This is a genomic window from Micromonospora sp. AMSO31t (assembly GCF_008868175.1).
Lineage (GTDB): Bacteria > Actinomycetota > Actinomycetes > Mycobacteriales > Micromonosporaceae > Micromonospora.
The window spans coordinates 1-42046 of record NZ_WBKT01000042.1 but is presented as its reverse complement, the minus strand read 5'-3'; the positions used below and the strand labels follow the sequence as shown (position 1 = coordinate 42046).

The 42046-nt window shown below is 73.6% G+C and carries 39 protein-coding genes and 2 pseudogenes; 22 read left to right on the top strand and 19 right to left on the bottom strand.

The annotated features are described in order from the left end of the window. Positions 1-289, bottom strand: a pseudogene (locus F8274_RS12540) (hypothetical protein); the annotation flags it as partial. Between the two features lie 390 nt (positions 290-679). On the opposite strand from F8274_RS12540, the gene F8274_RS12535 reads away from it, so the two are divergent. The 3 genes from F8274_RS12535 to F8274_RS12525 are packed head-to-tail and all read left to right on the top strand — an operon-like array spanning position 680 to position 2813. Next, positions 680-1600, top strand: coding sequence for a proteasome assembly chaperone family protein (locus tag F8274_RS12535; RefSeq protein WP_151462473.1), 921 nt, complete (start codon positions 680-682; stop codon positions 1598-1600). Between the two features lie 57 nt (positions 1601-1657). Then, a complete protein-coding gene (locus F8274_RS12530; protein WP_151462472.1) occupies positions 1658-2455 on the top strand; it encodes an exodeoxyribonuclease III in 798 nt (265 codons plus the stop codon). Positions 2456-2492: 37 nt separating this feature from the next. Beyond that, the gene (locus F8274_RS12525) at positions 2493-2813 is read left to right on the top strand and encodes an antibiotic biosynthesis monooxygenase (protein WP_151462471.1); all 321 of its coding nucleotides are present in this window, start codon (positions 2493-2495) and stop codon (positions 2811-2813) included. Between the two features lie 6 nt (positions 2814-2819). Here F8274_RS12525 and F8274_RS12520 read toward each other — a convergent pair whose 3' ends face one another. After that, the gene (locus F8274_RS12520; protein ID WP_151462470.1) at positions 2820-3023 is read right to left on the bottom strand and encodes a hypothetical protein; all 204 of its coding nucleotides are present in this window, start codon (positions 3021-3023) and stop codon (positions 2820-2822) included. Positions 3024-3260: 237 nt separating this feature from the next. On the opposite strand from F8274_RS12520, the gene F8274_RS12515 reads away from it, so the two are divergent. After that, positions 3261-3485 (top strand): GntR family transcriptional regulator, encoded by a 225-nt coding sequence (locus F8274_RS12515; RefSeq protein ID WP_151462469.1) that lies wholly within the window; start codon positions 3261-3263, stop codon positions 3483-3485. A 139-nt stretch (positions 3486-3624) separates the two neighbouring features. Here F8274_RS12515 and F8274_RS12510 read toward each other — a convergent pair whose 3' ends face one another. Together F8274_RS12510 and F8274_RS31955 are read right to left on the bottom strand one after the other, a co-directional pair. Then, positions 3625-4179, bottom strand: coding sequence for a class F sortase (locus F8274_RS12510; protein WP_370518226.1), 555 nt, complete (start codon positions 4177-4179; stop codon positions 3625-3627). Beyond that, a pseudogene (locus F8274_RS31955) lies at positions 4160-4723 on the bottom strand (hypothetical protein); the annotation flags it as partial. The gene F8274_RS12510 and the pseudogene F8274_RS31955, both read right to left, overlap by 20 nt. Positions 4724-4846: 123 nt before the next feature. On the opposite strand from F8274_RS31955, the gene trmB reads away from it, so the two are divergent. The 3 genes from trmB (at position 4847) to F8274_RS12495 (ending at position 8995) form a co-directional block, all read left to right on the top strand. Beyond that, a complete protein-coding gene (trmB, locus tag F8274_RS12505) occupies positions 4847-5551 on the top strand; it encodes a tRNA (guanosine(46)-N7)-methyltransferase TrmB (RefSeq protein ID WP_151462468.1) in 705 nt (234 codons plus the stop codon). Positions 5552-5598: 47 nt separating this feature from the next. Further along, on the top strand, positions 5599-8103 hold the full coding sequence (locus F8274_RS12500) for an RNA helicase (RefSeq protein WP_151462467.1): 2505 nt from the start codon (positions 5599-5601) through the stop codon (positions 8101-8103). A gap of 244 nt (positions 8104-8347) precedes the next feature. Continuing rightward, a complete protein-coding gene (locus F8274_RS12495) occupies positions 8348-8995 on the top strand; it encodes a hypothetical protein (protein ID WP_151462466.1) in 648 nt (215 codons plus the stop codon). Between the two features lie 63 nt (positions 8996-9058). Here the strand turns inward: F8274_RS12495 and F8274_RS12490 are convergent, their stop codons facing one another. Beyond that, entirely contained in the window at positions 9059-9718 is a 660-nt protein-coding gene (locus tag F8274_RS12490; protein WP_151462465.1) for a response regulator transcription factor, read from the bottom strand. A 64-nt stretch (positions 9719-9782) separates the two neighbouring features. On the opposite strand from F8274_RS12490, the gene F8274_RS12485 reads away from it, so the two are divergent. From F8274_RS12485 to F8274_RS12470, 4 genes are read left to right on the top strand one after another with little or no spacing between them, the layout of a single operon-like run. Beyond that, positions 9783-10568, top strand: a complete 786-nt coding sequence (locus F8274_RS12485; protein ID WP_151462464.1) for a sensor histidine kinase KdpD — start codon at positions 9783-9785, stop codon at positions 10566-10568. Then, a complete protein-coding gene (locus tag F8274_RS12480; protein ID WP_151462463.1) occupies positions 10568-11416 on the top strand; it encodes a manganese catalase family protein in 849 nt (282 codons plus the stop codon). The genes F8274_RS12485 and F8274_RS12480 overlap by 1 nt, the downstream gene beginning before the upstream one ends. 1 nt (position 11417) lies before the next feature. Beyond that, positions 11418-11612, top strand: coding sequence for a hypothetical protein (locus F8274_RS12475; RefSeq protein WP_151462462.1), 195 nt, complete (start codon positions 11418-11420; stop codon positions 11610-11612). A gap of 27 nt (positions 11613-11639) precedes the next feature. Then, positions 11640-12899, top strand: a complete 1260-nt coding sequence (locus F8274_RS12470) for an Nramp family divalent metal transporter (protein ID WP_151462461.1) — start codon at positions 11640-11642, stop codon at positions 12897-12899. Between the two features lie 24 nt (positions 12900-12923). Here the strand turns inward: F8274_RS12470 and F8274_RS12465 are convergent, their stop codons facing one another. From F8274_RS12465 to F8274_RS12435, 7 genes are all read right to left on the bottom strand, one after another. Further along, positions 12924-14414 carry an MFS transporter gene (locus F8274_RS12465; protein WP_151462460.1) on the bottom strand — a complete coding sequence of 497 codons (1491 nt, stop codon included), beginning with the start codon at positions 14412-14414 and terminating at the stop codon, positions 12924-12926. Further along, the gene (locus tag F8274_RS12460) at positions 14411-16189 is read right to left on the bottom strand and encodes an IucA/IucC family siderophore biosynthesis protein (protein ID WP_151462459.1); all 1779 of its coding nucleotides are present in this window, start codon (positions 16187-16189) and stop codon (positions 14411-14413) included. The genes F8274_RS12465 and F8274_RS12460 overlap by 4 nt, the downstream gene beginning before the upstream one ends. Next, on the bottom strand, positions 16186-16761 hold the full coding sequence (locus tag F8274_RS12455) for a GNAT family N-acetyltransferase (RefSeq protein ID WP_151462458.1): 576 nt from the start codon (positions 16759-16761) through the stop codon (positions 16186-16188). Before F8274_RS12455 ends, F8274_RS12460 begins: the two co-directional genes overlap by 4 nt. Next, positions 16758-18050: a lysine N(6)-hydroxylase/L-ornithine N(5)-oxygenase family protein gene (locus F8274_RS12450; protein ID WP_151462457.1), complete on the bottom strand. Its 1293-nt coding sequence runs from the start codon at positions 18048-18050 to the stop codon at positions 16758-16760. The genes F8274_RS12455 and F8274_RS12450 overlap by 4 nt, the downstream gene beginning before the upstream one ends. A 23-nt stretch (positions 18051-18073) precedes the next feature. Further along, positions 18074-19609 carry an aspartate aminotransferase family protein gene (locus tag F8274_RS12445; RefSeq protein ID WP_151462456.1) on the bottom strand — a complete coding sequence of 512 codons (1536 nt, stop codon included), beginning with the start codon at positions 19607-19609 and terminating at the stop codon, positions 18074-18076. Positions 19610-19699: 90 nt separating this feature from the next. Continuing rightward, on the bottom strand, positions 19700-20953 hold the full coding sequence (locus F8274_RS12440; RefSeq protein ID WP_151462455.1) for an MFS transporter: 1254 nt from the start codon (positions 20951-20953) through the stop codon (positions 19700-19702). Beyond that, a complete protein-coding gene (locus F8274_RS12435) occupies positions 20950-21660 on the bottom strand; it encodes a siderophore-interacting protein (protein WP_151462454.1) in 711 nt (236 codons plus the stop codon). Before F8274_RS12435 ends, F8274_RS12440 begins: the two co-directional genes overlap by 4 nt. A gap of 98 nt (positions 21661-21758) precedes the next feature. Between F8274_RS12435 and F8274_RS12430 the strand changes: the two genes are divergently transcribed. Next, positions 21759-23813 carry a penicillin acylase family protein gene (locus F8274_RS12430; RefSeq protein WP_151462453.1) on the top strand — a complete coding sequence of 685 codons (2055 nt, stop codon included), beginning with the start codon at positions 21759-21761 and terminating at the stop codon, positions 23811-23813. Next, a complete protein-coding gene (locus tag F8274_RS12425) occupies positions 23810-24367 on the top strand; it encodes a GNAT family N-acetyltransferase (protein ID WP_151462452.1) in 558 nt (185 codons plus the stop codon). Before F8274_RS12430 ends, F8274_RS12425 begins: the two co-directional genes overlap by 4 nt. Before the next feature lie 53 nt (positions 24368-24420). Here the strand turns inward: F8274_RS12425 and F8274_RS12420 are convergent, their stop codons facing one another. From F8274_RS12420 to F8274_RS12405, 4 genes are read right to left on the bottom strand one after another with little or no spacing between them, the layout of a single operon-like run. Then, entirely contained in the window at positions 24421-25365 is a 945-nt protein-coding gene (locus tag F8274_RS12420; RefSeq protein ID WP_151462451.1) for an ABC transporter substrate-binding protein, read from the bottom strand. 38 nt (positions 25366-25403) lie between these two features. Next, positions 25404-26246: an ABC transporter ATP-binding protein gene (locus F8274_RS12415; protein ID WP_370518225.1), complete on the bottom strand. Its 843-nt coding sequence runs from the start codon at positions 26244-26246 to the stop codon at positions 25404-25406. Continuing rightward, positions 26243-27289 (bottom strand): iron chelate uptake ABC transporter family permease subunit, encoded by a 1047-nt coding sequence (locus F8274_RS12410; protein WP_225853755.1) that lies wholly within the window; start codon positions 27287-27289, stop codon positions 26243-26245. The genes F8274_RS12415 and F8274_RS12410 overlap by 4 nt, the downstream gene beginning before the upstream one ends. Then, positions 27286-28332, bottom strand: coding sequence for an iron ABC transporter permease (locus F8274_RS12405; protein ID WP_151462450.1), 1047 nt, complete (start codon positions 28330-28332; stop codon positions 27286-27288). The genes F8274_RS12410 and F8274_RS12405 overlap by 4 nt, the downstream gene beginning before the upstream one ends. Positions 28333-28455: 123 nt before the next feature. Here F8274_RS12405 and F8274_RS12400 point away from each other — a divergent pair, with 123 nt between their 5' ends. Both F8274_RS12400 and F8274_RS12395 read left to right on the top strand, forming a co-directional pair. Further along, the gene (locus tag F8274_RS12400) at positions 28456-29382 is read left to right on the top strand and encodes a MerR family transcriptional regulator (protein ID WP_151462449.1); all 927 of its coding nucleotides are present in this window, start codon (positions 28456-28458) and stop codon (positions 29380-29382) included. A gap of 4 nt (positions 29383-29386) precedes the next feature. After that, positions 29387-29746 carry a YciI family protein gene (locus F8274_RS12395; protein WP_151462448.1) on the top strand — a complete coding sequence of 120 codons (360 nt, stop codon included), beginning with the start codon at positions 29387-29389 and terminating at the stop codon, positions 29744-29746. A 9-nt stretch (positions 29747-29755) separates the two neighbouring features. Here the strand turns inward: F8274_RS12395 and F8274_RS12390 are convergent, their stop codons facing one another. Continuing rightward, entirely contained in the window at positions 29756-30586 is an 831-nt protein-coding gene (locus tag F8274_RS12390) for a phytanoyl-CoA dioxygenase family protein (RefSeq protein ID WP_151462447.1), read from the bottom strand. A gap of 89 nt (positions 30587-30675) precedes the next feature. Continuing rightward, positions 30676-31146, bottom strand: coding sequence for a cytidine deaminase (locus F8274_RS12385; protein ID WP_225853754.1), 471 nt, complete (start codon positions 31144-31146; stop codon positions 30676-30678). A 145-nt stretch (positions 31147-31291) separates the two neighbouring features. Between F8274_RS12385 and hrpA the strand changes: the two genes are divergently transcribed. Continuing rightward, complete coding sequence (gene hrpA / locus F8274_RS12380; RefSeq protein ID WP_151462445.1) at positions 31292-35287, top strand: ATP-dependent RNA helicase HrpA; 3996 nt, start codon at positions 31292-31294, stop codon at positions 35285-35287. On the opposite strand, the gene F8274_RS12375 is transcribed toward hrpA, so the two are convergent. Continuing rightward, complete coding sequence (locus F8274_RS12375; protein WP_192579809.1) at positions 35284-36219, bottom strand: LysR family transcriptional regulator; 936 nt, start codon at positions 36217-36219, stop codon at positions 35284-35286. The two genes, hrpA and F8274_RS12375, sit on opposite strands and share 4 nt — an antisense overlap. A gap of 29 nt (positions 36220-36248) precedes the next feature. Here F8274_RS12375 and F8274_RS12370 point away from each other — a divergent pair, with 29 nt between their 5' ends. The 6 genes from F8274_RS12370 (at position 36249) to F8274_RS31945 (ending at position 41956) form a co-directional block, all read left to right on the top strand. Continuing rightward, positions 36249-36980, top strand: a complete 732-nt coding sequence (locus F8274_RS12370; protein WP_192579808.1) for a succinate dehydrogenase cytochrome b subunit — start codon at positions 36249-36251, stop codon at positions 36978-36980. A 1-nt stretch (position 36981) separates the two neighbouring features. Beyond that, entirely contained in the window at positions 36982-38916 is a 1935-nt protein-coding gene (locus tag F8274_RS12365) for a fumarate reductase/succinate dehydrogenase flavoprotein subunit (RefSeq protein WP_151462443.1), read from the top strand. After that, positions 38913-39674, top strand: coding sequence for a succinate dehydrogenase/fumarate reductase iron-sulfur subunit (locus F8274_RS12360; protein ID WP_151462442.1), 762 nt, complete (start codon positions 38913-38915; stop codon positions 39672-39674). The genes F8274_RS12365 and F8274_RS12360 overlap by 4 nt, the downstream gene beginning before the upstream one ends. Before the next feature lie 156 nt (positions 39675-39830). Then, complete coding sequence (locus tag F8274_RS12355; protein WP_151462441.1) at positions 39831-41015, top strand: zinc-dependent alcohol dehydrogenase; 1185 nt, start codon at positions 39831-39833, stop codon at positions 41013-41015. Continuing rightward, positions 41012-41581, top strand: a complete 570-nt coding sequence (locus F8274_RS31950) for an SDR family oxidoreductase (RefSeq protein ID WP_225853753.1) — start codon at positions 41012-41014, stop codon at positions 41579-41581. Before F8274_RS12355 ends, F8274_RS31950 begins: the two co-directional genes overlap by 4 nt. 66 nt (positions 41582-41647) lie before the next feature. Beyond that, on the top strand, positions 41648-41956 hold the full coding sequence (locus F8274_RS31945) for a hypothetical protein (protein WP_225853752.1): 309 nt from the start codon (positions 41648-41650) through the stop codon (positions 41954-41956). Positions 41957-42046 lie beyond the last annotated feature (90 nt).

Here is a 42046-nt window from a genome sequence, read left to right as displayed (position 1 = left end):
CGGCCGAGGCGGCCGGGTTCGGGGGGTCGCCGGCCGGGCGGGCGCCGATCTGGGTGAAGCCGCCGACCAGCCCGAGGCAGCAGACCGCGCCGGTGGCCATGGCCATCTTCGACCGGCCCGGCCGGGCGGCGAGGGGGTTCACGAGGGCGTTGAAGCGGGTACGCAGGAAACCGCGGGAAGTGGATGCCTCCGCGCAAGCGGTCAACTGATCGGTCGAGGGGGTATCGTCCGAACGGTCAACCGAGCCGTCGAGGCCGTACTGGTCGTCGAGGGAGCCGTCGTCACGCATTCGACGAGGCTAGACAGGGCAAACCGGGATCACCCAGGCTCGTCGGGTGGTCCTCGCCACAGTCTGCGCCCTCGGAACCGGACAGCCGTCGCCGGCCCGGGTCGGCCGGTGACGGACCTCGCGACCCGGGAAAACCTCCGGTGTGGCGCGCGTCGCACCGCGCCGGGCAGGAACTTCGCAGCCTCCCCGGGGCCGCCCACTGATCGACTAACTCGTCCTTTCGGCTGACCCGCACCCGGACCGGGAGGAGGAGCCAATACCGTGCCGTCGCCGAATTGTGATCATCAGTCGGCCCGTAACGGAATGGACCACGACGGCCGGTACGTTGGCCGAACGGGGTGCCGTGTGCGCGCGGCCACCCCGGACGCGTCGACAGGAAGGTCCGAACCGGTGCTCGACCCACACGAGCTCTACGAACTCAGCGACGATCTGCCCGATCTCGGCCAACCGGTGCTGATCCAGGCCCTCACCGGCTTCGTCGACGCCGGCAGCGCCACCCGCCTCGCCCGGGAGCAGCTGCTCACCTCCCTGGAGGCGCGGCCCATCGCCCGCTTCGACGTCGACCAGCTCTTCGACTACCGCTCCCGCCGGCCGGTGATGACCTTCGTCGAGGACCACTGGGCCGACTACGACGCCCCGGCGCTGGAGCTGCACCTCCTGCGCGACGACGACGAGACCCCGTTCCTGCTGCTCACCGGCCCCGAGCCGGACGTGCAGTGGGAACGTTTCGTGGCCGCGGTCGCCGCGCTCAGCGCGCGGCTCGAGGTCCGGCTCACCGTCGGGCTCAACTCGATCCCGATGGCCGTCCCGCACACCCGACCCACCGGCGTCACGGCGCACGCCACCCGGCGCGACCTGATCTCCGGCTACGAGCCCTGGCTCCAGAAGGTCCAGGTGCCCGCCGGCGTGGGCCACCTGCTCGAATACCGCCTCGGAAAGCGCGGTCGCGACGCCCTCGGCTTCGCCGCGCACGTGCCGCACTACGTCGCGCAGACCGAGTACCCGGCCGCCGCCGAGGCGCTGCTCGCCGCGGTGTCCCGCAGCACCGGGCTGCTGCTGCCTCGCGACGGCCTGCGCGCCGCCGCCGAGGTGGTGCGCGTGGAGATCGACCGCCAGGTCGCCCAGACCGAGGAGGCGGCCACCCTGGTCCAGGCCCTGGAGGAGCAGTACGACGCGTTCGCGCGGGGCCGCGGCGAGAAGAACCTGCTCGCCCCGGAGACCGGCCCGCTGCCCACCGCCGACGAGCTCGGCGCCGAGCTGGAACGCTTCCTCGCCGAGCAGACCCGACCCGGGGACACGCCGGAACGCTGACGCGACACCCCGTGGGCTGACCCGGCGGGGTGGCGGCCGATGCGGCAGGCTGGAGGCATGCGCCTGGCGACCTGGAACGTCAACTCGGTGAAGGCCCGCCTCCCCCGGCTGCTCGACTGGCTGGCCACCACGAAGCCCGACGTCGTCTGCCTGCAGGAGACCAAGTGCCCCGACGGGGCCTTCCCGGTCGCCGAGGTGGGCGAGCTGGGCTACGAGGCGGCCAGCCACAGCGACGGCCGGTGGAACGGGGTGGCCCTCCTGTCCCGCGTGGGCCTGGCCGACGTGGCGGTCGGCTTCCCCGGCGAACCGGGCTTCCCCCTGCCCGAGGCCCGGGCCATCTCGGCCACCTGCGGCGGCCTGCGCGTCTGGTCGGTGTACGTGCCGAACGGCCGCTCCCCCGACGACCCGCACTACGCGTACAAGCTGGCCTGGTTCGCGGCGCTGCGGGACGCCCTGGAGCCGGAGGTGACCGGCGGGCTGCCGGTCGCGGTCTGCGGGGACTTCAACGTCGCCCCGACCGACGCCGACGTGTGGGACCCGAAGCTCTTCGTCACCTCCACCCACGTGACCCCCGCCGAGCGGGCCGCCCTGGCCGCGCTGCGCGACCTCGGCCTCAGCGACGTGGTGCCGACGCCCATGAAGGGGCCGCACCCCTACACCTACTGGGACTACCGGGCCGGCATGTTCCACCAGAACAAGGGCATGCGGATCGACCTGGTCTACGCCACCGCGCCGTTCGCCCGCGCGGTCACCTCCGCGTACGTGGACCGGGAGGCCCGCAAGGGCAAGGGCCCCTCCGACCACGCCCCGATCGTCGTCGACGCCGACCTGGTGCCGGCCGTCGAGACGTTCTGACCCGGCTCGTTCCGGCCCCGCTCGTTAGGGTGGAGCCATGGCAGTCGTGAAGATCAACGCGATCGACGTCCCGGCGGGCGCCGGCGAGGAGTTGGAGAAGCGGTTCGCAGCCCGGGCCGGCGCGGTGGAGAACTCCCCCGGCTTCCTCGGTTTCGAGCTGCTCCGCCCGGTCGGCGGGGAGACGCGCTACTTCGTCTACACCCGCTGGGAGACCGAGGAGGCCTACCAGGCGTGGGCGCAAGGGCCGTCCCGGGCCGCGCACGCCGGCGGCGGGGGCGGGGAGCCGCGCAAGCCGGTCTCCACCGGGGCCACCCTGCTGGAGTTCGAGGTCGTGCAGCACGTCCCCGGCAAGGGCTGACCCCTCCTACTTCTGGAACATGGTGGACGCGACGTCGGCCATGAGCTTGAGGGCCCAGTCGAGCTGCGGACAGGTGTCCCGGTCCCGGCACTCCAGGCAGCCGCCGGCCCGCCAGGGCTGGTCGAGCGCCCGGGTCCAGTGCGTGTCGATGATCCGCATCATCGCGAACAGCTCGTCGGCGGGCGTGATGTCGCCGTCGTCCATTGGCATGGCCCACGCCTTCCGCGAGTGAGCGATGGGCCGCCCCGGGTGCGGAGTCCGTGCCCGGGGCGGGTGACCGGAAACCCCGGATTGCTGAAGTCCAGGAGCTCCGACCCACTGTCTCACTGTATTCACTGTCTCACTGTAGTTAAGTTCTCACTGTCTCCACTTTGCCGCGTTGTCGCCTTGTCCTGGTCAGGTGCGGGCTGGAAACATGATCTCCGCTGAAGTCCAGGAGAGCCGATCATGCCGACCAGGCCACCGCACTACCGACGTGTCGCCGACGACATCGAGGCCAAGATCCGCGCCGGCGAATACGCGCCCGGGCGACAACTGCCGTCCGTGTCGGAGATCGGCGAGACCTACAACGTCGCCAGGTCGACGGCCTACCGCGCCGTGAAGGAACTGCACGCGCGCAACCTCATCTACGGGCAGCAGGGCCAGGGCGTCTTCGTCGCAGAAGCCGAATAGCAGTCCTTCTGAGTCGTTGCCGACGTCAGCTCGAAAGGCGCGCGCTGCCACAAGCCCCGGTCCGCCGCCTCCTGCTCAGGCCCTACGAACTTGAAGTCGCACGGGACTCATCGCCAGGCGCCGCGGGCGCCAGGCGGCGTCAGGGGTTGCGGGTGTCGAGGAGCGAGGCGAAGGCGATGACGTTGTCCTGGTAGCCGGTGTGGCCGCCCACCCACTCGCCGCCGCAGGTGATCAGCCGCAGCTCGGCGGGACCGGACTCGCCGTACACCCGGTCGGCGGGCAGGTTGGCCTTGTCGAAGTACTCGACCGTGTCGACCTTGAAGGTGACCACGCTGCGGTCCTCCCGGGTCACCTCGATCCGGTCCCCCGGCTTCAGCTCGTGCAGCCGGTAGAAGACCGCCGGCCCGCTCTTGGTGTCCACGTGCCCGACGATGATCGCCCGGCCCGGATCGCCGGGCACCGCCCCGCGGTTGTACCAGCCGGTCTGGTGGTGCTCGGTCAGCGGCGGCACGGCGATGGAGCCGTCCCGGGCCTGGCCGACCGGGGTGACCGGGGCGGTGATCTTGATGGCCGGCACGGCGAGGCGGACCGGAAGGCTGGCCGGCTCCCGCGCCCGGGTCGGCTCGGTGGTGCGCCCGCTCGACCCGGTCGCCGCGTCGGCCCAGTCGAACGGGCCGGCGGGACGCGACCACACCGACCACCGCGCCGGCCACGGTCAGCGCCAGCCCGACCGGCACCAGCAGCCCGCCGACGCCGCTGCCGGCCGTGCCGCCGAAGCCGGTCGCCGGGCCGCGGCTGGGCTGCACCCGCTTGACCACCTGGAGCATGGTGGACGCGGTCTGCCCGCCGGGACACTCCAGCTTGACCCGGTAGTTGCCGGGGCGGGTGCGTTCCCGGACCATCGGCGAGGCGGTGAGCAGGCCGCGCTGCGGCTGCACCTGGATCCGGCCGAACGCGTCGGACACCACGGTGGCCGGCACCGAGTTGTCCCGGCAGCTCGCCCGGATGCCGACCAGGAAGCCGGCCTCCACGGTGCTCGGGGTGACCTCCACGAAGATGAGGTCGGCGGGCGGCTGTGTCCCGGGTTGGCCCGGCACGGGCTCGGCGGCGGGCACCAGCGCGGCGGAGAACGCCGGTCGGGCGGGCGGGCCGGCCTGGGCGGGAAGCGCGCCGACCAGCGGGGCGGTGCACGCGGCGGCCGCGACCAGCAGCGCCGCACGTCCCGTGACTGACACCATGCCCCCTCCCGGCGTCGGGGTCGGGCGGCGGGCCACCCGTCCTGCCGTACGGGATGAATCCTCTCACCCCGGACCGCCCATCACATCCGATCCGCGGCGGCGGTCGCGTACGCTCGGGTCGCTGTGACCTCCACCGACTTCAGCGCCGCGCCGCCGGCCCACGCCGCCCGTATCCGCACCTTCCACCCGCGTCGCGGACGGATGAGCGACCGGCAGCGCGAGGCGCTGGCCCGGCTCTGGCCCGCGTACGGCCTGGAGATCGACGACCTGGACGGGCCGTGCGATCCGACGGCGCTGTTCGGACGGCGGGCGCCGCTGGTGCTGGAGATCGGTTCCGGCATGGGCGACGCCACCGCGGCGATGGCGGCCGCCGACCCGGACCGACACTATCTGGCGGTTGAGGTACACACGCCCGGAATCGCCAACCTGCTGGACCTGGTCGACCGGCACGGCCTGGGCAACGTGCGGGTGGCCAGGGGCGACGCGCTGGACCTGGTGCGGGCCATGCCGGCGGGCTGCCTGGACTCGGTGCACGTCTTCTTCCCCGACCCGTGGCCGAAGGCCCGCCACCACAAGCGGCGGATCATCCAGCCGGCGCACGTGGCGCTGCTGCGCTCCCGGCTGGTCCCCGGCGGGACGCTGCACTGCGCGACCGACTGGGCCGAGTACGCCGAGTCGATGCGGGAGACGCTGACCGCCGACCCCGAACTGGTCGACGTGCACGGCGGCTGGGCGCCCCGCCCGGCCCACCGGCCGGTGACCAAGTTCGAGCGCCGGGCGCTGACCGCCGGGCGGGAGATCTTCGACCTGGTCCACCGGCGGCGCTGAACCCGGTTGGCGCGGCGGGCCATGATCCAGGCACCATGGGAGCCGCCATGACTCTCACCGCCGCGCTGCCGAAGAGCGCCGACCCCGACACCCTCTACGACGCGTTCGCCGGCTGGGCGTCCGAGCGCGGTCTCGACCTCTACCCCCACCAGGAGGAGGCGGTCATCGAGATCGTCTCCGGCGCGAACGTGATCATGAATACGCCGACCGGCTCGGGCAAGAGCCTGGTGGCGGTCGCCGCGCACTTCGCGGCGCTGGCCGACGACCGGACCACGTTCTACACGGCGCCGATCAAGGCGCTGGTCTCGGAGAAGTTCTTCGCCCTCTGCGAGGTCTTCGGCGCGGAGAACGTCGGCATGCTCACCGGCGACGCCAGCGTCAACGCCGACGCCCCGATCATCTGCTGCACCGCGGAGATCCTGGCCAACCTGGCGCTGCGCGAGGGCGCCCGGGCCGACGTCGGCCAGGTGATCATGGACGAGTTCCACTTCTACGCCGAGCCGGACCGGGGCTGGGCCTGGCAGGTGCCGATCATCGAGCTGCCGCAGGCCCAGTTCGTCCTCATGTCCGCGACGCTCGGCGACACCACCCGCTTCGTCGACGACCTGACCCGGCGCACCGGGCGGCCGACCGCCGTCGTCCGCTCGGCCGAGCGGCCGGTCCCGCTCCTCTTCTCGTACGCGATGACGCCGCTGCACGAGACCCTGGAGGAGCTGCTGGCGACCAAGCAGGCCCCGGTCTACGTCGTGCACTTCACCCAGGCCGCCGCTCTGGAGCGCGCGCAGGCGCTGATGAGTGTGAACGTCTGCACCCGGGCCGAGAAGGACATGATCGCGAGCGCAATCGGCAACTTCCGGTTCACCTCGGGCTTCGGGAAGACCCTGTCCCGGCTGGTCCGGCACGGCATCGGCGTGCACCACGCCGGCATGCTGCCCAAATACCGCCGCCTCGTGGAGACCCTGGCGCAGGCCGGGCTGCTCAAGGTCATCTGCGGCACCGACACCCTGGGCGTCGGCATCAACGTGCCGATCCGCACCGTGCTCTTCACCGGTCTGTCGAAGTACGACGGCACCCGCACCCGGCTGCTCAAGGCCCGCGAGTTCCACCAGATCGCCGGCCGGGCCGGGCGGGCCGGCTTCGACACCCTCGGCCGGGTCGTGGTGCAGGCCCCCGAGCACGTCATCGAGAACGAGAAAGCCCTCGCCAAGGCGGGCGACGACCCGAAGAAGCGCCGCAAGGTCGTGAAGAAGAAGCCGCCGGAGGGCTCCATCGGCTGGGGCGAGCCGACCTTCCAGCGCCTGGTCGAGGCCGAGCCGGAGCCTTTGACCTCCAGCTTCCAGGTCAGCCACTCGATGCTGCTCAACGTCATCGGCCGCCCCGGCGACGCGTTCGCCTCGATGCGGCACCTGCTCACCGACAACCACGAGGACCCGGCGGCCCAGCGCCGGCACATCCGCCGGGCCATCGCCATCTATCGGGCGCTGCGGGCCGGCGGGGTGGTCGAGGAGCTGCCCGAGCCGGACGAGCAGGGCCGCCGGGTGCGGCTCACCGTCGACCTCCAGCTCGACTTCGCGCTCAACCAGCCGCTCTCCCCGCTCGCCCTGGCCGCCGTCGACCTGCTCGACCGGCAGTCCCCCTCGTACGCGCTGGACGTGCTCAGCGTGATCGAGTCGATCCTGGACGACCCGCGCCAGGTGCTGTCCGCGCAGCAGTTCAAGGCCCGCGGCGAGGCGGTCGCCGCCATGAAGGCCGAGGGCATCGAGTACGAGGCCCGCCTGGAACTCCTCGACGAGGTGACCTGGCCCAAGCCCCTGGCCGAGCTTTTGGAATCGGCGTACGAGATGTACCGGCAGGGCCACCCCTGGGTGGCCGACCACCAGCTCTCCCCCAAGTCCGTGGTCCGCGACATGTACGAGCGGGCCATGACGTTCACCGAGTACGTCCAGTTCTACGGCCTGTCCCGCTCCGAGGGCCTGGTGCTGCGCTACCTGGCGGACGCGTACAAGACGCTGCGGCAGACCGTGCCCGAGGACGCCAAGACCGAGGAACTGGTCGACCTCATCGAGTGGCTGGGCGAGCTGGTCCGCCAGGTCGACTCCAGCCTCATCGACGAGTGGGAGCGCCTGCGCAACCCGTCCGACGTCGCGGAGGTGGCCGCCTCGCTGGACGACCGGCCGCCGGCGGTCACCCGCAACGCCCGCGCGTTCCGGGTGCTGGTGCGCAACGCGCTGTTCCGCCGGGTGGAGCTGGCCGCGCTGCGCCGCTGGGACCTGCTCGGGGAGCTGGACGCCGACCACGGGTGGCACGCGGACGCGTGGGCGGACGCGCTGGAGCCGTACTTCGAGGCGTACGACTCGATCGGGGTGGGCCCGGACGCGCGCGGGCCGGCGCTGCTGATGATCGAGCAGGGCCGGGAGCGGTGGACCGTACGCCAGATCCTGGACGACCCGGAGGGCGACCACGACTGGGGCATCAGCGCCGAGATCGACCTCGCGGCCTCCGACGAGGCGGGCGCCGCGGTCGTCCGCATCACCGACGTCGGACAGCTCTGACCGCGCTGACGCCGCAGGGGTGAGCCGGGAGACCGGCCCACCCCTGCGGTGTAGCTGGATCAGTCGCGCGGGGTCTGGAAGGCCACGCGGCGACGACGGAACATGACGAACAGCACGGCGGCGCCGCCGCCGGCCAGCGCGGCGGCCGAGCTGACCGGGATCCCCGGCTCCAACCCCTGGGCGATGTCAGACCTGTCGATTAGAATGTATGTACTAATCGAGCTTTTGACCTGGGAGGATGCTCGTGACTGCGCCCACCTCCGCCGCCCCTGTCACCCCCTACGCCACCCTCCTCGGATTCACCCGCTACGTGGACCGCACCGGGCCCACCAAGGCCACCTTCGTGGGCGGCCTGCGCAAGCAGCGGGCGAGCCGGCACGGGTTCAACCCGCACGGCCAGTTCGTCAAGGCGCTCAAGGCCGACGTCGCCTTCCACACCGGCGGCACCCACCTGGCCCAGGTGGCCGACCTGGTCAAGCCGCGCTGGCGCCCGCTGTACGAGGCGCTGGTGCCCGGTGCGACCACCTGGCTGCACTCGCTCGGCGAGCCGGCCGGCGTCGACCTGGCCCAGACCCGCGACGCGCTGGCCATGCTGGGCGACCTGCCCGTGAAGATCAACCCGCAGTTCGGCGTGCGCTACGCCGACGGTCGCGCCGAGGCCATCCGGCTGCACTTCGACGAGGTTCCGCCGAGCGAGGAGGCGACCCTGGCGACTCTGCACCTGATGGCCCGGCACATGGACGCGGTCCTGCCGCACGCCGAGCCGGTGCTGGTCGACGTCCGGCGCGGCGAGTCCCACCGGATGCCGGCCGACGCCAGGCCGGAGCAGATCGAGCAGTGGCTGGCGGGCGAGGCCGCGGCCTTCCGCGCCATCTGGTCCACAGCGGCCTGACCGGCCGGCCCCGACGAGCGGTCGCCCTCCCCGGGCGGCCGCTCGTCCGTGTCGGCCCCGCGCTCAGCGGCCCGCCAGGTGCGTCTCCTCGTCGAGCAGGCCGGCGCGTCCGGCCAGCGCGGCGGCTTCCACCCGGTTGGTGACCCGCAGCTTGCGCAGCAGCGCCGCGGTCATCCGCTTCACCGTGCGCTCCGAGGTGTGCAGGCGTTCGGCGATCTCCACCGTGCCCAGTCCGGCGGCCACCGCCCGGAGCAGCCGGCGCTCCTCCTCGTCGAGGTGGACCTCGGGCCGCCGGGTGGGGCCGAGCAGCTGCCGCAGCAGCGGGCCGGGCAGCACCGCCCAGCCGTCCAGGACGGCCAGCAGCGGCGGCAGCAGCTCCTCCGGCTCGCTGCTCTTCGGCAGGTAGCCCTCGGCGCCGCAGCGCAGCGCCTCGACCGCCGGCGCCGGGTCGGTCGAGCCGGACATGGCGAGCACGCGCACCCGGGGGCTGGTCCGCCGGATGGCCGCGATGGCCCGCGCGCCGCCCGGCGGCGGCATGTGCAGGTCCACCAGGGCCAGGTCGGGCACGCACCGGCTGACCAGCGCGGCGGCCCCGGCGGCGTCGCACGTGGAACCGACCACCTCGGCCCGCCCGTCGGTGGTGCTGGCCAGGAGCAGCGCCAGTCCCCGGACGAACAGCGGGTGGTCGTCCACCACGGCCAGTCGCACCGTCCCGTTGGTCATCCCTTTTCCCCCTCTTTCGGGAAGATACAGGGCATATGTGAGCCAGTGTCGGGAAGCTGGTCTCATGAGAGCCTCTCACCGCGTCGCCACCCGGGCACCGGCCCCGCTCCGGCGCCAGCCCGCAGAACGGGACGAGCGGCTGCTGGTCCGGGTGCTCTGTCACGAGCTGCGCACGCCCGTACAGGCGTTGACCGCGCTGACCCGCGCCCTCGCCGAGGACCGGCGGCCGTTGACCGCGGCGGAGCGCCGGTCGATCGCCGAGCTGGCCCACGAGCACGCCGCGCACCTGCGCTCCCTGCTGGACGACCTCGGCGACCCGCCGGACCGCGGCCGGGCGGGCGAGGAGCGGGTGGTGCCCCTGGCCCGGGTGATCCGCGCGGTGGCGGCCGGCGCACCCCACCGCCGGATGCGGACCCGGGTGAGCGGGACGGCCGCCCGGCTCGCGGTGCCCGACCGGTCGCTCCGCCAGATCCTCACCAACCTGGTCGACAACGCGGTGCGGCACGGCCCGGCCGGCGGCGAGGTGCTGGTCCTGGCCACCACGTGCCCCGGCGCGCTGACGGTCTCGGTGCTCGACCGGGGCGCGCCGGACAGCGCGCTGCTCGCCACGCTCGCCCGGCCCACGCCGTCGCCCGGCGGGTCGGGCCTCGGCCTCTGGATCGTCCGCCGGCTCGTCGACTCCCTCGGAGGGTCGCTGCGCGCCCGCCGGCCGCGCACCGGCGGGCTGGCCGTCGACGTCCGGCTTCCCGTCCCGCTCCGGGTCGGCCCGGCCGGGCCCGCGAACGGCCCCGGCGGGCCGCCGGGCCGGGAACGCGCTGAGGACGGCACCCGTGGACCCGAGGAGATGTGATGTTCACGCACATGAAGGACCTGCAGTTCGAGGCGAAGCCGGACGGGCCGGACGCCGCGTTCGCCCGCCGGTTGCAGGAGATCCTGGGCGGCAAGTGGGGCGAGATGACCGTGGCCAACCAGTACCTGTACCAGGGCTGGAACTGCCGGCTGCCCGGGAAGTACAAGGACCTGCTGCTCGACGTGGGCACCGAGGAGATGGGCCACGTCGAGATGATCGCCACGATGATCACCCGGCTGCTGGAGAACGCCCCGCTGTCGCTCTCCGAGGCGGCCGAGGACAACCCCATGGTCGCCGCCGTCTACGGCGGGTCGAACCCGGCACACTTCATCCACGGCGGCGGCGGGGCCCTGCCGGTCGACAGCGCCGGCGTGCCGTGGAACGGCAACTTCATCACGGCCAGCGGCAACCTGATGGCCGACTTCCAGCTCAACGTCACCGCCGAGGCCCAGGGCCGGCTCCAGGTCGCCCGGCTGTTCAACATGACCGACGACCCCGGCGTCAAGCAGATGCTGCGCTTCCTGCTGGCCCGCGACACCATGCACCAGAACATGTGGATGGCGGCCATCGAGCAGCTCAAGGAGGACGGGCTCGAGGAGATGCCGGTGCCCGACGCCTTCCCCGACTCGAAGGAGCTCACCGAGGAGTTCAGCTACACCTACCTGGACTTCTCGCCGGGGCGGGACGCCGCCGAGGGCCGGTGGGCCTCCGGCCCCTCGCCGGACGGCAAGGGCGAGTTCCGCTACGACGACAACCCGCGGGCGCACGCCCCCGAGCCGGTCCTGCCACCGGGCGACCCGCGCCTGTACGGCACGAACCCCGGCACGGGCGGCAAGGCCGGGAGGTGACATGTCCACCGCCAACCGCACCAAGCTGACCGTCTTCGCCCTGCTCACGCTCGCGGCGGCGAGCGCCGGCACGGCGGCGCCGGCGGTCCTCGCGCTCGCCGCCGTCACGGCGCTCATCCCGATCGCCGACGCGCTGGACCGGAAGCCGGCGCCGCGGCCGGCCCGCCGGCCGGCACCCGAACGCGAACCCGTCTGATCCGTCCGCCCCGCCAAGGAGCACACCGTGGTCACGAACGACCTCACCATCGCGTCACCGCTGCAGACCGCCCGTGCCCGGGGCCGGATGCGCGGTCGCCTCATCCTGCTCGGGCCGGCCTTCGTGGCCGCGGTCGCCTACGTCGACCCGGGCAACTTCGCCACCAACTCCACCGCCGGCGCGCGCTACGGCTACCTGCTGGTCTGGGTCGTCGTGGCGGCGAACCTGGCCGCCATGCTGGTGCAGACGCTCACCGCCAAGCTCGGCCTGGCGACCGGACGGAGCCTGCCCGAGCTGTGCCGCGAGCACCTGCCCCGGCCGGTCAACCGGGTCATGTGGGTCCAGGCCGAACTGGTGGCCATGGCCACCGACCTGGCCGAGGTCATCGGCGGCGCGGTCGCCCTCTACCTGCTCTTCGGGGTCCCACTGCTGCCCGGCGGCCTCATCATCGGCGCGTCCGCGTTCGCCGTCCTGGCGCTGCGCCAGCGCGGCTTCCGGGCCTTCGAGATCGCCATCGCGGTCCTGCTCGGGGTGATCGTCCTGGCCTTCGCCGTGAACCTGCTCACCGCGCAGCCCGACGTGTCCGCCGCGGCCGGCGGGCTGCTGCCCCGGGCGCAGGGCACCGACAGCATGCTGCTGGCCGCCGGCATCCTCGGCGCGACGGTGATGCCGCACGTCATCTACGTGCACTCGGCGCTGACGCCGAACCGCATCCCGGCGGCCGACGAGGCCGAGCGGCGGATCGTCGCGAAGGGCCTGCGCACCGACGTGCTGCTCGCCCTGAGCACCGCCGGCGCGGTCAACCTCGCCATGCTGCTCGTCGCGGCGTCCACCTTCCACAACAGCGCTATCCCCGGCACCGACACCCTGGAGGGCGTCCACGCCGGCCTGGCCGGCTCCCTGGGGGCGGTGGCGGCGCTCGGCTTCGCCGTCGCCCTGCTCTTCTCCGGGCTGGCCTCGACCAGCGTCGGCACCTACGCCGGCGAGGTCATCATGCAGGGCTTCCTGCGCCGCCGCGTACCGCTGGCGGTGCGCCGGCTGGTCACCCTGGTGCCCGCGCTGCTGGTGCTCGCCGTCGGCGTCGACCCGACCCGGGCTCTCGTGCTGTCGCAGGTGGTGCTGAGCTTCGGCATCCCGTTCGCGCTGATCCCGGTGGTGGCCTTCACCCGCCGCCGGGACCTGATGGGCAGCCTGGTCAACCGCCCGGCCACCACCGCCGTCGCGTCGGTGATCACCGCTCTCGTGGTGGCGCTCAACCTGTTCCTGCTCTGGCAGCTGGTCGCCTGACCGGCCGGGCCGCGCCGGGCGCCGTCACCGGTGCCAGGCGCGGTGCAGCAGGTACGCGGTGACCAGGCCACCGGCCAGCACGGCCGCCGCCCCCACGCTCTGCCCGGTCTCCAGCGCCACCCGGAACGCGTCCCGGACCAGCGTGCGCTCGCCGTCGGTGCCGGCGGCGGCCAGCGCGGCCGGGAACGAGCCGGCCCCGGCCAGCGCGGCGGGCAGCAGGGCGGCGAACCGCGCGTTCAGCACGGCGCCGAGCACGGCCACGCCGAGGCTGCCACCGACCTCGGTCATGGTGCCGTCGACACCCGCCCCGGCGCCGGCCCGCTCCGGCGGCAGCGCGCTCACCACCGCCTCGGCGATCGCCGGGTTGGCCAGCGCGCAGCCGGCGCCCATCAGCAGCAGGCCACCGAGCAGCACCGGATAGCCGTCGCCCGGCGTGTACGTGACAGCCAGCAGCCCGACGGCGAGCAGCGCCATCCCGACGGCGACCGCGGCCGGCCGCCCCATCCGGCGGATCAGCGCGGCGGCCACCCCGGTGAGGTTGAGCACCACGATGGACAGCGCGAACGGGGCCATCCGCAGCCCGGCCTCCCAGGCCGGGTAGCCGCGGACGAACTGCAGGTGCTGGGTGAGCAGGAACAGCGCGCCGGTCGCGCCGAAGGTGATCAGCACGACCCCGGAGACCGCGCCGGTGAAGCGGGGGTTGCGGAACAGGCCCATGTCCAGCATCGGGTCGGCGACCCGGTGTTCCCAGGCGACGAAGAGGCCGAGCAGCACGGCGCCGCCCACGGCCGCGGCGAGCACCGCGGGCGCGGCCCAGCCCTCGTCCGGCCCGGCGGTGATCGCCCAGACCACGCCGGTGAGCCCGGCCGTGGAGAGCAGCACACCGAGCAGGTCGAGGCGGCCGGTGAGCGCCTTGCGGGACTCCGGCACGAGCATCCGGACGGCCACCAGGCAGACCAGGACCACCGGCACGTTCACCAGGAAGATGGCCTGCCAGGGCAGGTGGGCGAGGATCGTCCCGCCGACCGGTGGGCCGACGGCGAAGCCCAGCGCGCTGGTCGCCGCCCAGACCCCGATGGCCCGCTGCCGCGCCGGTCCTTCGAAGACCTGCACGGCCACCGCGAGGGTTGCGGTGACCAGCAGCGCGCCGCCGACACCCATCCCGGCCCGGGCCGCGATGAGCTGACCGGTGGTGGTCGCCAGGCCGGCGGCCAGCGAGCCGGCCCCGAACAGCACCAGCCCGGCCAGCAGCATCCGCCGCCGGCCGTACCGGTCGGCCGCGCTGCCGGCGCTGATCAGCAGGCCGGACAGGACCAGGGCGTACGCGTTGATGATCCACTGGATGTCGCTGGTGCTGGCGCCCAGCTCGGTGGTGAGCACCGGCACGGCGACGGTGAGCACGGTGTTGTCCAGCACCACGGTGACCTGGGCCAGGCAGAGCACCGCCAGGATCCACCAGCGGTGCCGGAGCACCGCCGGCGCGGCCGGGGCGACCGGCGCGGCGAGGACGCTCACGGCCGCGGGGCGTACGGGGCGAGGGGGTTGGCCAGCGTCCCGACGAACTGGAGCGCGGCCGACGGGTCCGCCAGGTCGACCATCTGCTGGTTGTTGCGCAGCTGCAGCCGGTTCAAGCAGGACAGCGCGAACTCCGGGGCGAACAGGTCGTGCCGGTCGGCCAGGTGCGGCACCGACTCCGTGTAGGCGGTGACGCACCCGGCCACGGTCCGCCAGAAGGTCTCCTCGTCGAGGATCCCCTCGGTGTCGAGGATCGCGTTGAGGTGGCGCAGGAACGAGTCGAACACGTCGGTGAAGACGCAGAGCACCTTCTCCTCCTCGGGCACGGCGGCGCGGATCCGGCTCACCGCCTCGGGCAGGTCGGCCTGCGGGTTCATCACCACGATCTCCTCGGCGATGTCCTTGAAGACCACCCGCTCGACCGCGTCGTCGCGGAGCACCAGGATGACGTTCTCGCCGTGCGGCATGAACGCCAGGTCGTACGCGTACAGCGCGTGCAGCACCGGCACGAGGTAGGCGTCCAGGTAGCGGCGCAGCCAGTCCGCCGGGGCCAGCCCGGAGCCGGCGATCAGCGCACCGGCGAACGAGCGGCCGGCCCGGTCGACGTGCAGCAGCGACGCCATGGTGGCCAGGCGCCGGCCGGGCTCCAGCCCGGGCACCGGGCTCTCCCGCCAGAGCGCGGCGAGCATCTTCCGGTACGGCGAGTACCGGTCGGTGGCCGCCTCGAACTGCCGGTGCCGGTAGCCGATGGCGGCCCGCTCCCGGATGATCGACAGCCCGGTCCGCGCGAACACGGGGTCGGCGGCGATCAGCCCGGCCAGCCAGTCGTTGATGGCCGGGGTGCGTTCCATGTACGCGGCGGACAGCCCGCGCATGAAGCCCATGTTGAGCACCGAGAGCGCGGTCTTCACGTAGTGCCGGTTCGGGTCGGTGACGTTGAAGAAGGTGCGCACCGACTGCTGGGCCAGGTGCTCGTCCGGCCCCTCGCCCAGCGGCACGAGGTGGCGCCGGGCCACCTCGCCGGCGAAGGTGACGGCCAGCTTGTTCCACCACTGCCAGGGGTGCACGGGCAGCAGCAGGTAGTCGGCCGGGTCGAGGCCGAGCCCGGTGAGGGTGCGGGCGAACCCCGCGAGGGTCTCCGCGCCGAGTTCGGCCCGGACGTGGGTGTCGTAGTCCAGGTCGGCGGCGCAGGTGAAGGTGGTGTGGTCGCGGTGGGCGGCGAGCCAGAGCAGGCGGACCGGCTGGCCGGCTTCCGGGGCGTACCGGTGGTGGTCGTGCACGCCCCAGCCGATCCGGCCGCTGTTGGCCACGAAGCACGGATGGCCCTCGGTCATGGCCGTCTCGATCTGCTGGAAGTCCGCCTTGACCAGCTCGGTCGCGGTCAGCTCGGGGCGGGCCGACTTGTAGGCGAGCCCGGCCAGGGTGGAGGTGATCTCCTCCAGGTAGACGGGCAGGACGGCGTCGGTGAGGCCGAGCGCGCCGCGTAGCTCCAGGCAGAGGTCGACCGCGTCGAGCGGGGTCTCCCGCCCGTCGACGTGCCGGGTCAGGCCGGCGGGGTCGATCCACCAGTGGTGCAGGCTCAACTGCCGGGCCGCGAATCGGTACTCGGCGGTGCCGTCGTCGCTGCGCACCCGGTAGTGGCCGGGGCCTAGCGGGTCGGGGGTGATGAGCCGTTCGTGGGCGAACTCGGCCAGGGCCTTGCGGACCAGGTGGCGGTTCGCGGCGGCCCACAGCTCGGGGGTGAGGTGGTCGACGGCGGCGGAGGGGGTGGTCACGCGGGTACCTCTCGACGGGTGGCGGCCAGGAACTGCTCGCGGGTGCAGACGCTCAGCAGGGCGGTCTTCTCGGGCTTGGCGATCGGGCCGACGACGGTGAACCCGACGGCCGCGTTCAGCGCGTGCACGGCGGTGTTGCGCACGTCGGGCTCGACCACCACCCGGCGGGTGGCCGGGTCGGCGAAGAGCCAGTCGAGCACCGTGGTGAGCACGGCGAGGGTGAAGCCGTGCACCGGCGCCTCGGCGGGCGCGCAGAGGAAGTGCATCCCGACGTCGCCCTCGACCGGGTCGTAGAGGCCGACCAGCTCGACCTCGGCGGGGTCGTAGCGCTCGGCGAGGAACGCCGGGCGCCCCTGCCAGCACCCGAGGTAGGCGTCGTGGTGCGGGTGCGCGGCGATCCGCCGGTACTCCTCGGCCACCCGGGCCACGTCGGCGTCCTGCATCATCCAGAACACCGCCTTGGGGTGCGTGACCCAGCGGCGCAGCAGCGCGGCGTCGGCGTCCGGGTCGAGCGGGCGGAGGCTGAACTCGCCGAGGCGCGGATCGTGCCGGTGGTGGGCGGGTGCGGTCACGAGGGCATCCCGGCCGGCGCGCCGAACTCCTGGAAGGCGATGCTCTTCTCGATCGGGTAGTGCTCGCGGCCGGTCAGCTCCCGGATGATCCACGAGTTGCGGTAGGGGCCCATGCCCAGGTCGGGCGAGGTGACGCTGTGCGTGTGGGTGCCGGCGTTCTGGAGGAAGACGCCCCGTCCGGTGTGGTCGATGCTGTAGTTGCGGGCCACGTCGAAGCGGCCGTGGCCGTCGAAGCGGAGCCGGTCGCGGATGGGGTCGAGGAAGGCGGGCACCCGGTAGCGGTAGCCGGTGGCCAGGATCAGCCCCTCGGTGTCCAGGGTGAAGTCACGCTCCTGCTCGACGTGGTGCAGCCCCAGCGTGTACGTCCCGCGCTCCGGGTCGTGGGTCGCCTCGGTCAGCTCGGTGTTGGTGAGCAGCCGGGTCGGCACCGGGCCGCCGATGCTCTTCACGTAGAGCAGGTCGAAGATCCCGTTGATCAGCTCCGCGTCGATGCCCTTGAACAGGCCCTTCTGCTCCGCTTCGAGGCGGTAGCGGGTCGGCTCGGGCAGGGCGTGGAAGTAGTCCACGTAGTCCGGGGAGGTCATCTCCAGGGTGAGCTTGGTGTATTCGAGCGGGAAGAAGCGCGGCGAGCGGGTGACCCAGTTCAGCTGGTAGCCGTGCGTGTCGATGTCCGCGAGCAGGTCGTGGTAGATCTCGGCGGCGCTCTGCCCGCTGCCGACCACGGTGATGCTCCGCTTGCCGCGCAGCGCCGCCCGGTGCTCCCGGTACCGCGAGTTGTGGATCACGTCGCCACCCAGCCGCGCGCAGGCCGGCGGCACGTGCGGCGGGGTGCCGGTGCCGAGCACCAGCCGGCGGGCCCGGTGGGTGACCTCGCGGCCGTCCACCCGGGCGTGCACCACGTACCGGTCGTCGGTGGCGTCGTACTCGACGGCGGTCACCTCGTGTCCGAAGCGGACGCTGGGCAGCTTCGCGGCGGCCCACCGGCAGTAGGCGTCGAACTCACTGCGCAGCGGGAAGAAGTTCTCCCGGATGTAGAACGGGTAGAGCCGGCCGGTCTCCTTCAGATAGCTGAGGAAGGAGTATGGCGAGGTCGGGTCGGCGAGCGTGACCAGGTCGGCGAGGAACGGGGTCTGCAGGTGGGCGCTCTCCAGCAGCATGCCGGGATGCCAGTCGACGTCGTCGCGGGCCTCCAGGAAGAGGCCGTCGAGGTCGGCGATCGGGGCGGTCAGGCAGGCCAGGCCGAGGTTGTACGGGCCCAGCCCGACGGCGATGAAGTCGTGGGTCGACATGGGATTCTCCAGGGCGGCGCCGGTCAGCCGACCGGGCAGGACAGCTCGGCGGCGGTGCGGGTGCGGGCGTACCAGCCGGCGTGTTCGGCGATCAGGTCGAGCACCGCGGCGACGTCCTCCCCGGTCGTCTCTGGGTTGAGCAGGGTGAACTTCAGGTGGTGGGCGCCGTCCACCCGGGTGCCCGCGACGAGCGCGGCGCCGGAGGCGGCGAGCGCCTCGCGGGCGTACAGGTTGGCGTCGTCGACGAGATCGGCGGCCAGGCCGGCGGGCCGCCAGCGGAACACCAGGGTGCTCAGCGTCGGCCGGGTCACCACCTCGAAGCGCGGGTCGGCGTCGAGCAGGTGCCAGGCCTCGCCGGCCCGGTCCACCACCTCGTCGAAGAGCGCGCCGATCCCGTCGGCCCCCATGATCCGCAGGGTGAGCCAGAGCTTGAGCGCGTCGAAGCGGCGGGTGGTCTGGAGGCTCTTGTCGACCTGGTTGGGGATGCGCTGCTCGACGGCGCGCGCCGGGTTGAGGTAGTCGGCGTGCCAGGTGGCGTGCCGCAGCGTCCGGCCGTCGCGCACCAGCACGGCGCTGGAGCTGACCGGCTGGAAGAAGGACTTGTGGTAGTCGACGGTCACCGAGTCGGCCCGCCCGATGCCGTCGAGCAGGTGCCGGCGGGTCGGCGAGACCAGCAGCCCGCAGCCGTACGCGGCGTCGACGTGCAGCCACACGCCGGCCGCCGCGCAGATGTCGGCGACCTGCGGCAGCGGGTCGATGCTGCCGAAGTCGGTGGTGCCGGCGGTGGCGACGACGGCCATGACGAGCAGCCCGTCCGCCCGGCAGCGGGCGATCTCCCGGGCCAGCGCGTCGGGGCGCATCCGCCGGTGCGCGTCGGTGTCGACGGTACGGACGGCATCGGGGCCGAGGCCGAGCAGCCGGGCCGCCTTCTGCACGCTGAAGTGGCCGGCCGCGGAGGTGAGCACCCGCAGCCGGGACAGCGCCTCGGGTCCGGGCCGCAGCCCGGCCCGCGCCCGCGCCTCATCCCGGGCCAGCAGCAGCGCCTGGAGGTTGGAGTGCGTGCCGCCGCTGGTGTACACCCCGTCGGCGGCGGGCCCGAGCCCGATCCGCTCGGCCGTCCAGTCGATCAGGCGGCGCTCGATGAGCGTGCCGCCGGCGCTCTGGTCCCAGGTGTCCAGCGAGGAGTTGACCGCGCTCAGCACCGCCTCGCCGAGCAGCGCCGGAATCACCACCGGGCAGTTCAGGTGGGCCAGGTAGCGGGGGTGGTGGAAGTACACGGCGTCGCGCAGGTAGACGTCGTGCAGTTCGTCGAGGGCCGCGCCGGTGTCGCCGAGCGGCCGGTCGAGGTCGACGGCCGCGACGCGCGGGACGAGGTCGTCCGGACCGACCCCGGTGAACGGCCGGTCGGCGGTCGCCACCCGGCGGGCCACCCGCTCGACCCCCTCGGCCAGCACCGCGCGGTAGCGGTCCAGCGAGCGGGCGGTGAACAGGTGGTCCCGGGCGGCGGCCGGGCCGGCGCCGGCCGAGGGGGCCGGAACGGTTGCTCCGGGCAGACTCATGGGCAGTCCTCAGTGGTCGGAAGCGGGCACGACGGCGGCGTGCGACGGCACAAGCGGTCCGAAGTTGATCGCGAGTTAGGTTATCCTAACCTAACTCGCGAGGGTCAAGAGGTCGAGTGCCGCCACGCCGGCACCGGTCGTGGCGACCGGCCCGGCGGGGAAGCGTCGCTGGTGGACCACGCCCGCCACGACGGCGAGGCCGACCAGCACGACACAGCCGATGGCGACCGCCGGGTAGCCCAGTTGGTCGGCCGCGGCCAGGCCGGCCGAGGCGGCCACGAACGAGCAGACCAGCCCGAACGACGAGAGCACCGTGAAGTCGGTGCCGCCGGTCTCCGGCCGGGAGTAGTCCATGTTGACCGTGTAGAGCACCACGTTGGCCACCGTGTACGCGGCCAGGAACAGGCAGAGCGCCACCACCGTCCCGGTCACCGGTGCGCGGCCGGTGAGCAGCGGCAGCAACAGCAGCGTGGACACGGCGAGGGAGGCGCCGGCCACCACCAGCACCCGGGCGCGCCCGAAGCGGCCGATGCCGAGCCCGGCCAGCAGGACGGCCGCGATCGCGGGCACGCTGGTCACCACGCCGGTGACCACGCCGATCCGCGCGAGCGACCAGCCGGCGTCCACCAGCGCCGGGGTGACCAGCGCGTACGCCGCACCCGCCCCGACGTAGAGCAGCGGCACCACGCCGAAGGTCCACCACCGGCAGCCCGGCTGGGCGAACACGGACAGCAGCGCCCGGTAGGCGTGCGCCGTGGAGGGCACCCGGTCGGTGCGGGGCGGCTCGCGGAACCGCCACACCACCAGCAGGCCGACCGCGGTCAGCGCGGCCAGCAGCAGGATCGCCGGCCGCCAGCCGTACCGGTCGTAGACCACCACGCAGGCGCCGCCGCCGAGCAGGTTGCCCAGGTAGCTCGCGGCGACCTGGATGCCGTTGCCGGTGCCCCGGGCGCCGGCCGGGAGCAGCCGCACGGCCACGGCGTCCACGGCGATGTCCTGGGTGGCGGAGAGCAGCACGTACGCGAGGCAGACCGCGACCACCGGGCCCAACTGGTCGGCGGGACGGTCGAAGGGCAGCAGCGCGGCCAGCGCCAGCACCAGCCCGGTCTGGAGCACCAGCAGCCAGGAGCGGTAGTGACCGCGGTGGCGGGAGCCGTACCGGTCGAGGATCGGGGCCCAGAGGAACTTGACCGGCCACACGAGACCGACGATCTGGAGCAGCGCGAGGGTTTCCAGGGAGGTGCCGCCGTCGCGCAGGATCGCGGTCAGTCCCACGGTGATGAAGCCCACCCCGAGGTACTGGGTGACGTAGAGCGTGGTCAGCGTGCCGAGGCGGCCGGTCACCGGGCGCTCCAGTAGCCGAGCGAGGTCACCTGGTGCTTGCCCACACCGAGGGTGCGGCGCAGGTGCCGGGTGATGTCCCGGGTGCTGGCCGCCTCGGCGGCGATCCAGTAGTGCGCGTCGTCGGCGGCCGGCAGCGCGTCCCGGACGGTCTTCAGGAGGCCCTCGCCGTCCGCGCCGCGCGGGATCCAGGTGACCTCGTGGTGGTCCCGGGCGCGGGGCGCCAGCGCCCGCTCGCCGTCGTGGGCGTACTCCAGCCAGACCGTGGCGGGCACGTCGGGGGCGGCGTCGAGCAGGCTGTTCACCGCCGGCAGGGAGGCGGCGTCGCCGACCAGGTAGAGGTGGCGCGGGGCCGGCTCGGGCAGGGCGAAGGCGCTGCCCTGCACGGTGGCGTCGATGGTGTCGCCGACGGCCGCGGTCTCCGCCCAGCGGGCGGCGCACCCGTCGTGCAGGGCGAACTCCAGGTGGAACCGGCCGGTGGCCGGGTCGGGGTCGACCAGGGTGTACGCCCGCTGGTGCGGCTTGCCGTCGTTGTCGAACCAGAGCCGGATCCACATGGTGGGGTGCACGCCGCAGGCGTCCAGCAGGTCGCCGCCGTCCATCAGCAGCCGCCGGTACCGGTCGCCGACCGGCTCGGTGTCGAGCACGGTGAGCCGGAAGTTCCGCCCGCCCATGGCCCGCAGCACGAGCGCTTCCCAGTTCCGCTTCACGTGACCCCTCCAGTAAGGTCTGGCTTAGTTAGGGAAGGGTAACCTAAGTCGATGTTCATGATGTGGCCGGCCGGTGACGTGTCCGCGACGGCCGGCCGGTGACCGGCATCCGGCGTGACGCCTGGGGTGTGCCGCAGCTGTGGGGGAACAGCGTCGAGGAGCTGGCCCGGCTCCAGGGCCGGGCCGCCGCGCTCGACCGGGCCTGGCAGATCGAGGTCGAGCGGTGGCGCGCCGAGGGCCGGCTGGCCGAACACCTCGGCCCGGGCGAGTTGGGCTGGGACCGGTTCGCCCGGCGGGCCCGCCTCGCCGACACCGCCGCCCGCTGCTTCCGGCGGCTCTCCCCCGCCACCCGCCGCTGGGTCACCGCGTACGTCGACGGGGTGAACGCCGGGCTCGCCGAGGGCGCGGCCAGCGCCCCGGAGTTCTCGGCGACCGGCTGCGCCCCCGGCCGGTGGCGGCCGTGGTCCCCGCTCGGAGTCTTCCTGGTCCAGCACATTCTCTTCGGCACATTCCCCAACAAGCTCTGGCGGGCCCACGTGGAGGCCACCCTCGGCCCGGCGACGACCGGCCTGTTCGCCGTCGAGGGTCCGGGCGGCTCGGGCAGCAACGCCTGGGTGGTGCCCGGCGACCCGGTCGCCGGGCGGGGGGCGGTGCTGGCCGGCGACCCGCACCGGGTGCTGGAGCTGCCCGGGATCTACCAGCAGGTCCGGCTGGCCTGCCCCGAGTTCGACGTGCTCGGATTCGCCTTCCCCGGCGTGCCAGGGTTGCCGCACTTCGGCCACGCCGGCGAGGTGGCCTGGGCGGTCACCAACGCGATGGCCGACTACCAGGACGTCTACCGCGAGCAGGTGCGCCGCGACGGCGGGCGGGTGCTGGTCCGGGACGCCGACGGCTGGCTGCCGGCCCGCCACCACGTCGAGCGGATCCGGGTCCGCGGCGCCGCCCCCGAACCGGTCGAGGTGATCGAGACCCCGCGCGGCCCGGTGATCGACCACGACCGGCACACCGGCGAGGCGCTCAGCCTGCGGATCCCCGCCCGGGTCGAGGCGGACCTCGGCTTCGACGCGCTGCTGCCGCTGCTGCGGTCGCGAACCGTGGACGACGTCACCGAGGCGCTGCGCGGCTGGGTCGAGCCGGTGAACAGCGTGCTGGTGGCCGACCGGCACGGCGGCGTACGCCAGCTCGTCGCCGGGCTGGTGCCGCTGCGCGACGACCGCTGCCGGTGGGTGCCGGTGCCCGGCTGGGAGGCGCGCTACCGGTGGTCCGGCCGGTACGCCGAGGCCAAGCCGGTCGAGGTGGCCGGGGTGGCGGTCTGCGCCAACGACCGCCGCGACGACGTGGCCGACCTCGGGGTCGACTTCGCGCCCCCGCACCGCGCCGCGCGGATCCGGGACCTGCTCGCCGCCGACGTGCCCGCCGACGCCGTGCACGTCGACACCCGGCTGGCGGTCGGCCCGCTGCGGGCGGTGCTCGACCGGCTCGACCCGGCGACGCTCGACCCGGCGGCACGGGCGCTGCGGGAACGGCTGCGCGCCTGGGACGGCCGGATGGCCGCCGACAGCACCGGCGCCGGCGCCTGGGCGGCCTGGCGCACCGCGCTGGTCCGCCGGCTGCACGACCACCCCCGGCTGCGACCGCTGCGCGCCCCGGCCCGGTACGACGAGCTGTTCGCGCCGTGGACCGACCCCCTCGCGCGGCTCGGGCACGCCCTCGACGGGCTGGCCGGCGGGGCGGACCGGCTCGGGGTGGACGTCGACGCGGTCGCCGTGGCCGCGCTCGCCGAGGTGGCGGCCGCCGGCCCGGCCCCGGCGTGGGGCACGCGGCACCGCCTGCACCCCGTGCACCTCGGCGCGGCCCCCGAGGTCGACGCCGCGGTGGTGGCCATGCGCGACCGGGTGGCCCTCGGCGGCGACACCGACTGCGTGCTCGCCACCTCCAGCGTCCCCGGCGTCTCCGACGCCTGCTGGCGGGGCCCGGTGGCTCGCTACGTCTGGGACCTCACCGACCGTTCCCGCAGCCGCTGGGTGGTGCCGTTCGGCGCCTCCGGCCGCGTGGGCGACCCGCACTTCGACGACCAACTGCCGCGCTGGGCGGCCGGCGAGCTGATCCCGGTGCCCGACGCGGACCTCACGCGAGAGGGAGACCCGTCATGACGTACCAGGAGAAGCTGCCCGGCCTCGGCGAGCTGCGGCTCGTCCCGGTCGAGCCGGCGACGCACGCGGCGCTGCTGCACGGCTGGGTCAACAAGCCGTGGGCCCGGTTCTGGGGCATGAGCGAGCACACCGAGGCCGACGTGCGGGAGGTCTACACGTTCCTCGACGGGCTGGCCACGCACCACGCGTACCTGATCACGCTGGACGGGACGCCGGTCGGCCTGTTCCAGACCTACCAGCCCGAGGCCGACCCGGTCGGCGAGCGCTACCCGGTCCGCACCGGCGACGTCGGGATGCACCTGCTGCTCGCGCCCGGCTGGCAGCTCCCCGGCCTCACCTCGGCGGTCGGGCCGGCGCTGGCCCGCTTCCTCTTCACCGACCCGACGCGGCAGCGCATCGTCGTCGAGCCGGACGTGCGCAACGAGCGCGCGCTGCGCCGGCTGGAGCGGGAGGGCTTCACCCTCGACGCCGAGATCGACATGCCGGACAAGCGGGCCCAGCTCGCCTTCCTCACCCGCGACCGGTTCGAGGCCGACCACCCGCTCCCGGCCTGAGGACGACAGTGCCCGCCCGGCACGGGGCCGGGCGGGCACGGACGGTCGGTGGCTCAGGCGGCCCGGTACTTCTCCAGGTCGTCCAGGATCTTGTTGGCGGCGCCGACGCCGATGCCGGTCATCCAGACCTCGTCGGAGACCACGTGCGCCTTGCCCGCCTTCACCGCGGACAGGCCCTGCCACAGGCTGCCCCCCGTGACCTTCGCCTGCTCGGCGGCGGCCTTCTCCCCGTACGCGGTCACGAACACCACGTCGCCGTCGACCTCGCTGACCCGCTCGGGGCTGACCAGGTCGAAGCGCTTGTCCTCCTTGCCCTCCAGCAGCTGCCGCTGCGGGCGGCCCAGGCCGGTGTCGCCGACCACGATGCCGGAGAACGAGTCCGGGCCGTAGACCCGGATGTTGCCCGGGATGAAGCGCACGATGGAGACCTTCCGCGACGAGGCGTCGCCGAGCTTCGCGCCGAAGTCCTTCGCCCGCTTCTCGTACGCGGCGAGCTGGTCCTTGGCCTGCTGCTCCCGGCCCAGGGCCTTGCCGTCGAGGAGGAAGTTCTCCTTCCAGGTGATGCCCACCTTCTCGGTGAACACGGTCGGGGCGATGGCGGACAGCTCGTCGTAGAACTTCTCCTGGCGGAACTTGCTGCCGAGGATCAGGTCCGGCTTGAGCGCGTTGATCGCCTCCAGGTCGGGCTCGGTGAGCACCCCGACCTCCTTGATGCCGGCCAGCTTGTCCGCGCCGAAGTAGGTGGGCCAGCTCTTCGCCTCGCCGGCGGTGGCCGCGCCGACCGGGGTGACGCCCAGCGAGAGCGCGGTGTCGATCTTGTCGGTGTCGAGCACCACGACGCGCTTCGGTTCGGCGGGCACCTTGGTGGTGCCCATCGCGTGGGTGATCTCCCGGGTCTCCCCGGCGCTGGTGCCGGAGACGGGATCGCTCTCCCCGCAGGCGGTGAGGCCCACGCCGAGGGCGAGGGCCGCGGTGAGAGCGACGGCGAGACGACGCATCAAGGGTCCTTTCATGACGGGTACGGGTCGGCGCGCGGTCACGCGTCGCCGACGGAGGCGCCGGCCGGGGCCGGCGTGGCGGCTGGAGCGGCCGAGGTGTGGGTCAGGGCGGGCACCACGAGCGGGGCGCCGGTGACCGGGCAGGGCACGACCACGCAGTCGAGCCCGAAGACGTCGCGGACCAGGTCGGCCGTGAGGATCTCGCGCGGCGGGCCGGCGGCGACCACCGCTCCGGCACGCATGGCGACCAGGTGGTCGGCGTAGCGGGCGGCCTGGTTGAGGTCGTGCAGCACGGCGACCACGGTCCGGCCCCGCTCGGCGCGCAGCCGGTGCAGCAGGTCCAGCACCTCCACCTGGTGGGCCAGGTCGAGGAAGGTGGTCGGCTCGTCCAGCAGCAGCGCCTCGGTGTCCTGGGCCAGGGTCATGGCGATCCAGACCCGCTGCCGCTGGCCGCCGGAGAGGGTGTCCACCGGCCGGTCGGCCAGTTCGGCCACGTCGGCCATGGCCATGGCCTCGTCGACGGCCCGGCCGTCCTCCGCGGACCACTGCCGCCACCACCGCTGGTAGGGCTGGCGGCCCCGGCCGACCAGGTCGGCGACCGTGATCCCCTCGGGCACCAGCGGGCTCTGCGGCAGCACGCCGAGCCGCCGGGCCACCTCGCGGGTGGGCAGGTCGCGGATCGCCGTGCCGTCGAGCAGCACCGCGCCGCGCCGCGGGGTGAGCAGCCGGGCCATGGTGCGCAGCAGGGTGGACTTACCGCACGCGTTCGGCCCGACGATCACCGTGAACGCGTCGGCGGGCAGGTCGAGGTCCAGCCCGTCGAGCACGGTCCGGGTCTCGTAGCCGACGACCAGGTCGCGGGTGGACAGCATCGCGGTCACGACCGCCTCCCTCGGGTCCGCAGCAGCAGGAAGATCAGGTACGGGCCGCCGATCGCCGCGGTGAGCACGCCGGCCGGAAGCTGGGTGGGGGCGAACAGCCGGCGGCCGGCCAGGTCGGCCAGCACCAGCAGCAGCGCGCCGAGCAGGGCGGAGCAGAGCAGCGGCGGCCGCTCCGCCCGCACCAGCCGCCGGGCCACCTGCGGGGCGACCAGCGCCACGAAGTCCACCGCGCCGACCTGGGCCGTGACGGTGGCGGCGGCCAGCACGCCGGTGGCGGCCAGCCCGACCCGGCGGGCCACCGGGCGCAGCCCGATCCCCCGGGCGGTGTCGTCGTCCAGCGCGGTGCTGCGCAGCGCCCACCCCGCCCAGAGCAGGACGGGCAGCAGCGCGGCGAGGGTGCCGGCGATCCAGGCCGCCTCGGTCCAGCCCTTGCCGGCCAGGGTGCCGATCAGCCAGAGCTGGGCGCGCAGCCCGTCGATCGGGTCGGCCGAGAGCATCACCACCTCGGTGAGCGCCCGGAGCGCGAACGCCACCGCCACGCCGGCCAGCACGAACCGCTGCGCGGCCAGGCCGTGCCGGGCGCCGAGGGCGAAGACCAGGACGGCCGCCACCAGGCCGCCGACGAGCGCGGCCGGCGCCACCAGGACCGCCGCGGCGCCGCTGGTCAGCGCCACCGTGGCGGCCAGGCCGGCGCCCTGGGTCACCCCGATGACGTCGGGGCTGGCCAGGGGGTTGCGGGCCACGCTCTGGATCAGGGTGCCGGCCACGCCGAACGCCGCGCCGGCCAGCGCCGCGAGCACCGCGCGGGGCAGCCGCAGGTCGAGCACGACGAGGTCGTACGGGGTGCCGGCACCGGAGAGCGCGCGCAGCACGTCGGCCGGCGCCACGTACGGCGTGCCGAGCGAGAGGCTGAGCACCACGGCGGCGGCGAGCAGCAGGACGAGCGTGACCGCGACCAGCACCGGGCGGCGGCGCATCGGAACGGTCAGCGGGCCGACCCGCAGCAGCGACCGCCCCGCCAGGGCGGTGGACGAGGCCGTCATGCGGTCACGACCTTGGCGCGGCGGACCAGGAAGGCGAGCAGCGGCGCGCCGACCAGCGCGGTGATGATGCCGGCCGGGACCTCGCCGGGCGGGGCCACCAGCCGGCCGACCACGTCGGCCCCGAGCACCAGGGCCGGCCCGAGCAGCGCGGCGACCAGCAGGGTCCACCGGTGGTCGGCGCCGACCAGGGCCCGGGCCAGGTGCGGCACGGCCAGCCCGACGAAGGCGATCGGCCCCGCGGCGGCCACCGCGGCGCCGGTGAGCAGCACCCCGCCGAACCCGGCGGCGAGGCGGACCAGGGCGATCCGGTGGCCGAGACCGCGGGCGACGTCGTCGCCGAGGGCCAGCGCGTCCAGGCCGCGAGCGGCCAGCGCCGCCAGAGCCGTGCCGGCGAGGACGAACGGGAGCACCTGCCCGGCGACGCCGACGTCCCGGCCGGTGAGGCCGCCGACCACCCAGAACCGGTACTCCTCGAAGGTGCGGGCGTCGATGCTGAGCAGCGCGTACACGACGGCGGCGAGACCGGCGTCGAGCGCCGCGCCGACCAGCGCGAGGGTGACCGGGCTGGCGCCCTCGCGGGTGCGGTTGGCGACGGCGAAGACCAGGAGCCCGGCGAGCAGCGCGCCGGCGATGCCGAACCAGACGTACCCGGTGAGCGTGCTCACGCCGAAGACGGCGATGGCCAGCACGACCCCGAAGGACGCGCCTGCGCTGACCCCGAGGATGCGCGGCTCGGCGAGGGGGTTGCGGGTGACGGCCTGGAAGAGCACCCCGGCCAGGGCCAGGGCGAGCCCGACGACCAGTCCCAGGGCGGTCCGCGGCAGCCGCAGCTCGCGGACCACGGTGGTGGCCTCGCCGCCGTCCGGGGCGACCAGGGCGTGCCACACCTGGTCGACGGGGAGGTGGCGGCTGCCGAGCGCCAGGCTGGCCAGCAGCGCGACGACGAGCAGGAGCGCCGCCGCCACGGTGACCGCGAGGCGGCGGGGTGTGCCGCGGCGGGTGGGGGCGTCGGCCCGGACGGGCCGGACGGCGACGGTGGTCACAGGGGGTGCTCGCCTCTCGGATTAGGTACGCCTTACCTTAACCGAGCTGGTTAGGCACGCCTAACTCGGCGTTGTCGATGTGCGGCTTGCGCCTCCAGCGGGGGGAGGCGGCAGGGTGGGCGCATGGACGCGTGCTATTCCATCGGTGACCTGGCCCGGCGGACCGGGTTGCCGGTGAAGACCATCCGCTTCTGGTCCGACCGCGGGATCGTGCCGCCGAGCGACCGCGGCCCGACCGGTCACCGCCGCTACGGCCCGGACGCCCTGGCCCGGCTGGAGCTGGTCCGGACGCTGCGCGAGCTGGGGGTGGACCTGCCGACGGTGCGCCGGGTGGTGGAGCGGGAGGTCGGGCTGCCCGAGGTCGCGGCGGCGCACGCCGACGCCCTGGCCACCCAGATCCGGGTGCTGCGGCTGCGCCGCGCGGTGCTGACCGTGGTGGCCCGGCGCGGGGCCACGGCCACCCAGGCCGAACAACTGCACCGGCTGGCCGGGCTGGCCGCGGCGGAGCGACGGCGGCTGGTCGACGAGTTCCTCGACGCCGCCTTCGCCGGCCTGACCGGGCCGGGGTTCGCGGGGATCCGCCGCTCGCTCACCCCCGAGCTGCCCGACGACCCCGCCGAGGAGCAGGTCGAGGCGTGGGTGGAGCTGGCCGAGCTGGCCCTGGATCCGGGCTTCCGGGCGGGCCTGCGGCGGCTGGCGGAGCAGCACGCGGCCGACCGGGCCGGCGTGCCGGGCGTCCGCCGCGACGCGGTCGCCGTGGTCCGCGAGGAGGTCACCCCGGCGCTGGCCGCCGGCGTGGACCCGGCGTCACCCCGGGCCGACGGGGTCGTCGCCGCGGCCACGAGCCGGTACGCGCGGCTGTGCGGCCGCCCGGACGACGCCGACCTGCGGCGGCGGCTGCTGGACCGGCTGGAGGCCGCCGGCGACCCGCGCCGGGAGCGGTACCTGCGCCTGCTCTCGGTGGTCAACGGCTGGCCGCCCGTGGAGAGCCTGGCCCCGGTGCTCGACTGGTCGATCCGGGCGCTGCGGGCCCGCCAGCCCCTACCCTGAGGGCATGCGATTCGACCAGCACACCGTGGTGCTCCTGGTCCGGCCGGACGACGCGCCCGACCTGCCCCAGGACGCGCTCGACCGGCTCCAGGACGCGCACCTGGCCCATCAGGCCGGGCTGGTGGAGCAGGGCGCCGTGCTCGCGGCCGGCCCGTTCCTCGGTGGTGACGACGAGCGGATCCGCGGGATCGCCGTGCTCTCGGTCGACCCGCAGATGGCCCGCGACCTCTACGCCAACGACCCGGCCGTCCGCGCCGGGCGGCTGGAGGCACAGGTGCTGAGCTGGATGGTGCCGGAGGGCAACGTCCGCTTCGAGCAGGTGCCGGTGCCCCGCTCGATGCTGGAGGCGGCCACCGGGGACTGACCTGGCGGCCTACTCCGCGCCCATCACCAGGCCCTCGATGGTGTGCTTCTGGCGGATCGGCACGAGGGTGTCGACCACGGGGCAGTGCAGGTGCGCCCGGACCGGTTCCGGCAGGCCCGCCCAGTAGTCCCGGGTGACCGCCAGGTCGTGGTGGGCGGCGTTGCCCGCGCCCGGCGCGTCGACGCCGAGCACCAGCACGGGCCGGGCGAGCTGACTGACGTTCGGGGTGCCCCGGTGGATGGTGAGCGCGGAGCGCGCCGAGATGTCGCCGCGCTTCGGGTACTTGCGGACCGCGCGGGACTCGTAACGGGGGTACCGGTCCTTCGGCGGGAACATCTCGTGGTCGAAGTCGCGGCCGTCGTCCCACTGCGTCCCCGGGGCGATCTCGAACGGCCCCATCTCCTCGACGGTGTCCACCGTGGTCAGGTTGAAGGCCAGCGAGGTGAGCCGGCGCCGCAGGCGGGTCTCCTCGGGCATCGGGAAGTCCCGGTGCCACGGCTGCATCTTCGCGCCGGGGAACGGGATGTCGAACCCCAGCTCGACGATCTCGTAGTCGGGGCCGAGCACCGCGCGGCACACCGACACCACCCACGGGTGGGTGACCAGGTCGACGAAGCCGCGCAGCTGCTCCGGGTGGATCTCGACGTACCAGCGCTCCGGGCCGCGGCCGACCGCGCCGTCGGGGCGGGAGCGGGCCTCCCGGAACGCGGCGTCGATGTCCTCGTCGACCCGCTCCACCCAGTCGGTGGAGAAGGCGCCACGGCAGGCGGTGATGCCGTCGCGGTAGAGGTCGCCGAGGGCCTCGACGGGGGTCTCGTCCTCGATCAGCTGGGATGTCATCGGGGCCTCCTCGTCGCGGGGACGACCCGAGTATTACAACGTTGTAGAAGCGTCGCAAGACCTGCCGGAGCCACTGCGGTGCGGAGCCGTCAGTCCTCGGCGGACTGGCGGCTGCCCGGCACCACCGGCATCGGCCACACCCCGGTGCGCGGCGGCCCGACCGGGACCTCCACCTGGTGGTCCGACCAGACGTACGTCTCCGGCAGCAGGTCGGTCACCGGGACCGCCCGCAGCGCGTCCGGCGGCCCGACGATCACCCGGATCGACGGGAAGTAGTCGAGGAGCACCTGCCGGCACCGGCCGCACGGCGGGATGACGCCCCGGCCCCGGTCCCCCACCGCCACGATGGTCTCCAGGTCCCCCGCGCCCTGGGTGGCGGCGGCCCCGATGGCCACCACCTCGGCGCACGGGCCGCCGGTGAAGTGGTAAACGTTCACGCCGCTGAAGACCCGGCCGTCCGTGGTCCGCGCGGCGGCGGCGACGGTGTGGTTGTCGCTACGGCAGCGCAGCTTGGCGACGGCCATCGCGGCCTGCACCAGCGCCCGGTCGGTGTCGCGCATGATCATCCCGTCCCGTCGTCGGACCTCGCCTCGGCCGAAACTCTAGCCCGGCCACCCGCGCCCACCTGGGAGGGCGCGCGGGCGGCCACGGTCGCCGGTAACCCGGGGGCGCTCCGCCGTACGCCTGCCTATCCTTGGCGACGACATGCAGAATCCAGCCGCACCCGCCGTACCCGAGACCGCCCGCGACCTGCACCGCCGCCTGTCCGCCCTGATGTTCCGCGACCAGCGCCGGCTCCAGCGCCGGCTGGACGGGGTGCGGAAGCTGCGTGACCCGCAGCGGCGGGAGTCGGCGCTGGCCGAGATCGCGGCCGACGTGGCCCGGGCCGAGGCGCGGCTGGCCGCCCGGCGGGCCGCCGTGCCGACGGTCACCTACCCGGCGCAGCTGCCGGTCAGCGAGCGCAGGGACGACATCGCCGCGGCCATCCGCGACCACCAGGTGGTGATCGTGGCCGGCGAGACGGGCTCCGGCAAGACCACCCAGCTGCCCAAGATCTGTCTGGAGCTGGGCCGCGGCGTCACCGGGCTGATCGGCCACACCCAGCCCCGCCGGCTCGCCGCCCGGACGGTGGCCGACCGGATCGCCGAGGAACTCGGCACCGAGCTGGGCGACGTGGTCGGCTACAAGGTGCGCTTCACCGACCAGGTGGGCGACAACAGCCTGGTCAAGCTGATGACCGACGGCATCCTGCTGGCCGAGTTGCAGACCGACCGGATGCTGCGCCAGTACGACACGTTGATCATCGACGAGGCGCACGAGCGCAGCCTCAACATCGACTTCATCCTCGGCTACCTCCGGCAGCTACTGCCCCGCCGCCCCGACCTCAAGGTGGTCATCACCTCGGCGACCATCGAGACCGACCGGTTCGCGAAGCACTTCGCCGACGCCGAGGGCAACCCCGCGCCGGTCGTCGAGGTGTCCGGCCGGACCTATCCCGTGGAGGTGCGCTACCGCCCGCTGGTCGAGGTCGTCGAGACCGAGGAGGAGGACGACGGGGACGAGGAGAACGTCCGGGACCAGATCCAGGCCATCGGCGACGCCGTCGAGGAGCTGGCCGCCGAGGGGCCCGGCGACATCCTGGTCTTCCTCAGCGGCGAGCGGGAGATCCGGGACACCGCCGACGCGCTCGGCAAGCTGGTGCAGAAGAAGCGCTCGCTGCTCGGCACCGAGATCCTCCCGCTCTACGCCCGGCTCTCCACGGCCGAGCAGCACCGGGTCTTCGCCCCGCACGCCGCGCGCCGGGTGGTGCTCGCCACCAACGTCGCGGAGACCTCGCTGACCGTCCCCGGCATCACGTACGTGGTGGACCCGGGGACGGCCCGGATCTCCCGCTACTCCAGCCGCCTCAAGGTGCAGCGGCTGCCGATCGAGCCGATCTCCCAGGCGTCGGCCAACCAGCGCAAGGGCCGCTGCGGGCGCACCTCGGACGGCATCTGCATCCGCCTCTACGACGAGCAGGACTTCGCCTCCCGGCCCGAGTTCACCGACCCGGAGATCCTGCGCACCAACCTGGCCTCGGTCATCCTCCAGATGACCTCGATCGGGCTGGGCGACATCGCCGCGTTCCCGTTCCTCGACCCGCCGGACCGGCGCAACGTCACGGACGGCGTGAACCTGCTGCACGAGCTGGGCGCGCTGGACCCGGCCGAGACCGACCCGGCGAAGCGGCTCACCCCGCTCGGCCGGCGGCTGGCCCAGCTCCCGGTCGACCCGCGGCTGGCCCGGATGGTCCTCGAAGGCGAGCGCAACGGCTGCGCCACCGAGGTCATCGTCATCGCGGCGGCGCTCTCCATCCAGGACCCGCGTGAGCGGCCCGCCGACAAGCAGGCCCAGGCCGACCAGGCGCACGCCCGGTTCGCCGACAAGGAGTCGGACTTCGTCGCGTACCTGAACCTGTGGCGCTACCTGCGGGAGCAGCAGCGGGCCCTGTCCTCCAGCGCGTTCCGGCGGATGTGCAAGGCGGAGTACCTGAACTACCTGCGGGTGCGCGAGTGGCAGGACATCGTGAGCCAGCTCCGGCAGGTGCTGCGCACCTCGGACAAGGGTGACGGCCGCCGCGGGGCCGGCGCGGACCTGCCCGAGGAGATCGACACCCCGAAGGTGCACCAGTCCCTGCTGCCCGGCCTGCTCTCCCACCTCGGGCTCAAGGACGCGCAGAAGCACGAGTACCTCGGGGCGCGCGGGGCGAAGTTCGCGATCTTCCCGGGCTCGGCGCTGTTCAAGAAGCCGCCGCGCTGGGTGATGGCCGCCGAGCTGGTCGAGACCTCCCGGCTCTGGGGCCGGGTGGCCGGCCGGGTCGAGCCGGAATGGGTCGAGCCGCTCGCCCAGCACCTGGTGAAGCGCAGCTACAGCGAGCCGCACTGGGAGAAGAAGCAGGCCGCCGTGATGGCCTACGAGAAGGTCACCCTCTACGGCATTCCGCTGGTCACCTCCCGCAAGGTCAACTTTGGCCGGATCGACCCGGTGCTGAGCCGGGAGCTTTTCCTGCGGCACGCCCTCGTCGAGGGCGACTGGCAGACCCACCACCAGTTCTGGACGGACAACCAGCGGCTGCTGACCGAGGTGGAGGAGCTGGAGAACCGGGCCCGCCGGCGCGACATCCTGGTCGACGACGAGACCATCTACCACTTCTACGACCAGCGGATCCCCGCCGACGTGGTCTCCGGCCGGCACTTCGACACCTGGTGGAAGAAGACCCGACGGGAGCAGCCGGACCTGCTCACCTTCACCCGCGAGCTGCTGGTCAACTCCGGGCGCGCCGGGGTGGACGAGACCGACTACCCGGACGAGTGGCGGGCCGACGGGGTGGCCCTGCCGCTGACCTACACCTTCGACCCGGGCACCCCCACCGACGGCGTCACCGTGGACATCCCGCTGCCGCTGCTCAACCAGGTGCCGGCGGAGAGCTTCGACTGGCAGGTGCCCGGCCTGCGCGAGGAACTCGTGATCGCGCTGATCCGGTCGCTGCCCAAGGCGATCCGGCGCAACTTCGTCCCGGTGCCCGACTACGCCCGGGCGGCGCTCGCGCAGCTGCCGGCCGGCGAGGAGCCGCTTCTCGCCGCGCTCGCCCGGCAGCTGCGCCGGATGACCGGGGTGACCGTGCCGCCCGACGCCTGGGACGTGGGCAGGCTGCCGCCGCACCTGCGGGTCACCTTCCGGGTGCTCGGCGAGGACGACAAGCCGGTCGCCGAGGGCAAGGACCTGCCGGCCCTGCAACGCGAGCTGCGCCAGGAGGTACGCCAGGTCGTCGCCGCCGCCGCGCCCGACGTGGCCCGGACCGGGCTGACCGGGTGGGACATCGACACCCTGCCGCGCACCATCGAGCAGGTCCGCGCCGGCTACGCGGTCACCGCGTACCCGGCGTTGGTCGACGAGGGCACGACAGTCGGGGTGAAGGTGTTCGACTCCCCCGCCGAGCAGGAGGCCGCGCACTGGGCCGGCACCCGGCGGCTGCTCCGGCTGACCGTGCCCTCCCCGGCGAAGTTCCTCCAGGGCCGGCTCAGCAACGAGGCCAAGCTGGCGCTGTCCCGCAACCCGCACGGCGGGGTGCCGGCCCTGATCGAGGACGCGGCGGGCGCGGCCATCGACAAGCTCATGGCGGACGCCGGCGGCCCGGCCTGGGACGCCGAGGGCTTCGCCGCGCTGCGCGAACGGGTCCGCGCCGACCTGGTCGACACGGTGGTCGAGGTGATGGGCCGGGTGCGGCAGGTGCTGGCCGCCGCGTACGCGGTGGAGCAGCGCCTCGGCGCCACGCGGAACCTGGCCGTCGTGGCCGCGCTGGCCGACATCCGCAGCCAGCTCGGCGGCCTGGTGCACAAGGGCTTCATCACCGAGGCCGGGTACGCGCGCCTGCCCGACCTGCTGCGCTACCTGACCGCGATCGAACGGCGGCTGGACCGGCTGACCGGCAACCCGCAGCGGGACAAGCAGCAACAGGACCGGATCGCCGTGGTGCAGAAGGAGTACCAGGACCTGCTGGCCGCGCTGCCGCCGTCGAAGCGGCAGTCCGCGGCGGTCCGGCAGATCCGCTGGATGATCGAGGAGCTGCGGGTGAACGTCTTCGCCCAGGCGCTCGGCACCCCGTACCCGGTCTCCGAGCAGCGCATCTACCGCGCCATGGACGACGCCGAGGGCCGCTAGAGCGGTTCCACACCGGCCGGGAGCCGGTCGGCGGCGGTGGCGTCGTGCACGTACTCCAGGAGGATGCGGCGCAGCTCGCGGCCGGCGTGGGTGGGCACCACGTCGCGGCGGCGGGCCACCGCGATGGTCCGGCGGACGCCGGGCGGGGCGAGCCGGGTCACCCGGATTCCCGGCCGGCGGGTGACCGCGATGCCGGGCACCAGGGCCGCGCCGAGTCCGGCCTCGACGAAGCTGAGCACGGCGTCCAGCTCCCCGCCGTCCACCGACAGGGTCGGCTCGAAGCCGGCCGCCCGGCACGCCTGGAGGGTGGCGTCGCGCAGGTCGTAGCCCTGGCGGAACATCACCAGCGGCTGGTCGCGCAGGTCGGTGATGCGCACCTCGCCCCGCTCGGAGGCGGCCGGCAGCGGGTCGACCGAGGCGACCACGAGGCTCTCCCGCAGGATCGGGTCGGCGCGCAGCCCCGGGTCCGTGCCGGTGGACGGCATGATGATCAGCGCCAGGTCGAGGTCGCCGCGGAGCAGGTCACGGACCAGGTCCTGCGAGCCGCCCTCCTCCACCCGGAGGTCGACGGTGGGGTGGGCGTCGCGGAACCGGCGCAGCACCGGGGGCGCCAGCGAGGTGGCCAGGCTGGGGGTGGCGCCGAGCCGGACCCGGCCCCGCCGCAGGCCGACCAGTTCCTGCACCTCCCGGGTGGCGGTGTCCACGTCGGCGAGGATCCGCTTGGCCAGGGGCAGCAGCACGTCGCCGGCCGCGGTGAGGGCGATGTTGCCCCTTACCCGCTCGAAGAGCGGGGCCCCCAGGTCGGTCTCCAGGGCGTGAATTTGCTTACTCAGCGAGGGCTGCGTGATGCCCACCAGATCGGCAGCTTGGGTGAAATGTCGTACTTCTGCGACCGCGACGAAGTACCGGAGCTGATGGAGCTGCATCTGTATAGCTTATGGCTATCAAGACTGCGAGGTCGATGCATTGGACGACTGATCAAACTGCTCCTAGCGTCGGCCGTGTGGTAATCACGAAAACTCGGTCGCCCATCCGCTCGAATGTCGGCCTCAAGGCCGTCATGGCGGTGACGGGCATCATCCTGGTGCTGTTCCTGATCCTGCACATGCTCGGCAACCTGAAGATCTTCACGGGCGAGACCTCGTTCGACCACTACGCGCACTGGCTCCGGGAGATCGGAACGCCGCTGCTGCCGTCGACCTGGTACCTGTGGATCCAGCGCACCGCGCTCACCGTGGCCGTCGTGGCGCACATCGTCTCGGCCACCGTGCTCGCGAAGCGCGCCCGGGCCGCCCGCCCGGTGCCGTACGCGCACCGCAGGAAGATCCACGTGAACTACGCGGCCCGCACCATGCGCTGGGGTGGTGTGATCATCCTGCTCTTCGTGATCTACCACATCCTGGACCTGACGACCGGTCACCTGAACCCACAGGGCGACCCGGCCAACCCCTACGGCAACGTCGTCCAGGACTTCGCGGCGGACCGCTGGTACGTCACCCTCTTCTACACCCTGGCGATCGTCACGCTCGGCTTCCACCTGCGGCACGGCGCGTTCAGCGCGTTCCGCAGCCTCGGGCAGCAGACCCCGAAGGGCGAGCGCCGGGCGCGTGCCGCGGCCCTCGTCCTCGCCGTCGCGCTCTGCGTCGGCTACCTCGTGGTCCCGTTCGCCGTACTCACCGGATTGGTGGCCTGACATGGATCTCTTCACCACCGGCGACCCGATCGCCGACACCAAGGCTCCCGACGGCCCCATCGAGACCCGCTGGGACCGCCACCGGTTCGCGATGAAGCTGGTCAACCCGGCCAACCGGCGCAAGCTGACCGTGATCGTGGTCGGCACCGGCCTGGCCGGCGGCTCCGCCGCGGCCACCCTGGCCGAGCAGGGCTACCACGTGAAGTCCTACTGCTACCAGGACAGCCCGCGCCGGGCCCACTCCATCGCCGCGCAGGGCGGCATCAACGCCGCCAAGAACTACCGCAACGACGGCGACTCGGTGCACCGGCTCTTCTACGACACCGTCAAGGGCGGCGACTTCCGCTCCCGCGAGTCCAACGTGCACCGGCTCGCCGAAGTCTCGGTCAACATCATCGACCAGTGCGTCGCCCAGGGCGTCCCGTTCGCCCGCGAGTACGGCGGCCTGCTCGACACCCGCTCCTTCGGCGGCGCGCAGGTGCAGCGCACCTTCTACGCCCGGGGCCAGACGGGCCAGCAGCTGCTGCTCGGCGCGTACCAGGCGCTGGAGCGGCAGATCGGCCTGGGCAACGTGGAGATGAACGCCCGGCACGAGATGCTCGAACTGGTCATCGTCGAAGGCCGGGCCCGCGGCATCGTGGTCCGCGACCTGGTCACCGGCGAGATCAGCACCGAGATGGCCGACGCCGTCGTGCTCGCCTCCGGCGGCTACGGCAACGTCTTCTACCTCTCCACCAACGCCAAGGGCTGCAACGTCACGGCCTCCTGGCGGGCGCACCGCAAGGGCGCGTACTTCGCGAACCCCTGCTACACGCAGATCCACCCGACCTGCATCCCGGTCTCCGGCGACCACCAGTCGAAGCTGACCCTGATGAGCGAGTCGCTGCGCAACGACGGCCGGGTGTGGGTGCCCAAGGCCAAGGGCGACGCCCGCAGCCCGAAGGACATCGGAGAGGACGAGCGGGACTACTACCTGGAGCGGATCTACCCCTCCTTCGGCAACCTGGTCCCCCGGGACATCGCCTCCCGCGCCGCCAAGAACGTCTGCGACGAGGGTCGCGGTGTCGGCCCGGGTGGGCTCGGCGTCTACCTCGACTTCGCCGACGCCATCGGCCGGCTCGGCCGCAAGGCCATCGAGGCCAAGTACGGCAACCTGTTCGAGATGTACGAGCGGATCACCGGCGAGGACCCGTACGAGGTCCCGATGCGGATCTACCCCGCCGTGCACTACACGATGGGCGGCCTCTGGGTCGACTACGACCTCCAGTCGACCATCCCGGGCCTGTTCGTGATCGGCGAGGCGAACTTCTCCGACCACGGCGCCAACCGGCTCGGCGCCTCGGCGCTCATGCAGGGCCTTGCCGACGGCTACTTCGTGCTGCCGAACACCATCGCGAACTACCTGGCCGCGGGCGCCCTGGACAAGGTCGACGCCAGCCACCCCGAGGCGGTGGCCGCGCGGACCGAGGTCGAGGAGCGGCTCCAGCGGCTGCTCGCGATCAACGGCGACCGCACGGTGGACTCGTTCCACCGGGAGCTGGGCCAGATCATGTGGGAGCACTGCGGCATGGAGCGCTCCGAGGCCGGGCTGCGCAAGGCGATCGACGAGATCCGCACCCTGCGCGACGAGTTCTGGCAGCGGGTCCGCGTCCCGGGCGACGGCGAGGGGCTCAACCAGTCGCTGGAGAAGGCCGGCCGGGTGGCCGACTTCTTCGAGCTGGCCGAGCTGATGTGCATCGACGCCCTGCACCGCGAGGAGTCCTGCGGCGGCCACTTCCGGGCCGAGTATCAGACCCCCGACGGTGAGGCGCAGCGCGACGACGACCGGTTCTCCTACGTGGCGGCCTGGGAATACGCCGGCACCGGTCAGCCCGTGCTGCACAAGGAAGACCTGACCTTCGAATACGTCCACCCCACGCAGCGGAGTTACAAGTGAACCTGACCCTGCGCATCTGGCGCCAGAAGGGCCCCGAGGACAAGGGTCAGATGGTGACCTATCCGGTGCAGGACGTGTCCCCGGACATGTCCTTCCTGGAGATGCTCGACGTGCTCAACGAGCGGCTGATCCTCGACGGCGAGGAGCCGGTCGCGTTCGACCACGACTGCCGCGAGGGCATCTGCGGCATGTGCAGCCTCATGATCAACGGTGAGGCGCACGGCCCGCAGCGCGGGACCACCGCCTGCCAGCTGCACATGCGGCAGTTCTCCGACGGGGACACCATCGACATCGAGCCGTGGCGGGCCCGCGCCTTCCCGGTCGTCAAGGATCTCGTGGTCAACCGCAACGCCTTCGACCAGATCATCGCCGCCGGCGGCTACATCACCGCGCCGACCGGCAGCGCCCCCGAGGCGCACTCCACGCCGGTGGCCAAGGCGGACGCGGACGCGGCCTTCTCCTCGGCCGCCTGCATCGCCTGCGGCGCCTGCGTGGCGGCCTGCCCGAACGGGTCCGGCATGCTGTTCACCGCCGCCAAGATCACCCAGCTCTCGCTGCTGCCGCAGGGCCAGCCCGAGCGGTACACCCGGGTGATCGGCATGGTGGACGCGCACGACGAGGCCGGCTTCGGCGGCTGCACCAACATCGGCGAGTGCGCGGCGGCCTGCCCGAAGGGCATCCCGCTGAACACCATCGGCCGGCTCAACCGGGACTACCTCAAGGCGACGTCCAAGCGCGCCGGCACCCCGGGGTCCTGAGCCCCCGCCATCCGACCCACACGACCGCCGCGCCCCGCACCCGGGGGCGCGGCGGTCGCCCTTTTCCGGGGTACGCGGGGCAGGCCCCCCGCCGGTTCAACCCCTCCCCCGCGGGTAGCAGTCCGGTGGACGGCACCGAAGAGGGGACATTCAGGCATGAAGGCACTGACCTGGCAGGGCAAGCGTGACGTCCGCGTCGAGGACGTACCGGATCCGCGGATCGAGGAGCCGACCGACGCGGTGATCCGGGTGACCTCGACCGCCATCTGCGGCTCCGATCTGCACCTGTACGAGGTGCTCGGGCCGTACCTGAAGCCCGGCGACGTGCTGGGGCACGAGCCGATGGGTGTCGTCGAGGAGGTCGGCCCGGGGGTGACCCGGCTCAAGCCCGGCGACCGCGTGGTCGTCCCCTTCAACATCTCCTGCGGCTCGTGCTGGATGTGCGACCGCCAGCTCTACGCCCAGTGCGAGACCACCCAGGTGACCAGCGAGGGCAAGGGCGCCGCGCTGTTCGGCTACACCTCGCTCTACGGCTCCGTCCCCGGCGGGCAGGCCGAGTACCTGCGGGTGCCGCAGGCCCAGTTCGGCCCGATCAAGATCCCGGAGACCGGGCCCGACGAGCGCTGGCTCTACCTCTCCGACATCCTGCCGACCGCCTGGCAGGCGGTGAAGTACGCCGACACCCCGCCCGGCGGCACCCTGGCGGTGTTCGGCCTCGGCCCCGTCGGGCAGTTCTGCGCCCGGATCGGCCGGCACCTCGGCGCCGGCCGGGTGATCGGCCTGGACCTGGTGCCGGAGCGGCTGGAGATGGCCCGCCGGCACGGCATCGAGGTGCTCGACGTCAGCGAACTCGACGACGTGCCCGGGGCGCTGATCGACCTGGTCGACGGGCGCGGCCCGGACGCGGTGATCGACGCGGTCGGCATGGAGGCGCACGGCGCCCCGGCCGGCAAGATCGCCCAGACCGCCGCCGGGCTGCTGCCGGACAAGCTGGCCCGGACCATGACCGACAAGGTGGGCGTCGACCGGCTCGTGGTGCTGCACGCCGCGCTCAAGGCCGTCCGGCGCGGCGGCACCGTGTCGATCTCCGGCGTGTACGGCGGCGAGCAGGACCCGATGCCGCTCATGGAGATGTTCGACCGGGGCGTCCAGCTGCGAATGGGGCAGTGCCACGTGAAGCGCTGGGTCGACGACATCATGCCGCTGCTCGCCGGCGACGACGACCCGCTCGGCGTCGAGGACCTGCGGACCCACCGGCTGCCGCTCGCGCGGGCGCCGCGGGCGTACGAGATGTTCCAGAAGAAGCAGGACGGCTGCGTCAAGGTCGTGCTCGAACCGTGAGCCGGACGGTGGTCATCACCGGCGCGACCAGCGGGATCGGCCGGGCGGCGGCCCGGGAGTTCGCCGGCCGTGGGGACCGCCTGGTCCTCGCGGCCCGCTCCCCCGCCACCCTGGCCCAGGTACGCGAGGAGTGCCGGGCGGCCGGCGCCGAGGTGCTCACCGTACCGACGGACGTCACCGCGCCCGGCGCGGTGGCCGCGCTGGCCGACGCGGCGGAGGCGGAGTTCGGCGCCATCGACGCCTGGGTGCACACCGCCGCCGTGATGGCCTACGGCCGCTTCGACGAGACCCCCGCCGAGGTCTTCGACCAGGTGATCCGCACCGACCTGCTGGCCGCCGCCGAGGTGGCCCGGGTGGCGCTGCGCCGCTTCCAGGCCGCCTCGGCCGGCACGCTGGTCCTCACCGGCTCGGTCCTCGGGCACATCACGGCGCCCTACATGAGCGGCTACGTGGCGGCCAAGTGGGGCCTCCAGGGGCTGGTCCGGGCGCTGCAGCAGGAGGCCCGGGAAACCCCGGGCGTGCGGATCTGCCTGGTCAACCCGGGCAGCGTCGACACGCCGGTCTAACGGCAGGCGGCGAACTACCTGGGCCGGATCGGGCGCCCGCCGCCGCCGGTCACCACGCCCGAGCGGGTGGCCCGGGCCATGGTCGACTGCGTCGACCGGCCCCGCCGGGAGGTGTCGGTGGGGCGGCTCAACGTCATCATGCGGTTCGGCTTCACCGTGCTCCCCGGCGTGTACGACGTGCTGGTGGGGCCGCTCATGCGGCTCGCCGGGCTGACCAACCAGCCGATCGCCCCCCACCCGGGCATCGTCTTCGACCCGAGCCCGGCCGGTGAGGCGGTCCGGGGCGGCTGGCTGCCCGACGTGCCGCGGGCGGTCCGGTCGGCGGGCGGGGTGACCGCGGCGGCCGGCTCGGCGCTGCTGCGCCGGCTGCGCTGAGCGGGGCGCCGGCGGGGTGCGACGTCGCCCGCGCGGGGTGGCGGACGGATGGCTACCGTGTACTGCGGGACACGGCGGAGGGACGGGACA

Excerpts from the sequence above, each read along its gene's own strand:
- F8274_RS12515 (WP_151462469.1), top strand. The coding sequence starts at position 3,261 with ATGCCGACCAGGCCACCGCACTACCGACGTGTCGCCGACGACATCGAG.
- F8274_RS12365 (WP_151462443.1), top strand. The coding sequence starts at position 36,982 with ATGGATCTCTTCACCACCGGCGACCCGATCGCCGACACCAAGGCTCCC.
- F8274_RS12410 (WP_225853755.1), bottom strand. The coding sequence starts at position 27,289 with ATGACGGCCTCGTCCACCGCCCTGGCGGGGCGGTCGCTGCTGCGGGTC.
- F8274_RS12445 (WP_151462456.1), bottom strand. The coding sequence starts at position 19,609 with ATGAGTCTGCCCGGAGCAACCGTTCCGGCCCCCTCGGCCGGCGCCGGC.
- F8274_RS12400 (WP_151462449.1), top strand. The coding sequence starts at position 28,456 with ATGGACGCGTGCTATTCCATCGGTGACCTGGCCCGGCGGACCGGGTTG.
- F8274_RS12390 (WP_151462447.1), bottom strand. The coding sequence starts at position 30,586 with ATGACATCCCAGCTGATCGAGGACGAGACCCCCGTCGAGGCCCTCGGC.
- F8274_RS12480 (WP_151462463.1), top strand. The coding sequence starts at position 10,568 with ATGTTCACGCACATGAAGGACCTGCAGTTCGAGGCGAAGCCGGACGGG.
- F8274_RS12475 (WP_151462462.1), top strand. The coding sequence starts at position 11,418 with ATGTCCACCGCCAACCGCACCAAGCTGACCGTCTTCGCCCTGCTCACG.
- F8274_RS12355 (WP_151462441.1), top strand. The coding sequence starts at position 39,831 with ATGAAGGCACTGACCTGGCAGGGCAAGCGTGACGTCCGCGTCGAGGAC.
- F8274_RS12370 (WP_192579808.1), top strand. The coding sequence starts at position 36,249 with ATGCATTGGACGACTGATCAAACTGCTCCTAGCGTCGGCCGTGTGGTA.
- F8274_RS12525 (WP_151462471.1), top strand. The coding sequence starts at position 2,493 with ATGGCAGTCGTGAAGATCAACGCGATCGACGTCCCGGCGGGCGCCGGC.
- hrpA (WP_151462445.1), top strand. The coding sequence starts at position 31,292 with ATGCAGAATCCAGCCGCACCCGCCGTACCCGAGACCGCCCGCGACCTG.
- F8274_RS12395 (WP_151462448.1), top strand. The coding sequence starts at position 29,387 with ATGCGATTCGACCAGCACACCGTGGTGCTCCTGGTCCGGCCGGACGAC.
- F8274_RS12385 (WP_225853754.1), bottom strand. The coding sequence starts at position 31,146 with ATGCGCGACACCGACCGGGCGCTGGTGCAGGCCGCGATGGCCGTCGCC.
- F8274_RS12420 (WP_151462451.1), bottom strand. The coding sequence starts at position 25,365 with ATGCGTCGTCTCGCCGTCGCTCTCACCGCGGCCCTCGCCCTCGGCGTG.
- F8274_RS12500 (WP_151462467.1), top strand. The coding sequence starts at position 5,599 with ATGACTCTCACCGCCGCGCTGCCGAAGAGCGCCGACCCCGACACCCTC.
- F8274_RS12450 (WP_151462457.1), bottom strand. The coding sequence starts at position 18,050 with ATGTCGACCCACGACTTCATCGCCGTCGGGCTGGGCCCGTACAACCTC.
- F8274_RS12425 (WP_151462452.1), top strand. The coding sequence starts at position 23,810 with ATGACGTACCAGGAGAAGCTGCCCGGCCTCGGCGAGCTGCGGCTCGTC.
- F8274_RS12485 (WP_151462464.1), top strand. The coding sequence starts at position 9,783 with ATGAGAGCCTCTCACCGCGTCGCCACCCGGGCACCGGCCCCGCTCCGG.
- F8274_RS12490 (WP_151462465.1), bottom strand. The coding sequence starts at position 9,718 with ATGACCAACGGGACGGTGCGACTGGCCGTGGTGGACGACCACCCGCTG.
- F8274_RS12520 (WP_151462470.1), bottom strand. The coding sequence starts at position 3,023 with ATGCCAATGGACGACGGCGACATCACGCCCGCCGACGAGCTGTTCGCG.
- F8274_RS12530 (WP_151462472.1), top strand. The coding sequence starts at position 1,658 with ATGCGCCTGGCGACCTGGAACGTCAACTCGGTGAAGGCCCGCCTCCCC.